This window comes from Sodalis sp. (in: enterobacteria) (genome assembly GCF_051710625.1).
Classification (GTDB): Bacteria; Pseudomonadota; Gammaproteobacteria; order Enterobacterales; family Enterobacteriaceae; genus JBPESN01.
Window position 1 is genome coordinate 1 of record NZ_JBPESN010000008.1, and the last position, 57,671, is coordinate 57,671.

Annotated in this window: 35 protein-coding genes, 3 tRNA genes, 19 pseudogenes and 1 other annotated feature; of the genes and pseudogenes, 34 read left to right on the top strand and 23 right to left on the bottom strand. The window is 56.2% G+C overall.

Translation table 11 applies throughout. From position 1 onward, the window contains the following. Positions 1 to 21: 21 nt before the first annotated feature. Positions 22 to 425, bottom strand: a pseudogene (locus ACTBDU_RS03990) (transposase); the annotation flags it as partial. A 72-nt stretch (positions 426 to 497) separates the two neighbouring features. On the opposite strand from ACTBDU_RS03990, the pseudogene argH reads away from it, so the two are divergent. Together argH and oxyR are read left to right on the top strand one after the other, a co-directional pair. Then, positions 498 to 1,645: pseudogene (gene argH / locus ACTBDU_RS03995) on the top strand (argininosuccinate lyase); the annotation flags it as partial. A gap of 381 nt (positions 1,646 to 2,026) precedes the next feature. Further along, positions 2,027 to 2,944, top strand: coding sequence for a DNA-binding transcriptional regulator OxyR (gene oxyR, locus ACTBDU_RS04000; protein ID WP_438805672.1), 918 nt, complete (start codon positions 2,027 to 2,029; stop codon positions 2,942 to 2,944). Here oxyR and sthA read toward each other — a convergent pair. Beyond that, positions 2,927 to 4,324, bottom strand: coding sequence for a Si-specific NAD(P)(+) transhydrogenase (gene sthA / locus ACTBDU_RS04005; protein WP_438805634.1), 1,398 nt, complete (start codon positions 4,322 to 4,324; stop codon positions 2,927 to 2,929). The genes oxyR and sthA overlap by 18 nt on opposite strands. Before the next feature lie 244 nt (positions 4,325 to 4,568). Between sthA and fabR the strand changes: the two genes are divergently transcribed. Continuing rightward, positions 4,569 to 5,213: an HTH-type transcriptional repressor FabR gene (gene fabR / locus ACTBDU_RS04010; RefSeq protein WP_438805635.1), complete on the top strand. Its 645-nt coding sequence runs from the start codon at positions 4,569 to 4,571 to the stop codon at positions 5,211 to 5,213. Between the two features lie 3 nt (positions 5,214 to 5,216). Beyond that, positions 5,217 to 5,594: a YijD family membrane protein gene (locus tag ACTBDU_RS04015; RefSeq protein WP_438805636.1), complete on the top strand. Its 378-nt coding sequence runs from the start codon at positions 5,217 to 5,219 to the stop codon at positions 5,592 to 5,594. A gap of 28 nt (positions 5,595 to 5,622) precedes the next feature. On the opposite strand, the gene trmA is transcribed toward ACTBDU_RS04015, so the two are convergent. Continuing rightward, complete coding sequence (gene trmA / locus ACTBDU_RS04020) at positions 5,623 to 6,738, bottom strand: tRNA (uridine(54)-C5)-methyltransferase TrmA (protein ID WP_438805673.1); 1,116 nt, start codon at positions 6,736 to 6,738, stop codon at positions 5,623 to 5,625. A gap of 249 nt (positions 6,739 to 6,987) precedes the next feature. On the opposite strand from trmA, the pseudogene ACTBDU_RS04025 reads away from it, so the two are divergent. Beyond that, a pseudogene (locus ACTBDU_RS04025) lies at positions 6,988 to 8,202 on the top strand (TonB-dependent receptor plug domain-containing protein); the annotation flags it as partial. A 10-nt stretch (positions 8,203 to 8,212) separates the two neighbouring features. On the opposite strand, the pseudogene ACTBDU_RS04030 reads toward ACTBDU_RS04025, so the two are convergent. Then, a pseudogene (locus tag ACTBDU_RS04030) lies at positions 8,213 to 9,383 on the bottom strand (IS3 family transposase). Positions 9,384 to 9,456: 73 nt separating this feature from the next. Between ACTBDU_RS04030 and btuB the strand changes: the two are divergent. Then, positions 9,457 to 9,813, top strand: a pseudogene (btuB, locus tag ACTBDU_RS04035) (TonB-dependent vitamin B12 receptor BtuB); the annotation flags it as partial. Then, on the top strand, positions 9,758 to 10,630 hold the full coding sequence (gene murI / locus ACTBDU_RS04040; RefSeq protein WP_438805637.1) for a glutamate racemase: 873 nt from the start codon (positions 9,758 to 9,760) through the stop codon (positions 10,628 to 10,630). The pseudogene btuB and the gene murI, both read left to right, overlap by 56 nt. Before the next feature lie 619 nt (positions 10,631 to 11,249). Continuing rightward, positions 11,250 to 12,090, top strand: a sequence feature (16S ribosomal RNA rRNA prediction is too short). 168 nt (positions 12,091 to 12,258) lie between these two features. On the opposite strand, the pseudogene ACTBDU_RS04045 reads toward murI, so the two are convergent. Then, a pseudogene (locus ACTBDU_RS04045) lies at positions 12,259 to 13,331 on the bottom strand (IS3 family transposase). A gap of 116 nt (positions 13,332 to 13,447) precedes the next feature. Between ACTBDU_RS04045 and murB the strand changes: the two are divergent. Together murB and birA are read left to right on the top strand one after the other, a co-directional pair. Then, entirely contained in the window at positions 13,448 to 14,506 is a 1,059-nt protein-coding gene (gene murB, locus ACTBDU_RS04050) for a UDP-N-acetylmuramate dehydrogenase (protein WP_438805638.1), read from the top strand. Continuing rightward, on the top strand, positions 14,481 to 15,440 hold the full coding sequence (gene birA, locus ACTBDU_RS04055) for a bifunctional biotin--[acetyl-CoA-carboxylase] ligase/biotin operon repressor BirA (protein ID WP_438805639.1): 960 nt from the start codon (positions 14,481 to 14,483) through the stop codon (positions 15,438 to 15,440). Before murB ends, birA begins: the two co-directional genes overlap by 26 nt. Positions 15,441 to 15,713: 273 nt before the next feature. Here the strand turns inward: birA and ACTBDU_RS04060 are convergent. Continuing rightward, positions 15,714 to 15,944 (bottom strand): annotated as a pseudogene (locus tag ACTBDU_RS04060) (Type 1 glutamine amidotransferase-like domain-containing protein); the annotation flags it as partial. On the opposite strand from ACTBDU_RS04060, the gene ACTBDU_RS04065 reads away from it, so the two are divergent. After that, positions 15,880 to 16,035 (top strand): hypothetical protein, encoded by a 156-nt coding sequence (locus ACTBDU_RS04065; RefSeq protein ID WP_438805640.1) that lies wholly within the window; start codon positions 15,880 to 15,882, stop codon positions 16,033 to 16,035. The pseudogene ACTBDU_RS04060 and the gene ACTBDU_RS04065 overlap by 65 nt on opposite strands. Before the next feature lie 29 nt (positions 16,036 to 16,064). Here ACTBDU_RS04065 and coaA read toward each other — a convergent pair whose 3' ends face one another. Further along, the gene (gene coaA, locus ACTBDU_RS04070; protein WP_438805641.1) at positions 16,065 to 17,015 is read right to left on the bottom strand and encodes a type I pantothenate kinase; all 951 of its coding nucleotides are present in this window, start codon (positions 17,013 to 17,015) and stop codon (positions 16,065 to 16,067) included. 412 nt (positions 17,016 to 17,427) lie between these two features. Here coaA and ACTBDU_RS04075 point away from each other — a divergent pair. From ACTBDU_RS04075 to ACTBDU_RS04085, 3 genes are all read left to right on the top strand, one after another. After that, positions 17,428 to 17,503 (top strand) — tRNA-Thr (locus ACTBDU_RS04075). A 171-nt stretch (positions 17,504 to 17,674) separates the two neighbouring features. Beyond that, positions 17,675 to 17,749, top strand: a tRNA-Gly gene (locus ACTBDU_RS04080). Between the two features lie 4 nt (positions 17,750 to 17,753). Continuing rightward, positions 17,754 to 17,829: transfer RNA gene (locus tag ACTBDU_RS04085), tRNA-Thr, on the top strand. 96 nt (positions 17,830 to 17,925) lie between these two features. On the opposite strand, the pseudogene ACTBDU_RS04090 reads toward ACTBDU_RS04085, so the two are convergent. Continuing rightward, positions 17,926 to 19,126 (bottom strand): annotated as a pseudogene (locus ACTBDU_RS04090) (IS3 family transposase). Positions 19,127 to 19,232: 106 nt separating this feature from the next. Here ACTBDU_RS04090 and tuf point away from each other — a divergent pair. The 9 genes and pseudogenes from tuf to rpoC all read left to right on the top strand — a co-directional run. Further along, a pseudogene (gene tuf, locus ACTBDU_RS04095) lies at positions 19,233 to 19,457 on the top strand (elongation factor Tu); the annotation flags it as partial. A gap of 264 nt (positions 19,458 to 19,721) precedes the next feature. Beyond that, positions 19,722 to 20,105, top strand: coding sequence for a preprotein translocase subunit SecE (gene secE, locus ACTBDU_RS04100; RefSeq protein WP_438805642.1), 384 nt, complete (start codon positions 19,722 to 19,724; stop codon positions 20,103 to 20,105). 1 nt (position 20,106) lies between these two features. Further along, positions 20,107 to 20,652 carry a transcription termination/antitermination protein NusG gene (gene nusG / locus ACTBDU_RS04105; RefSeq protein ID WP_438805643.1) on the top strand — a complete coding sequence of 182 codons (546 nt, stop codon included), beginning with the start codon at positions 20,107 to 20,109 and terminating at the stop codon, positions 20,650 to 20,652. Positions 20,653 to 20,794: 142 nt separating this feature from the next. Continuing rightward, the gene (gene rplK, locus ACTBDU_RS04110; protein WP_438805644.1) at positions 20,795 to 21,223 is read left to right on the top strand and encodes a 50S ribosomal protein L11; all 429 of its coding nucleotides are present in this window, start codon (positions 20,795 to 20,797) and stop codon (positions 21,221 to 21,223) included. Positions 21,224 to 21,226: 3 nt separating this feature from the next. After that, positions 21,227 to 21,931: a 50S ribosomal protein L1 gene (gene rplA / locus ACTBDU_RS04115; RefSeq protein WP_438805645.1), complete on the top strand. Its 705-nt coding sequence runs from the start codon at positions 21,227 to 21,229 to the stop codon at positions 21,929 to 21,931. Positions 21,932 to 22,239: 308 nt separating this feature from the next. Beyond that, complete coding sequence (gene rplJ, locus ACTBDU_RS04120) at positions 22,240 to 22,737, top strand: 50S ribosomal protein L10 (RefSeq protein ID WP_438805646.1); 498 nt, start codon at positions 22,240 to 22,242, stop codon at positions 22,735 to 22,737. Positions 22,738 to 22,803: 66 nt separating this feature from the next. After that, positions 22,804 to 23,178, top strand: a complete 375-nt coding sequence (gene rplL / locus ACTBDU_RS04125; protein ID WP_438805647.1) for a 50S ribosomal protein L7/L12 — start codon at positions 22,804 to 22,806, stop codon at positions 23,176 to 23,178. Positions 23,179 to 23,505: 327 nt separating this feature from the next. Beyond that, positions 23,506 to 27,534, top strand: a complete 4,029-nt coding sequence (gene rpoB, locus ACTBDU_RS04130) for a DNA-directed RNA polymerase subunit beta (protein WP_438805648.1) — start codon at positions 23,506 to 23,508, stop codon at positions 27,532 to 27,534. 92 nt (positions 27,535 to 27,626) lie between these two features. After that, entirely contained in the window at positions 27,627 to 31,847 is a 4,221-nt protein-coding gene (rpoC, locus tag ACTBDU_RS04135) for a DNA-directed RNA polymerase subunit beta' (protein ID WP_438805649.1), read from the top strand. Between the two features lie 164 nt (positions 31,848 to 32,011). Here rpoC and ACTBDU_RS04140 read toward each other — a convergent pair. Beyond that, positions 32,012 to 33,123, bottom strand: a pseudogene (locus tag ACTBDU_RS04140) (IS3 family transposase); the annotation flags it as partial. On the opposite strand from ACTBDU_RS04140, the gene ACTBDU_RS04145 reads away from it, so the two are divergent. Both ACTBDU_RS04145 and ACTBDU_RS04150 read left to right on the top strand, forming a co-directional pair. Further along, a complete protein-coding gene (locus ACTBDU_RS04145) occupies positions 33,095 to 33,250 on the top strand; it encodes a 4-alpha-glucanotransferase (protein ID WP_438805650.1) in 156 nt (51 codons plus the stop codon). The pseudogene ACTBDU_RS04140 and the gene ACTBDU_RS04145 sit on opposite strands and share 29 nt — an antisense overlap. A 167-nt stretch (positions 33,251 to 33,417) precedes the next feature. Then, positions 33,418 to 33,717 (top strand): 4-alpha-glucanotransferase, encoded by a 300-nt coding sequence (locus ACTBDU_RS04150; protein WP_438805651.1) that lies wholly within the window; start codon positions 33,418 to 33,420, stop codon positions 33,715 to 33,717. A gap of 132 nt (positions 33,718 to 33,849) precedes the next feature. Here ACTBDU_RS04150 and nfuA read toward each other — a convergent pair whose 3' ends face one another. After that, positions 33,850 to 34,425, bottom strand: a complete 576-nt coding sequence (nfuA, locus tag ACTBDU_RS04155; protein WP_438805652.1) for a Fe-S biogenesis protein NfuA — start codon at positions 34,423 to 34,425, stop codon at positions 33,850 to 33,852. Positions 34,426 to 34,505: 80 nt separating this feature from the next. After that, on the bottom strand, positions 34,506 to 34,859 hold the full coding sequence (locus ACTBDU_RS04160) for a hypothetical protein (protein WP_438805653.1): 354 nt from the start codon (positions 34,857 to 34,859) through the stop codon (positions 34,506 to 34,508). Between the two features lie 316 nt (positions 34,860 to 35,175). Between ACTBDU_RS04160 and bioH the strand changes: the two genes are divergently transcribed. Next, positions 35,176 to 35,949: a pimeloyl-ACP methyl ester esterase BioH gene (gene bioH, locus ACTBDU_RS04165; protein ID WP_438805654.1), complete on the top strand. Its 774-nt coding sequence runs from the start codon at positions 35,176 to 35,178 to the stop codon at positions 35,947 to 35,949. Positions 35,950 to 36,031: 82 nt separating this feature from the next. On the opposite strand, the pseudogene ACTBDU_RS04170 reads toward bioH, so the two are convergent. The 5 genes and pseudogenes from ACTBDU_RS04170 to ACTBDU_RS04190 all read right to left on the bottom strand — a co-directional run bounded on the left by ACTBDU_RS04170 (position 36,032) and on the right by ACTBDU_RS04190 (position 43,775). After that, positions 36,032 to 37,717 (bottom strand): annotated as a pseudogene (locus ACTBDU_RS04170) (sugar phosphorylase). A 201-nt stretch (positions 37,718 to 37,918) separates the two neighbouring features. Continuing rightward, the gene (locus tag ACTBDU_RS04175) at positions 37,919 to 38,182 is read right to left on the bottom strand and encodes a FeoC-like transcriptional regulator (protein WP_438805655.1); all 264 of its coding nucleotides are present in this window, start codon (positions 38,180 to 38,182) and stop codon (positions 37,919 to 37,921) included. A 9-nt stretch (positions 38,183 to 38,191) separates the two neighbouring features. Then, a pseudogene (gene feoB / locus ACTBDU_RS04180) lies at positions 38,192 to 40,483 on the bottom strand (Fe(2+) transporter permease subunit FeoB). Between the two features lie 76 nt (positions 40,484 to 40,559). Continuing rightward, positions 40,560 to 40,781: a ferrous iron transporter A gene (gene feoA / locus ACTBDU_RS04185; protein ID WP_438805674.1), complete on the bottom strand. Its 222-nt coding sequence runs from the start codon at positions 40,779 to 40,781 to the stop codon at positions 40,560 to 40,562. Positions 40,782 to 41,464: 683 nt separating this feature from the next. Beyond that, positions 41,465 to 43,775: pseudogene (locus tag ACTBDU_RS04190) on the bottom strand (Tex family protein). Between the two features lie 158 nt (positions 43,776 to 43,933). Here ACTBDU_RS04190 and greB point away from each other — a divergent pair. Next, positions 43,934 to 44,408 (top strand): annotated as a pseudogene (greB, locus tag ACTBDU_RS04195) (transcription elongation factor GreB). Between the two features lie 162 nt (positions 44,409 to 44,570). Here greB and ACTBDU_RS04200 read toward each other — a convergent pair. After that, positions 44,571 to 44,723, bottom strand: a complete 153-nt coding sequence (locus ACTBDU_RS04200) for a hypothetical protein (protein ID WP_438805656.1) — start codon at positions 44,721 to 44,723, stop codon at positions 44,571 to 44,573. Positions 44,724 to 44,752: 29 nt separating this feature from the next. Here ACTBDU_RS04200 and ACTBDU_RS04205 point away from each other — a divergent pair, with 29 nt between their 5' ends. From ACTBDU_RS04205 to envZ, 3 genes and pseudogenes are all read left to right on the top strand, one after another. Continuing rightward, entirely contained in the window at positions 44,753 to 45,193 is a 441-nt protein-coding gene (locus ACTBDU_RS04205) for a response regulator (protein WP_438805657.1), read from the top strand. Between the two features lie 52 nt (positions 45,194 to 45,245). Next, positions 45,246 to 45,359, top strand: a complete 114-nt coding sequence (locus ACTBDU_RS04210; protein WP_438805658.1) for a winged helix-turn-helix domain-containing protein — start codon at positions 45,246 to 45,248, stop codon at positions 45,357 to 45,359. Positions 45,360 to 45,370: 11 nt separating this feature from the next. Further along, positions 45,371 to 46,633, top strand: a pseudogene (gene envZ, locus ACTBDU_RS04215) (two-component system sensor histidine kinase EnvZ); the annotation flags it as partial. Here envZ and pckA read toward each other — a convergent pair. From pckA to ACTBDU_RS04240, 5 genes and pseudogenes are all read right to left on the bottom strand, one after another. Further along, positions 46,548 to 48,181: pseudogene (gene pckA, locus ACTBDU_RS04220) on the bottom strand (phosphoenolpyruvate carboxykinase (ATP)). The pseudogenes envZ and pckA overlap by 86 nt on opposite strands. Positions 48,182 to 48,376: 195 nt before the next feature. Next, positions 48,377 to 49,255, bottom strand: a complete 879-nt coding sequence (gene hslO, locus ACTBDU_RS04225) for an Hsp33 family molecular chaperone HslO (RefSeq protein WP_438805659.1) — start codon at positions 49,253 to 49,255, stop codon at positions 48,377 to 48,379. 33 nt (positions 49,256 to 49,288) lie between these two features. Then, on the bottom strand, positions 49,289 to 49,711 hold the full coding sequence (gene hslR / locus ACTBDU_RS04230) for a ribosome-associated heat shock protein Hsp15 (protein WP_438805660.1): 423 nt from the start codon (positions 49,709 to 49,711) through the stop codon (positions 49,289 to 49,291). Between the two features lie 15 nt (positions 49,712 to 49,726). Next, positions 49,727 to 50,434 (bottom strand): annotated as a pseudogene (gene yrfG, locus ACTBDU_RS04235) (GMP/IMP nucleotidase). Between the two features lie 117 nt (positions 50,435 to 50,551). Beyond that, a pseudogene (locus tag ACTBDU_RS04240) lies at positions 50,552 to 52,413 on the bottom strand (IgaA/UmoB family intracellular growth attenuator). Between the two features lie 348 nt (positions 52,414 to 52,761). Between ACTBDU_RS04240 and nudE the strand changes: the two are divergent. Further along, on the top strand, positions 52,762 to 53,325 hold the full coding sequence (gene nudE / locus ACTBDU_RS04245) for an ADP compounds hydrolase NudE (protein ID WP_438805661.1): 564 nt from the start codon (positions 52,762 to 52,764) through the stop codon (positions 53,323 to 53,325). 39 nt (positions 53,326 to 53,364) lie between these two features. On the opposite strand, the pseudogene ACTBDU_RS04250 reads toward nudE, so the two are convergent. Continuing rightward, positions 53,365 to 55,740: pseudogene (locus ACTBDU_RS04250) on the bottom strand (transglycosylase domain-containing protein). Between the two features lie 94 nt (positions 55,741 to 55,834). On the opposite strand from ACTBDU_RS04250, the gene ACTBDU_RS04255 reads away from it, so the two are divergent. Genes ACTBDU_RS04255 through ACTBDU_RS04270 form a run of 4 tightly spaced genes read left to right on the top strand, consistent with a single transcriptional unit; the run spans position 55,835 to position 57,580 of the window. Further along, complete coding sequence (locus tag ACTBDU_RS04255) at positions 55,835 to 56,305, top strand: hypothetical protein (protein WP_438805662.1); 471 nt, start codon at positions 55,835 to 55,837, stop codon at positions 56,303 to 56,305. Between the two features lie 4 nt (positions 56,306 to 56,309). After that, a complete protein-coding gene (locus tag ACTBDU_RS04260; protein ID WP_438805663.1) occupies positions 56,310 to 56,483 on the top strand; it encodes a hypothetical protein in 174 nt (57 codons plus the stop codon). An 8-nt stretch (positions 56,484 to 56,491) separates the two neighbouring features. After that, on the top strand, positions 56,492 to 56,962 hold the full coding sequence (locus ACTBDU_RS04265; protein WP_438805664.1) for a secretin N-terminal domain-containing protein: 471 nt from the start codon (positions 56,492 to 56,494) through the stop codon (positions 56,960 to 56,962). Positions 56,963 to 57,001: 39 nt separating this feature from the next. Beyond that, entirely contained in the window at positions 57,002 to 57,580 is a 579-nt protein-coding gene (locus ACTBDU_RS04270) for a hypothetical protein (RefSeq protein WP_438805665.1), read from the top strand. Positions 57,581 to 57,671: the final 91 nt, after the last annotated feature.

Consider the following 57,671-nt stretch of genomic DNA (forward strand, 5'->3'; position numbering starts at 1 on the left):
AATAGCGTTCGCCTACCGGCTTGGCCTGTCAGGACGACTTTTCCAGTATTTGTAACTGCTGCGATGAACACTGAACACGTGGCAGAGTGTGGCCACAGGATAACGCGCTCTGAGTTTCCCGATTAACGGGAACTGTTCAGGGAGTCTGACATCAAGAGCGCTGTAGCCTTTTTTAATATTTCATTTTCCATTTCAATGCGTTGTACCTTCTTCTTGAGCTCACGTATTTCGATTTGTGCCGGGGTTATGGGAGAGGCTTTTGGCGTTTCCCCCTGTCGCTTATCACGCAGTTGTTTTACCCATTTCATCATCGTAGAAAAACCGACGTCCATGGCTTTTGCTGCTGGCGCGGCGGTGTAATTTTGGTCGACAACCAGTTGAGCGGATTTGCGTTTGAATTCAGGACTAAAATTTCTTCTTTTCATTGGTGCACCCGTGTTGTTCTGAGGTGAGAATATCACCTCTGTTCAGGTGGCCAAATTTAGTGTGCCACTACACTCGCGAGCGATGCAGAAGATATCCATAGCTGGGTAGAGCAGCGCTTGATTGATAAAGTGGGCGATTTAGGCAAAAAGTTGCACACCGGACGCGGCCGAAACGATCAGGTGGCGACCGATCTCAAGCTGTGGTGTAAAGCGCAGGTCACCGAGCTGCTTGGCGCGATACATTTATTGCAGCAGGCGCTGGTCCATGACCGCCGTGCCCCATCAGGACGTGGTGATGCCCGGCTATACCCATTTGCAGCGCGCGCAACCCATCACCTTCGCCCACTGGTGTCTGGCCTACAGCGAAATGCTCGCCCGCGATGAAAGCCGCCTGCGCGACACGTTGACACGTCTGGACTTCAGCCCGCTCGGCGCCGTCGCGCAGGCCGGTACCGCCTATGCTATCGATCGCGACAAGCTGGCCGGCTGGCTGGGTTTTGCTTCTGCGACACGCAACAGTCTGGATAGCATTTCCGATCGCGATCATGTTTTGGAACTCCTGTCGGATGCGGCAATTGGTATGGTGCACCTTTCCCGCTTCGCCGAAGATCTGATTTTCTTTAATACCGGCGAGGCGGGCTTCATCGAATTATCGGATCGCGTCACTTCCGGCTCGTCGCTGATGCCGCAGAAGAAAAACCCCGATGCGCTGGAGCTTATCCGCGACAAATGCGGACGAGTGCAGAGCGCGTTGACCGGCATGATGATGACGTTGAAGGGCCTGCCGCTGGCCTATAACAAGGATATGCAGGAAGATAAAGAGGAGCTGTTCGACGCGCTGGATAGCTGGGTTGACTGTCTGCATATGGCGGCGCTGGTGCTCGATGGGATCCAACTAAAATCGTCGCGCTGCAGCGAAGCGGCGCAGCAGGGTTATGCCAACGCCACTGAACTGGCGGATTATCTGGCGGCGCGGGGGATCCCTTTTCGCGCAGCGCACCATATTGTCGGCGAGGTAGTTGGTGGAAGCTATCCGTCAGGAAGTGCCCCTGGAAGCGCTACCGCTGGCGCGACTGCAGGCTTTCATCCCGGTGATTGACAATGATGTCTATCCGGTCCTGGCGCTGACGTCTTGCCTGGCGCAGCGTAAGGCGAAAGGCGGCGTGGCGGCGGCGCAGATCGCGCAGGCTATCGCTGAGGCAAAACAGCGGCTGGCATAAAGGCCGCGGCGCGGCGCCTGTCCATTGTTGCTATTATCGGGCAGGTGGGTGGATTGACGCGGTGGGTCCAGCATTGGCCCGCGGAGGCCATTTCTGCGGGCGGCCCGCATCTTCTACCAAAATGCTGACCGTTTTCGCGCTGCACGGTGCATCCATTGCTGCCTTCAGCCAATGATCGTCCTGATAGGCGGGGAATATCGCTTGCGGGACCTTTTTCCCTTCCTGACCCTGAACTTTCTCTCATCATTTTAACGATTATGGATGAAGTACAACACTATTAACCTGTGGCGGTAATTATTATTGATTTTAGCTATTGATAGGGTTAATCGTTGATTGCTATTCTATTTATCGACGCGGACTATCGCGTCGATGGAGGAATTCATGAACATTCGCGATCTAGAATATTTGGTGGCTTTGGCCGAGCATCGTCATTTCCGACGCGCCGCCGACTCCTGCCACGTCAGTCAGCCCACTCTCAGCGGACAGGTGCGCAAGCTGGAAGATGAATTGGGCGTGATGCTGTTGGAACGAACCAGCCGTAAAGTGCTGTTCACCCAAGCCGGCCTGCTGCTGGTGGATCAGGCGCGTACGGTGCTGCGGGAAGTAAAAGTTCTGCGCGAGATGGCCAGCCAGCAGGGAGAATCCATGTCGGGGCCGCTGCATATCGGCCTAATCCCTACCGTGGGGCCGTATCTGCTGCCGCATATTGTTCCGACGCTGCACCAGACCTTTCCCAAGCTGGAAATGTATTTGCATGAGTCCCAAACCAGCCAACTGTTACAACAGCTCGACAGCGGCAGGCTGGACTGCGTCATTTTTGCGCTGGTAAAGGAGTCAGAAGCGTTTATTGAAGTGCCTTTGTTTGACGAACCGATGCAGTTGGCGATTTATGCCGATCATCCCTGGGCGGATCGCGATCGGGTGCCGATGTCCGATCTGGCCGGCGAGCGGCTGCTCATGCTGGAGGATGGCCACTGTTTGCGCGATCAGGCGATGGGCTTTTGCTTCCAGGCCGGTGCCGACGAGGACACCCATTTTCGCGCCACCAGCCTGGAAACCCTGCGCAATATGGTGGCGGCGGGCAGCGGCGTTACCTTGCTGCCCTCCCTGGCGGTACCGCGGGAGCGCAAGCGGGATGGCGTTTGCTATCTCCCCTGTTACAAACCGGAACCGAAACGTACCATTGCGCTGGTGTATCGCCCCGGTTCACCGCTGCGTGCCCGCTATGAGCAACTGGCGGACTGTATCCGCAGTCATATGCAAGCCTACATGGGCACCGGCTTAAAACAGGCGGTTTAAGCCGTTAAGCGCCGCCACCCGGTAGGCTTCCGCCATGGTGGGATAATTGAAGGTGGTATTGGCGAAATATTCAATGGTATTACCTTCTCCCCTCTGCTCCATGATGGCCTGGCCGATATGAATAATCTCGGCGGCGCGTTCGCCAAAACAGTGGATGCCGAGGATTTGCTTCGTCTCGCGGTGAAATAACAATTTCAGGCTCCCGACATTCATGCCGACGATTTGCGCCCGCGCCAAATGTTTGAACTGTGCGCGTCCGACTTCATACGGGACTTTCATCGCCGTAAGCTCTTGCTCGGTTTTGCCGACAGAGCTGATTTCGGGGATGGTATATATGCCGGTGGGAATATTTTCAATCAGCTGCACATTGGCCTGCCCTTTAATGATCACCTGCGCGGCGATACGGCCCTGATCATAAGCCGCGGAGGCCAGGCTGGGGTAGCCAATCACATCGCCGACCGCGTAAATATGGCGGGCGGCGGTCCGATACATGCTGTTAACTTTGATAAGCCCGCGGCTGTCCGCTTCCAGCCCGACCTTGTCCAGCTTAAGCGTATCGGTATTGCCGGTGCGGCCGTTGGCGTAGAGCAGACAATCAGCTTTCATGCGCTTGCCGGAGCGGAAACGCACCTCAACGCCGTCATCGAGCCCTTTGATTTTTTCGTATTCCTCGTTGTGACGGATAACTACCCCGTTTTCCCAGAAATGGTAGGACAAGGCGTCAGACATCTCCTGATCGAGGAACGCCAGCAGCCGATCCCGGGTATTGATTAAATCCACCTTGATGTTCATGCCGCGGAAAATAGAGGCGTACTCGCAGCCGATAACGCCGGCACCGTAAATAATCACATGGTGGGGATCGTGCTTCAGGTCGAGGATAGAGTCGCTGGCGTAAATACGCGGATGGTTGAAATCCACATCCTGGGGGTGATAGGGCCGGGAGCCGCAGGCGATGACGATATTTTCCGCGCTCAGGGTCTCGGTCGTGTTATCGCCGTAGTGGATCTGCACCCGGTGTTCATCGACGAAGCTGGCCTCGCCGGTAAAGATCTGGCAGTGGTTGCGCTCGTAAAAACCCTGGCGCATGTGGGTTTGCTGCTTTATGACCTGATCGGCATGGCGCAAAATATCGGCGAAGCCGGTGTGGGGCGGACGGGTATTACCGTGCAGCGGGCTTCGATTGACTTCAATAATCCGGCTGACCGCCTGGCGCAGCGCTTTGGAGGGAATGGTGCCCCAGTGGGTGCAGCCGCCGCCGACGTTGTCATAGCGCTCAATGACCGCGACGCGCGCGAAACGCTTGGTTAATCCCATGGCGGCGCCTTCGCCGCCGGGACCGGAACCGATAATAATGGCATCGTAATCGTACTTTGGTTGCATAGCTGTCCCAACCCGATGAATACAAATTAACAACCTAATTGTAACATCAACGCCCGCATATCCCAATTGACAACGTATCGGGCGGGCGGTAATCGCACGGATCATCCCTTCGCGCGTCCGGGCACGGTCCAGGATCGTGGCAGGAGGCTCGGGACGCTAAAATACACAGGTTGTATCAACGCTGTTGCAACAAATTTTGATATAATTGTTTTTTTACATTAATGGCGAGGCTGGATGGTTTTATATGGGCATCAGAGCGCAACAGAAAGAGCGGACCCGGCGTTCGCTCATTGAGGCGGCATTCAGCCAGTTGAGCGCTGAACGCAGTTTCGCCAGCTTGAGCCTGCGTGAAGTTGCCCGCCAAGCCGGTATTGCGCCCACCTCGTTTTACCGCCATTTCCGCGATGTGGATGAGCTTGGCCTCACCATGGTGGACGAAAGCGGACTGATGTTGCGCCAGCTGATGCGCCAGGCGCGTCAGCGTATCGCCAAGGGCGGCAGCGTGATCCGTACGTCGGTGGCCACGTTTATGGAATTTATCGGTAACAACCCCAACGCTTTCCGCCTGCTGCTGCGTGAACGTTCCGGCACCTCCAGCGCCTTCCGCGGCGCGGTGGCGCGGGAAATCCAGCATTTCATCGCCGAGCTGGCCGATTATTTGGAAATCGATAACCATATGCCGCGCAGCTTTACCGAAGCGCAGGCGGAGGCGATGGTCATCATCGTGTTCAATGCTGGCGCCGAGGCGCTGGATGTCGATCTTGAGCAGCGCCGCCAGCTGGAAGAGCGGCTGGTACTGCAGCTGCGCATGATATCCAAAGGGGCTTTTTATTGGTACCGTCGCGAGCAGGAAAAAGCGCTGACCCTTACTCAGAATAATGGCAGGTAACAGATGACCCAACACCCCCTTGCAGAGAAAGGCACACTGCTGTTGGCACTGATCGCGGGCTTGTCCCTTAACGGTAGTTTCACCGCGCTTTTCAGCGCCATCGTCCCCTTTTCCCTCTTCCCGCCGATTGCGCTGGCCCTGGCGCTGTATTGCCTGCATCAGCGTTATCACCAGAGTGCCATGCCGCCGGGTTATCCGCTGCTGGTGGCGGCGAATTTCCTGCTTGGGCTGTTATTGTACAGCGCGATTGTCCGCGCCGAATATCCCGCTATCGGCTCGAATTTCGTGCCGTCAATATTGGCGGTGGTGCTGGTCTTGTGGATTGGCCGGCGGCTGAAAATCCTGCGCCGCACGCAAGCGGACGGCGATGAAAATTACTGATGTTTGAATCAGGCATGGCGTCGATGGCTTAAACCGCCGTGGCCTTGCGCACCAGCAACACGCCACATTCCATATGGTGGGTGTAGGGGAACTGATCAAATAGCGCCAGCCGCTTAATAGCGTGGGTGGTAGAGAGCGTGGAAAGGTTGCGGCACAGAGAATCAGGGTTGCAGGAGATGTACAGGATCCGTGGATACGCCTGCACCATGCTGGCCGTCGCCTCGTCCAGCCCGCTACGTGGCGGATCAACAAAAATCGTTTCGCAACGGTAGCTCTGTAAATTAATCTCCTTAAGACGGGTAAACTCCCGCTCTTTGCGCATCGCCTGGGTAAACTCCTCAGCCGACATACGGACTATCTGCACATTATCGATATGATTTGCGGCGATGTTATAGTGCGCGGCGTCCACCGACGGTTTGGCGATTTCGGTGGCAAGCACCCGGTCGAAATGACGCGCCAGCGCCAGCGAAAAATTGCCGTTGCCGCAGTATAGTTCCAGCAAATTCCCCTGCGCGCCTTCGGTGGCCGCCAGCGCCCATTCTAGCATGTGTACATTGACTCCGGCATTGGGCTGGGTAAAGCTGTTCTCGATCTGCCGGTAAATGAGCGTGCTGCTGGCGACGGTCAAGCGCTCGTCGACATAATCGCGATCCAGGCAGATTTTCGTCTTGGTGGCGCGACCGATAAACTGGATGTGGTAACCGCGGGCGCGCAAGGCGTCACGCAGGCCTGCGGCGCATTCGTGCCAGGCGTCGTCCAGCGGCCGGTGATAAATGAGGGTCACCACCGCCTCACCGCTTTGCGTCGTGAGATAGTCTATTTGAAACAGCTTGGCGCGCAACAGAGGTTGTGGGCGGATGGCTGTCATCATTTCGGCCATAAGCGCATTGATGAGCGGACTGCCGGGCATGAAATGATCGATGCGGATCCGCGCTTTGGTCTGCGGATCGAACATGATGTGATACAGGTCATCCTCATCATGCCAGATGCGAAATTCGGCACGCATGCGATAATGCGCGGGCTGTGAGCGGAAAATCTGCGCGTCAGGCGCCTGGAACGCCAGCATCATCTGCCGCAGACGCGCCGCTTTCTCCGCCAACTGCTGTTCATACTGATCGATGGGTAACGTCTCGGGCGTAGTAATGGTCGTTTCCTGCTGGCCGGGCGGTCATTACCGCTTTTGCCCGGGATTGTAGGGAATGAACGGTTAATGTCCAGTTTTGTCGCCTGTCATTGTTAAGGTGCATTTGTTTCCTAGAGACGTTTATTACCGGGACGGTAGGATTATTGGCCGGCCAGAACGTGGGCGGTTTTCCGTCGCCTGCTCAAGGTCCGCCATCGGCGGCCGGTACCTGTCACCCGCGGCGTCCTGCCAATCGATTGGATGCCAAAAATGTTTAAAACAAAAACGACCGTGCTGGTGACGCTCTCCGTCACGGCCTTTTCAGGCTGGGGGCAAGCGACTGGCCCAACTCAGGCCGACGGCGGTAATGCGCTGATAGTTTCCGCGAACCGTTTCCCGCAACCCGTTTCCACGGTACTGGCGCCGGTTAGCGTGGTCACCCGCGACGACATCGATCGTGGACAGATCAAATCCGTGGCCGAGACGCTAAGGCGGTTGCCGGGGGTGGACATCGGTCAGAACGGCGGTCTCGGCCAGCAAAGCTCGCTGTTCATTCACGGCACGAATGCCAGCCATGCGCTGGTGTTAATCGATGGCGTGCGCATGAATCAGGCGGGCATATCCGGCTCATCCGATCTCAGCCAGATCCCCATCGCGCTGGTATAGCGCATTGAATATATCCGCGGACCGCGTTCGGCGGTCTACAGCTCGGATGCGATCGGCGGCGTGGTCAATATTTATCACTACCCGTGAGCAGAACGGCAGCACGCTCAGCGCCGGCATGGGCTCCCACGGTTATCAGACCTACGATGGCGCTACCCACCAGCAGTTGGGGGAGAATACGAGACCGCCACCCTGGCGGGTAATTATACCTATACCCGCGGATTTGATGTTCGGGCCAATTTGCCGGATACCTACGGCGACCCGGCACAGCCCGATCGCGATGCTTTTATGAGTAAAACCTTGTACGCCGGGCTGGAACATCGGTTCAACGATCGGTTCAGCGGGTTTGCCCGCACCTATGGTTTCAGCAACTGCAGCGCCTACGATGGTACCTATTCTTATAGCGACTTTAATCATCCGGACGTGCTGCCGGACACCCGCCAGCTCTACAGCCACACCTGGGACACCGGCCTGCGTTTCCAGCAAGGGATCTATGCGTCCCAATTGTCCTTCAGCTACAACCATACCAAAGACTATAACTACGATCTGCACTATGGCCCCTATGCGGATTCCGCCACGCTGGATGATTCTCAGCAGTATTATTTAGCGTGGGGAAACACGCTGCACATTACGCACGGCACCGCCAGCGACGGGGTGGATTGGCAGAAGCAGACTACCGAGCCCGGCACCAATTATCTCAGCGATGGCTATGAACAGCGTAACACCGGCCTGTATGCCACGGTGCGGCAGTTGTACGGTCCTGTCACCCTGGAAGGGGCGGCCAGAGAGGATGATAATTCGCAATTTGGCTGGCACGGTACATGTGTAGTGGTCAACTAAAACTGGCCACCGCGTTAGCCTTTTTCCAGTATCTATTTTCTGATTTGTTTGGTGGCAACCCACCGTTATATTCATGCGGCCTGAGTGCGCTGTAATATCCCACGATATAGTCGGTAATTTCATAAGCTGCTTCGCTGAAGCTTATATGGCCCGTTACCGGTATCCACTCGTTTTTCAGACTTCTGAAGAAGCGCTCCATCGGACTGTTATCCCAACAGTTACCACGCCGACTCATGCTTTGTTTGATCCGGTAACGCCACAGCAACTGTCGGAACTGCCTGCTCGTATAGTGGCTACCCTGATCGCTGTGGAACATCACTCCGGCTGGTTTACCACGCGTTTCCCATGCCATTTCCAGTGCTTTGATGGTCAATCTGCTGTCCGGGGAGAACGATATAGCCCAGCCCACCGTTTTCCTCGCGAACAGATCAAGAACAACCGCAAGGTATCCCCAGCGTTTCCCGGTCCAGATATACGTCACATCGCCGCGCCATACCTGGTTTGGCTCCGTTACAGCGAACTGGCGGTTGAGATGGTTTGGTATTTCAACCTGTTCATTGCCGCCGCGTTTGTATTTGTGAGCCGGTAGCTGGCAGCTGGCGATACCCAGCTCTTTCATCAGCTTACCGGCCAGCCAGCGCCCCCATCCGGAAGCCTCTCTGGGTTGCCATGGTGGCGATACTTCTCGCGCCAGCTGCACCATGGCTGATACTGTGCAGTTCATGAACCTGACTGCGCAATAGCGTTCGCCTACCGGCTTGGCCTGTCAGGACGACTTTTCCAGTATTTGTAACTGCTGCGATGAACACTGAACACGTGGCAGAGTGTGGCCACAGGATAACGCGCTCTGAGTTTCCCGATTAACGGGAACTGTTCAGGGAGTCTGACATCAAGAGCGCTGTAGCCTTTTTTAATATTTCATTTTCCATTTCAATGCGTTGTACCTTCTTCTTGAGCTCACGTATTTCGATTTGTTCCGGTGTTATGGGAGAGGCTTTTGGTGTTTTCCCCTGTCGCTCATCACGCAGTTGTTTTACCCATTTCGTTATCGTAGAAAGGCCGACGTCCATAGCTTTTGCTGCTTGTGCGGCGGTGTAATTTTGGTCGACAATGAGTTGAGCGGATTCGCGTTTGAATTCAGGACTAAAATTTCTTCTTTTCATTGGTGCACCCGTGTTGTTTTGAGGTGAGCATATCACCTCTGTTCAGGTGGCCAAATTCAGTGTGCCACTACAGCTGTCCCATCAGGTGACGCTGGAATATCTCGATCCGCGTGATGCCAAGACCAATGAGATTTTGGCCCGCCGCGCGAAACAACAGGTGAAATACCAGTTGGACTGGCGGGTGGCCGATATCAATTGGTCGCTGAATTACCGTTACCTTGGGCAGCGTTGGGATACTAATTACAACACCAATCAACGCGTACGGCTGGGAGGGATCAGTCTGTGGGATATTGCGACGCCATATCCGCTGACAAACCAATTGACGGTTCGTGGTAGACTGGCCAATGTGTTCGGTAAAAATTATGAGGCAGCTTATGGCTACCAGACTGCAGGACGGGAATTCTATCTCACCGGAACCTATGCTTTCTGACGGCAGTGCCGCCAAATGGCCCACTATTCTTGTCTTTGACTCTGGCGTGGGGGGCCTATCAATCTATGATGAAGTCAGGCAAACGTTGCCCAATGCCCATTATTTGTACGTTTTTGACAATGAGGCCTTCCCTTATGGGGAAAAACCGGAGCAGTTCATTGTCGATAGGGTCCTCGCCATTGTCGGTGCGATGTGGCGACAGCATAAGATCGATTTGGTCATCGTTGCCTGCAATACCGCCAGCACCACATCATTGCCGGCGTTGCGCGAGCGTTTTCCCTGTCCGATTATCGGCGTAGTACCGGCGATCAAACCGGCGGCCCAACTCACCCGCAATGGTATCGTCGGGTTGCTGGCGACGCGCGCTACGGTACAACGCAGTTACACCCATGATCTCATCAGTCAATACGCAGGCGATTGCCAAATTTTGCAGTTAGGGACGGCCGAACTGGTGGATATGGCGGAAGCCAAATTGCACGGCGAATTGGTGCCGCTGCCGGTGTTGCGTAAACTTCTGCGCCCCTGGCTAAGGGCAGCGGAGCCGCCTGACACGGTCGTGCTGGGCTGTACCCACTTCCCCTTGCTGAGCCAGGAACTCCAGGTGGTACTACCGGAAGGAACCCGTCTAGTCGATTCCGGGTCGGCCATTGCCCGCTGCGCGGCCTGGCTGGTGGAGCATGACATGGACGTCAACAGCCTGCAGGGCGAATCTGGACCGAATAAAGCTTACTGCCTCGCTACCACGCCACAGGCGGTAGCGCTGATGCCGGCACTGACGCGCTATGGTTTCGGCTCATTGGGAATGCTTACGCTTTAACACCACTCGATGCGGCCTCTCGGCGCGCGTTATTGCCTGTCCTTTCGCGAGTCGGATGTCAGCCGTCCCTGGGATCGCCCCCCGGTGGCGGAAAGATTATGGCCGGGAGGCAATTTGGGAATAAGGGTACAAGGGAACAGGGTAATAAGTGAACAAAGGCATAATGATTTTGTAGCGTAGTATCGGCATCGGACTTGACTGAAAACCATCGTCAGACCGTCCCCTAGACAAGGGAAAACAAGCGCTTTGTTTAATTTATCGCCAGTTGACGCAAAAGTTACAATTAGCGCTTGTCACCGGCCGTGGAGGCATTTATAATGCGCCTTCGCTGGCAGGGAATAGGCGCTTTCGCTGCGCCGCGACGGCTCGTTCAAAACCAAAAGGATGACCACGGGCAAATAAAAGCTCGATACCATAGCGGAAAAGCGTAACATACGCCACCCGCGCCGGTCAAGAAAAACAGCCTCCCGGCACTGCTCTTTAACAATTTATCAGACAATCTGTGTGGGCACTCACAAGACGACATCGACATACCGAAATATCAAGTCTTGAAGGGTGAACAACGAATATTCATAGGAATACCGGTTTTAATTCTTTGAGCATTAAGCTTTTAATTGAAGAGTTTGATTATGGCTCAGATTGAACGCTGGCGGCAGGCCTAACACATGTAAGTCGAGCGGGAGACGGGTAAGTAACGTCTAAGGATCTGCCCGATGAAAAAGGATAACTACTGGAAACGGTAACTAATACCGCATAACGTCGCAAGACCAAAGTGGGGGACCTTCGGGCCTCACACCATCGGATGAACCCAGGTGGAATTAGCTAGTAGGTAAAGTAATGGCTCACCTAGGCGGTGATCACTAGCTGGTCTGAGAGGATGACCAGCCACACTGGAACTGAGGCACGGTCCAGACTCCTACGGGAGGCAGCAGTAGGGAATATTGCACAATAGGGAAAATCTTGATGCAGCCATGCCGCGTGTGTGAAGAAAGCCTTCAAGTTGTAAAGCACTTTCAGCGGTGAGGAAGGCGGTAGCGTTAACAGCGCTATCTATTGACGTTACCCGTAGAAGAAGCACCGGTTAATTCCGTGCTAGCAGCCGCGGCAATACGGAGGGTGCAAGCGTTAATCAAAATTACTGGGCGTAAAGCGTACGCAGGTGGTTTGTTAAGTCAGATGTGAAATTTCCGGGCTTAACCTGGGAACTGCATTTGCAACTAGCAGGCTAGAGTCTCGTAAAGGGGGGGGTAAAATTCCAGGTGTAGCGGTGAAATGCGTAGAGATCTGGAAGAATACCGGTGGCGAAGGCGGTCCCCTGGACGAAGACTGACGCTCAGGTACGAAAGCGTGGGGAGCAAACAGGATTAGATACCCTGGTAGTCCACGCTGTAAAAAATGTCAATTTGAAGATTGTAGCCTTGAGGCGTAGCTTTCAAAGCTAACGCGTTAAATCAACCGCCTAGGGAGTACGGCCGCAAGGTTAAAACTCAAATAAATTAACGGGGGTCCGCACAAGCGGTGGAGCATGTGGTTTAATTCGATGCAACGCGAAGAACCTTACCTACTCTTGACATCCAGAAAACCTGGCAGAGATGCTTTGGTGCCTTCAGGACCTCTGAGTGTAGTGGTCAACTAAAACTGGCCACCGCGTTAGCGCTTTTCCAGTATCTATTTTCTGATTCGTTTGGTGGAACAGCCCACCGTTATATTCATGCGGCCTAGGTGCGCTGTAATATCCCACGATATAATCGGTAATTTCATGAGCTGCTTCGCTGAAGCTTATGTAGCCCGTTACCGGTATCCACTCGTTTTTCAGAGTTCTGAAGAAGCGCTTCATCGGACTGTTATCCCAACAGTTACCCCGCCGACTCACGCCTTGTTTAATCCGGTAACGCCACAGCAACTGTCGGAACTGCCTGCTCGTATAGTGGCTACCCTGATCGCTGTAAAACATCACTCCGGCTGGTTTACCAGGCGTTTCCCATGCCATTTCCAGTGCTTTGATAAGCAGGTTGCTGTTCGGGGAGAACGACATAGCCCAGCCCACCGGTTTCCTCGCGAACAGATCAGGAACAACCGCAAGGTATGCCCAGCGTTTCCCGGTCCAGATGTACGTCACATCGCCGCACCATACCTGGTTTGGCTCCGTTACAGCGAACTGGCGGTTGAGGTGGTTCGGTATTCCAACGTGTTCATTGCCGCCGCGTTTGTATTTGTGAGTCGGTAGCTGGCAGCTGGCGATACCCAGCTCTTTCATGAGCCTGACTGCGTAATACCGCTCGCCCGCCTGCCGTCTGGCCTGTCAGGACGGCTTTTCCAATATTTATAACTGCTGCGATGAACCCTGAACATGTGGCAAAGTGTGGCCATAGGATAATGCGCTCTGAGTTTCCCGATTAACAAGAACTTTTCAGGGAGTCTGACATCAAGAGCGCTGTAGTTTTTCTTAATGTTTCGTTTTCCATTTCAATGCGTTGTACCTTCTTCTTGAGCTCATGTATTTCGATTTGTTCCGGGGTTATGGGAAAGGTTTTTGGCGTTTTCCCCATGTCGCTCATCACGTAGTTGTTTTACCCATTTCGTCATCGTAAAAAGGCCGACGTCCATGGCTTTTGCTGCTTGCGCGGCGGTGTAATTTTTGGTCGACAACCAGTTGAGCGGATTCGCGTTTGAATTTAGGACTAAAATTTCTTCTTTTCATTGGTACACCCGTGTTGTTCTGAGGTGAACGTATCACCTCTGTTCAGGTGGCCAAATTCAGTGTGCCACTACAGATCAAGTAAACTAACGGCAATAAAAGTAAAGACAGGTTATGTAATGATGACGGACAGTGGGACGTTAAAGCACCTGAACAGCTTTGCCATTGATGTGCGGGCACGGCGTGTAATCGCGGCGTATACGGAGGCCGAGCTGTTCACGCTATGGCAGCAGGCTGCGGACAACGCTACGCCGGCGCTGGTGTTGGGTGGCGGTAGCAATGTGTTGTTTCTGGAAAACTATGCCGGCACCGTGTTGCTGAACCGGATTGCGGGCGTAACAATCGAAGAGCGTCCCGACGCTTGGCATTTGCATGTCGGCGCCGGAGAAGTGTGGCATGACCTGGTGCGCACCTGTCTCGAACAACACATGCCGGGTCTGGAGAATCTGGCACTGATACCCGGCTGCGTTGGTTCTGCGCCAATTCAGAACATTGGCGCTTATGGCGCCGAGCTGCGTCAGTTCTGTGACTATGTCGATGTGCTGCAGTTGGCAACCGGCACCTTACGTCGCCTGAGTGCGGCTGAATGTCAATTCGGTTACCGCGACAGTATCTTTAAGCACGCGCTGCGCGAACGCCACGCCATTGTTGCAGTGGGCCTTCGGCTCGCCAAAGCCTGGCAACCGGTATTGACCTATAACGATCTGGCCCGCCTGGATCCGCAGCAAGTCACTCCGCGGCTGGTTTATGATACGGTTTGCGCGATGCGTCGCACGAAATTGCCTGACCCGGCGTTGCCCTGCAGCGCCGGGAGTTTTTTCAAAAATCCGGTTATTGATGCTTCAAGAGCGGAACGACTGTTAAGCCGCTACCTTGATGCCCCCCATTATCCTCAGCTAGAGGGCGGGGTGAAGCTGGCGGCAGGTTGGCTTATCGATCGCTGCGGACTCAAAGGTTATCGCCTCGGCGGTGCGGCGGTGCATGATAAACAGGCGCTGGTTTTAGTCAATGCTGATAACGCGACGGGTGAGGATATTGCCGCGCTGGCGCGCTATGTGCGTCAACAGGTTGCGGAGCGGTTTGCGGTCTGGCTGGAGCCTGAAGTGCGGTTTATTGGCACCTTTGGTGAGGTGGATGCGGTGGGAGCAATACATGAAAGACGTGACCATCCCGCTTAAACTCATTAGTTTATTGGCCGATGGTGAGTTTCATTCTGGCGAACAATTTGGTGCGGCGTTGAGAATAAACCGTGCTGCCATCAACAAACACATTCAAATGGTGCGCAACTGGGGTGTGGATGTCTTTACGGTGCCCGGCAAAGGCTATCGTTTATATGCCCCGCTGCAGTTGCTGGATGAAAGCGTCATCCGCGCGCGCTTACCGGCGGGTCGGCTGGCGGTGTTGGCGGTAATTGACTCCACCAATCAGTATTTAATCGAACGTATCGGCACCGTACAGCCGGGCGATGCCTGCGTGGCGGAGTATCAGGCGCAAGGGCGCGGTCGGCGCGGTCGCCAGTGGATATCGCCGTTCGGCAATAATCTGTATTTGTCATTGTATTGGCGTCTTGAGCAAGGCCCGCCGGCGGCAGACGGCCTCAGTCTGATGGTCGGTATTGTCATGGCGGAGGTATTGCAACGCCTTGGCGCAGAAGGGGTTCGCGTGAAGTGGCCGAACGATCTCTATCTGAACGACCGCAAACTGGCCGGGATTCTGGTGGAAATTTCCGGTAAGGCTGGGGATGCCGCCCATGTCGTGATAGGTGTTGGAATCAACTTGGCGATGCGCGAAAACGCGGTGGGTAAAATCGACCAAGGATGGATTAACTTGCAGGAAGCGGGTATCGCCATCGACCGTAACGCACTGGCCGCAGAATTGACCGACACGCTGCGACAGGCGTTGCGGCAATTCGAGCGTGACGGGTTTGCACCGTTTGTCGCCCGCTGGCAGGCGCTGGACAACTTCTTTGACCGGCCGGTGAAGTTGCTTATTGGCGAACGGGAAATCAAGGGGGTTGCACGTGAAATCGACGCGCAAGGGGCCTTGCTGCTGGAGCAGGAAGGGAAACTGCATGCCTATTTGGGCGGAGAAATATCGCTGCGCGGCCAGTAGCCGTGACGCTTTTGCCGCTGAGGACGGGACGGCTTTGGGCTGCTGCCCATCGCCGCCGTCACGTCGCCCGGCCGGGGCGCTGGCGTTTAATCCAAGGGAAGCAGACTCCCCGGCGTCAGCACGCCCGGCGCCCGGATCGGGCAAATCGGCGCGAGGAAGCGCCGCATCGTAGGGGCCGGCAAGCGTCGCTGCGCCCCCGATCAGCGTTAACCAATCGCCCTCCTGCACCCGGCGGTGGATCGCACGCAGCAAGCCACGGTCGCGACAGTGTTTCAACAAATGAAAGGTATTGCCGCCACCGATGATAATGACCTCGGCATTCGCCACGGCCGCACTGGCGTCTGCCGTTTTATGGATACCCGTTACCTCGACGGTTAGCGGCTCTAGCGCTTGTCTGACTTTATCGGTATAGGCGTCCCAATCGACGCCGGCAAACGGTATGAACAGCGCCCGCCGCCTGCCCCGCAGCAGGGTCGCTAATCGGGCCGATGGCGTGCTCCAGATAGCGTTTACCGGGGCATGGATAGGGATCTGCGGCGGCGTGCAGATTCGCGCTGACGAGACGCCGCCGCTTCCGATGCCGGCAGAAAAGTAAGGTGGATCTGCCGCAGTACCAGCACGACCCTATTTGCGCAGCCGGACTCTCTCCACCGCATGATTGGTGCTTTTACCAAGGATAAGACTCGCGCGCTCGCGGGTAGGCAGAATGTTTTGCTGCAGGTTGCGGCCGTTGATTTCGCTCCACAGCTGGCTGGCGACGGCGACCGCCTTTTGCTCCGAAAGCTGGGAATAATGGTGAAAATAGGAGTCGGGATCGGAAAATGCGCCCTGGCGAAACTTTAGAAAACGATTGATATACCAGCTCTGCAGCAGCGTCTCAGGCGCATCGACATAGATGGAAAAGTCGACAAAGTCGGAGACGAACACGCGGTGTGGATCGTGGTTATAATCGCTGCCGCTTTGCAGCACGTTTAATCCCTCCAGTATCAGAATGTCTGGTTGGGAAATGACTTTCTGTTCGTCGGGCACAACGTCGTAAATCAAGTGTGAATAGACCGGGGCCGTCACGCGCGGCGTGCCTGATTTCACTTTCGAGACGAAATTGACCAGACTGCGGATATCATAGGACTCCGGAAAGCCCTTTTTCTTCATGAGATCCCGCTGCTTGAGTACGCTGTTGGGATGCAAAAACCCGTCGGTCGTCACTAGCTCTACCGTGCGGTGTTCGGGCCAGCGGCTCAACAGCGCCTGCAGCACGCGCGCCGTAGTGCTCTTGCCTACCGCCACGCTGCCGGCGATGCCGATGATATAGGGAATACGCTGGCCGTCGGTGCCAAGGAATTGCTCCAGCACGGCCTGGCGGCGCAGATTGGAACTAATATAAAAGTTGAGCAAACGCGACAGCGGCAGATAAATCTCCGCCACTTCTTCAAGGGAAAGATCTTCATTTATCCCCTTGAGCTTGACGATTTCTGCTTCGGTGAGCGTCAGCGGCACGGAATTACGCAACGCGGCCCACTGTTTGCGGCTGAATTGCAGGTATGGCGTGGGGGGAGATTGCACAGCTTTAATCATAACGTGAGAAAGCCTGTTGCACAGTCTATTCAGGGCACAGAACGCTAACCCGGAAAAAAAACAAGCTGCAATAATATAGACAGCTTCGTACCCAGCGTAGAGTATTTTTTCTGCCGCGGGTGAGGAATTGCGAGCCTGCCGTGCGATCCTCGACCGCCGTCGCCCCTGCCGTTACCGGTGTGTGGTCATGTGGTCATTCATGAGTAAACAGGGCAATGCCGGGGCTGTACCCGTTGCGCCGACAGTGCTACTGTGCCGCCCACAGCGTGATCTTCCACTGCTTCGAGCATGAATAATAACCAATTTTGCGCGTGCCGTTGTGAAATTGGGTAATTTCTGAGCGAAAATGCGAATTACGCGATTTTTTTGTTGCATAGGTCGTCCGCTCTACCTAGAATGCACAGCACGTGATGCCGGCATAGCTCAGTTGGTAGAGCAACTGACTTGTAATCAGTAGGTCGAGGGTTCGACTCCTTCTGCCGGCACCAAAAAAAATCTGGTGGGGTTCGCGAGCGGCAAAAAAAGCAGACTGTAAATCTGCCGTCACAGACTTCGAAAATTCGGGTCAAGCAAAGCGAGACAACGATGCGCAGCATCGGCCCGGAATCCTGGCATCAATCTACAATCTACAAAAATATCAGGTAGCCGAGTTCCAAGATGCGGGCATCGTATAATGGCTATTACCTCAACCTTCCAAGCTGATGATGTGGGTTCAATTCCCACTGCCCGCTCCAATGTGCTGATATAGCTCAGTTGGTAGAGCGCACCCTTGGTAAGGGTGAGGTCGGCAGTTCGAATCTGCCTATCAGCACCACTTCTAGTCTCCCTCCTGATCCCCTTTCTGTAAAAAAACAAATTCAGCAGGCATGTTGCCTGGTTGATGTGGTGATACCACTGATATATTCGTGTCTTAGAGGAACAATTGTAGTGGCTGTAGTGGCCAACTAAAACTGGCCACCGCGTTAGCGTTTTTCCAGTATTTATTTTCTGATCCGTTTGGTGGCACCCCACTGTTATATTCATGCGGCCCGAGTGCGCTGTAATATCCCACGATATAGTCGGTAATTTCATGAGCTGCTTCGCTGAAGCTTATGTAGCCCGTTACCGGTACCCGCTCGTTTTTCAGACTTCTGATAGAAGCGCTCCATCAAACTGTTATCCCAACAGTTACCCCGCCGACTCATGCTTTGTTTGATCCGGTAACGCCACAGCAACTGTCGGAACTGCCTGCTCGTATAGTAGCTACCCTGATCGCTGTGGAACATCACTCCGGCTGGTTTACCACGCGGTTCCCATGCCATTTCCAGTGCTTTGATGGTCAGTCTGCTGTCCGGGGAGAACGATATAGCCCAGCCCACAGGTTTCTTTGCGAACAGATCAAGAACAACCGCAAGGTATGCCCAGCGTTTCCCGGTCCAGATATACGTCACATCGCCGCACCATACCTGATTTGGCTCCGTTACAGCGAACTGGCGCTCAAGATAATTCGGGATCGCAACATGCTCCTAACCGCCACGCTTATACCTGTGCGTCTGCTGCTGACAACTGACCAGCCCCAGCTCTTTCATGAGTCTACCTGCGAGCCAGCACCCCACCCGGAAGCCTTTCTGGATTGCCATGGTGGCGATACTTCTCGCGCCAGCTGCACCATAACTGATATTGTGCAGTTCATAACCCTGACTGCGCAATACCTTTCGCCTGCCGTCTGGCCTGTCAGGACGACTTTTCCAGTATTTGTAACTGCTGCGATGAACCCTGAACACGTGGCAGAGTGTGGCCACGGGATAACGCGCTCTGAGTTTCCCAATTAACGAGAACTGTTCAGGGAGTCTGACATCAAGAGCGCTGTAGCCTTTTTTAATATTTTGTTTTCCATTTCAATGCGTTGTACCTTCTTCTTGAGCTCACGTATTTCGATTTGTTCCGGGGTTATGGGAGAGGCTTTTGGCGTTTTCCCCTGTCGCTCATTACGCAGTTGTTTTACCCATTTCGTGATCGTAGAAATGGCCGACGTCCATGACTTTTGCTGCTTGCGCGGCGGTGTAATTTTGGTCGACAACCAGTTGAGCGGATTTGCGTTTGAATTCAGGAGTAAAATTTCTTCTTTTCATTGGTGCACCCGTGTTGTTCTGAGGTGAGCATAGCACCCTCTGTTCAGGTGGCCAAATTCAGTGTGCCACTACAGTTCTGGGCCGAGCCGGGCTCGATCAAAGCCGCACACCGTTCTTCAAAGGCTACCGCCCGCAGTTCTACTTCCGTACGACTGACGTGACCGGTACCATCGAACTGCCGGAAGGCGTTGAAATGGTCATGCCTGGCGGCAACATCAAGATGGTTGTTAACCTGATTGCCCCGATCGCCATGGACGACGGCCTGCGTTTCGCTATCCGCGAAGGCGGCCGTACCGTTGGCGCCGGCGTTGTTGCCAAAGTTATCGCTTAAGCCGGCAAATGCCGACATTTGTCGAATAACCATTTGACGCGACATGCGGTTAAAGGGCATCATTTGACGCCATTTTTCTACGCTGTGACAGAGAACCTATCTCATCGGCGATTCTAAGTCATAATCATTGGTGAGATGAGCTCTTGTTCTGTGGCGTAAAACTTCGAGGTAATGTTGCTCATTCAGGGCATACTTCGATTGGTAGCCTCATGCTTTGCGGGGCTAATAAGTTGTTTGTCTGAATCCTATGGTGACAGGTTTTTTATGAGTGCAAATACCGAAGCTCAAGGAGGCGGGCGCGGCCTGGAAGTGGTTAAGTGGTTAGTCGTCGCGATTCTGTTGGTCGTGGCTATCGTCGGTAACTATTACTACCGCAATTACCACTTGCTGTTGCGAGCGCTGGCTGTCGTGCTTATTATTGCTATCGCGGGCAGTGTAGCCATGATGACTGCCAAAGGCAAGTCCACCGTTGCGTTTGCGCGTGAAGTGCGCACCGAAGTACGTAAAGTGATTTGGCCGACCCGCCAGGAAACGTTACATACCACGTTAATCGCCGCCGCGGTGACCGCCGTGATGTCACTGATTCTGTGGGGGCTGGATGGCATTTTGGTCCGTGTGGTATCGTTTATTACTGGCCTGAGGTTCTAAGATGTCCGAAGCTTCAAAAAAACGCTGGTACGTCGTTCAAGCGTTTTCCGGTTTTGAGGGACGCGTAGCGCAGTCCCTTCGCGAACATATCAAACTTCATGATATGGAAGAGCTGTTTGGCGAAGTCATGGTGCCGACGGAAGAAGTGGTTGAAATTCGCGCCGGCCAGCGTCGTAAAAGCGAACGCAAGTTTTTTCCGGGTTATGTCCTGGTGCAGATGGTGATGAACGACGCCAGCTGGCATTTGGTGCGCAGCGTACCGCGCGTCATGGGTTTCATCGGCGGCACCTTGGATCGGCCTGCGCCTATTGGCGACAAAGAAGTCGACGCCATTATGAACCGCTTGCAGCAGGTCGGCGACAAGCCGCGCCCGAAAACCCTTTTCGAGCCGGGCGAGCTGGTTCGCGTCAACGATGGCCCCTTCGCCGACTTCAACGGCGTGGTGGAAGAAGTAGATTACGAAAAGAGCCGCCTGAAGGTGTCGGTCTCGATCTTTGGTCGCGCCACGCCTGTGGAGCTGGATTTCGGTCAGGTCGAGAAAAACTGAATCACCAACAACATTTTTGCTTGCTCGGGGCGCGAGATTAATCTAAAACTCCGCGCCTTCCGTTTTCATGCGTCTTTGTGCGCGTAAACGCTTATTCACGGGGAGCCATAAACGGCGCTAGCACCCATTAGAGGAAATCAACATGGCCAAGAAAGTACAAGCCTATGTCAAGCTGCAGGTTGCTGCAGGCATGGCAAACCCGAGTCCGCCGGTAGGTCCGGCCCTGGGTCAGCAGGGCGTTAACATCATGGAATTCTGCAAAGCCTTCAATGCCAAAACTGAGAGCATTGAAAAAGGGCTGCCGATTCCGGTTGTTATCACCGTGTATTCCGACCGTTCTTTCACTTTCGTTACCAAGACACCGCCGACCGCGGTGCTGCTGAAGAAAGCCGCAGGCATCAAATCCGGTTCCGGTAAGCCGAATAAAGACAAAGTCGGTAAAGTGACCAGCGCGCAGGTCCGTGAAATCGCGGAAACCAAAGCGGCTGATATGACCGGTGCCGACGTGGAAGCGATGTCTCGCTCCATTGCGGGTACCGCGCGTTCCATGGGCCTGGTAGTGGAGGATTAAGAAATGGCTAAACTGACCAAGCGCATGCGCGTCATCCGCGACAAAGTTGATTCCACCAAGCAGTACGACATCAGCGAAGCCGTAGCGCTGCTGAAAGAACTGGCTACCGCCAAGTTCGTTGAAAGCGTCGACGTTGCCGTCAATCTGGGCATTGATGCCCGTAAATCCGATCAGAACGTCCGTGGCGGTACCGTGCTGCCGCACGGCACCGGCCGCAGCGTACGCGTCGCCGTGTTCACCCAGGGCGCCGATGCGGAAGCGGCAAAAGCCGCCGGTGCAGACCTGGTCGGTATGGATGATCTGGCTGACCAGATTAAGAAAGGCGAGTTTAACTTTGAGGTGGTTATCGCTTCTCCGGACGCGATACGTGTTGTCGCCCAGCTGGGCCAGATCCTCGGTCCGCGCGGCCTGATGCCGAACCCGAAAGTCGGCACCGTGACTCCGAACGTCGCTGAAGCGGTTAAAAACGCCAAAGCCGGTCAGGTGCGCTATCGCAACGACAAAAACGGCATCATCCACACCACCATTGGTAAAGTGGACTTTGAGTCTGACAAATTGAAAGAAAACCTGGAAGCTCTGCTGGTCGCGCTGAAAAAAGCTAAACCGACGCAGGCTAAAGGCGTTTACATCAAGAAAGTCAGCCTGTCTACCACCATGGGCCCAGGTGTCGCCGTGGATCAAAGCGGCCTGTCCACCACAACCGCTTAATTATTGCTTTACGAGGGCGTTGGATTTGTCTAGAATTTAACGCCCAAAGTTTCGCCGGCGCGGTTTCCTTTTGACCGCGGGCGTAACAAACAGGTTTTTTCGGTTGGAGCTTGGCCTATCCAAGCCTCCGTCCAAGACCGCAGGTCCGTGTCATAGCACTTAATTTTCCTGCGTAGACGGTGACAGAGCCTGAATAACATTTTCGTTTGCTTGGATTCTGCTCACCGTATGTCGACGCTTACCGTCGCTGTGACGGTATGTAAAGTGAGTTCTGGGGGTACCCCGGTTAAATCCAGGAGCACAAGCTAATGGCATTAAATCTTCAAGACAAACAAGCAATTGTTGCTGAAGTCAGCGAAGTAGCCAAAGGCGCGCTGTCTGCCGTTGTAGCGGATTCCCGTGGCGTTATAGTAGATAAAATGACTGAACTGCGTAAAGCAGGTCGTGAAGTCGGTGTTTACATGCGCGTTGTTCGCAACACGCTGATGCGCCGCGTCGTTGAAGGCACTCCCTTTGAGTGCCTGAAAGACGCGTTTGTCGGTCCGACCCTGATTGCATTTTCTAACGAACACCCGGGCGCTGCCGCTCGTTTGTTCAAGGCCTTTGCCAAAGACAATGCTAATTTCGAGGTTAAAGCCGCAGCCTTTGAAGGCGAAGTTATCCCGGCGTCGCAGGTCGATCGCCTGGCCACTCTGCCAACTTACGAAGAAGCAATCGCCCGCCTGATGTCGGCCATGAAAGAAGCCTCTGCAGGCAAACTGGTTCGCACGCTGGCCGCACTGCGCGATCAGAAAGAAGCGGCTTAAGCGCTGGTTTTATTCTGAAGCTATTGCAAACGTATAAACACTTTCTGAATTTTAGGAACACTTGGTATGGTTATCACTAAAGAACAAATTCTGGACGCAGTTGCCGAAATGTCCGTTATGGACGTGGTTGAACTGATATCCATGATGGAAGAAAAATTCGGCGTTTCTGCCGCTGCCGCTGCCGCTGTTGCCGTTGCCGCAGGTGGCCCGGCTGAAGCTGCAGAAGAAAAAACCGAGTTTGACGTTGTTCTGAGCGCAATCGGCGCGAACAAAGTTGCCGTCATTAAAGCCGTGCGTGGCGCTACCGGTCTGGGCCTGAAAGAAGCCAAAGACCTGGTTGAATCCGCACCTGCTACCCTGAAAGAAGGCGTGAGCAAAGATGACGCCGAAGCACTGAAGAAAGCCCTGGAAGAAGCGGGTGCTTCTGTTGAGGTTAAATAAGTTAACCTTCCAGGTTGGCAGTCTGAACTAGGCTGATGGCTGGTGGCCTTTTTGGTCACCAGCCTTTTTGCGCTGTAGGGGATCAGTAGCGTTTCAGGCCATTTAGCTACTGATTAACCTCAATATTTTTTCTATCGACGACTTAATATACTGCATCGCCTGCCGAGCCTCCCTGGTTTAGCAAAGTGCAGCGAAATGATTTAAGAGTGATAGAAACAAGTATTGCGGAGAGGATATCAATTCTCCGATCATGATAAATGGCGTTGCATGTACTGTCCTAGTAGGGCGGACAGAGTGGGTCGACTTGCCAGCTAGCTGAGGAACCCTATGGTTTACTCCTATACCGAAAAAAAACGCATTCGTAAGGACTTCGGAAAACGTCCGCAGGTTTTGGACGTTCCCTATCTCCTATCCATCCAGCTTGACTCGTTTCAAAAATTTATCGAGCAAGATCCGGAAGGTCAGTACGGGCTGGAAGCAGCTTTCCGTTCCGTATTCCCCATACAGAGCTACAGCGGCAACTCTGAACTGCAATATGTCAGTTACCGCCTGGGCGAACCTGTCTTTGATGTCAAAGAGTGCCAGATCCGCGGCGTAACGTTTTCCGCACCGCTGCGCGTCAAGCTGCGCCTTATCATTTACGAGCGCGAAGCGCCGGAAGGTACGGTAAAAGACATCAAGGAGCAGGAAGTCTACATGGGCGAAATTCCGCTCATGACCGATAACGGCACCTTTGTCATCAACGGTACCGAGCGTGTTATCGTTTCCCAGCTGCACCGCAGCCCCGGCGTATTTTTTGACAGCGACAAGGGTAAGACGCACTCCTCCGGTAAAGTGTTGTACAACGCGCGTATCATTCCTTACCGCGGCTCCTGGCTGGATTTCGAGTTCGACCCGAAAGACAACTTGTTCGTCCGTATCGACCGCCGGCGCAAATTGCCGGCGACCATTATTCTGCGCGCGCTGAACTACAGCACCGGCCAGCTCCTGGATACGTTCTTCGACAAAGTGGTTTATGAAATTCACGACAAAAAGCTGCAGATGGGGCTGCTTCCTGAGCGCTTGCGTGGTGAAACTGCCTCGTTTGATATCGAGGCCAACGGCACTGTCTATGTCGAAAAAGGCCGCCGCATCACCGCACGCCATATTCGCCAGCTGGAAAAAGACGGCGTCGCGCAGATCGAAGTCCCTGTCGAATACATTATCGGCAAGGTGGTGGTAAAAGATTACATCGATGAAAATACCGGTGAAATCATCGTCTCCGCCAACATGGAATTGACGCTGGACCTGCTGACCAAGCTGAGCCAGGCGGGCCACAAACGTATCGAAACGTTGTTCACCAACGATTTGGATCACGGCGCCTATATTTCCGAGACGCTGCGTGTCGATCCGACCAGCGATCGCCTGAGCGCGCTGGTGGAGATATACCGCATGATGCGTCCCGGCGAGCCGCCGACCCGCGAAGCGGCCGAAAATCTGTTTGAAAACCTGTTCTTCTCGGAAGAACGTTACGATCTGTCCGCGGTTGGCCGGATGAAGTTCAACCGTTCGCTGCTGCGTGAAAAGATTGAAGGTTCCGGTATCCTGAGCAAAGACGACATCATCGAAGTGATGAAGAAGCTCATCGATATTCGTAACGGTAAAGGCGAAGTCGACGATATCGATCACCTGGGCAACCGCCGTATCCGTTCGGTGGGTGAAATGGCAGAGAACCAGTTCCGCGTCGGTCTGGTGCGCGTGGAGCGCGCGGTGAAAGAGCGTCTGTCTTTAGGCGATCTGGATACCCTGATGCCGCAGGATATGATCAACGCCAAACCGATTTCGGCGGCGGTGAAAGAATTCTTCGGCTCCAGCCAGCTGTCGCAATTCATGGACCAGAACAACCCGCTGTCCGAGATTACCCACAAGCGTCGTATCTCCGCGTTGGGCCCGGGCGGTCTGACCCGCGAACGCGCGGGCTTTGAAGTGCGCGACGTGCATCCGACCCATTACGGGCGCGTGTGCCCCATCGAAACCCCGGAAGGACCGAACATCGGTCTTATCAACTCGCTGTCCGTGTATGCGCAGACCAACGAGTACGGTTTCCTGGAAACACCTTATCGTCGCGTGGAAGACGGTGTGGTTACCGACGAAATCCATTATCTGTCGGCGATTGAGGAAGGCAACTTCGTTATCGCACAGGCCAACACCAACCTCGGCGACGACGGCCGTTTCGTTGACGATTTGGTGACCTGCCGCAGCAAAGGCGAATCGAGCCTGTTCAGCCGCGATCAGGTTGACTATATGGACGTTTCCACCCAGCAGGTGGTCTCGGTCGGCGCCTCGCTGATTCCGTTCCTGGAGCACGACGACGCCAACCGCGCCTTGATGGGTGCGAACATGCAACGTCAGGCGGTGCCGACGCTGCGTACCGACAAGCCGCTGGTCGGCACCGGTATGGAACGTGCGGTCGCCGTTGACTCCGGCGTTACCGCCGTGGCAAAACGTGGCGGAACGGTGCAGTACGTGGACGCCTCCCGTATCGTGATTAACGTCAATCCGGATGAGATGTATCCGGGTGAAGCGGGCATCGATATTTACAACCTGACCAAATATATCCGTTCCAACCAGAACACCTGTATCAGCCAGACGCCTTGCGTTTCGCTGGGTGAGCCGGTTGAGCGCGGTGACGTGCTGGCTGACGGTCCGTCCACCGATCTGGGTGAGCTGGCGCTGGGTCAGAATATGCGTATCGCGTTCATGCCGTGGAACGGCTACAACTTTGAAGACTCGATGCTGGTCTCCGAACGCGTGGTGCAGGAAGATTGTTTCACCACCATCCATATTCAGGAACTGGCGTGCGTGTCCCGCGATACCAAGCTGGGGCCTGAGGAAATTACTGCCGACATCCCGAACGTGGGTGAAGCTGCGCTCTCCAAGCTGGATGAGTCCGGTATCGTCTATATCGGCGCGGAAGTGACCGGCGGCGATATTCTGGTGGGCAAGGTGACGCCGAAAGGGGAGACCCAGCTGACGCCGGAAGAGAAACTGCTGCGCGCCATCTTCGGTGAAAAAGCCGCCGACGTGAAAGATTCGTCGCTGCGCGTGCCGAACGGCGTTTCCGGTACCGTTATCGATGTTCAGGTATTTACCCGCGACGGCGTGGAAAAAGACAAGCGCGCGCTGGAAATCGAGGAAATGCAGCTTAAGCAGGCCAAAAAGGACCTGACCGAAGAACTGCAGATCTTTGAAGCCGGTCTGTTTGCCCGTATTCGCGACGTACTGATCTCCGGCGGCATCGAAGCGGAGAAGCTAGAGAAGCTGACCCGCGAGCGCTGGCTGGAACTGGGCCTGGCCGACGAAGAGAAGCAGAATCAGCTTGAACAGCTGGCCGAGCAGTATGACGAGCTTAAGCACGAGTTCGAGAAGAAGCTGGAAGCCAAGCGCCGTAAAATTACCCAGGGTGATGACCTGGCTCCGGGCGTGCTGAAAATCGTCAAGGTGTATCTGGCGGTGAAACGTCAGATTCAGCCGGGCGACAAGATGGCGGGCCGTCACGGTAACAAAGGTGTTATCTCCAAGATCAATCCGATCGAAGATATGCCTTACGACGAAAACGGCGTGCCGGTGGATATCGTTCTGAACCCGTTGGGCGTACCGTCGCGTATGAACATCGGCCAGATTCTGGAAACCCATTTGGGTATGGCGGCAAAAGGCATCGGCGACAAGATTAACGCCATGCTGAAGCAGCACGAAGAAGTGGCCAAACTGCGCGAGTTCATCCAGAAGGCGTACAACCTGGGTGACGATGTTCGCCAGAAAGTGGATCTCAACACTTTCTCCGATGAGGAAGTGCTGCGTTTGGCGGAGAACCTGAAGAAAGGGATGCCGATCGCCACGCCGGTATTTGACGGCGCCAAAGAGAAAGAAATCAAGGAGCTGCTGCAGCTCGGTGGCCTGCCGACCTCCGGTCAGATCACCTTATTTGACGGCCGCACCGGCGAGCAGTTCGAGCGCCAGGTTACGGTGGGCTATATGTACATGCTGAAACTTAACCATCTGGTTGATGACAAAATGCATGCGCGTTCCACCGGCTCTTACAGCCTGGTTACTCAGCAGCCGCTGGGCGGCAAGGCGCAGTTCGGCGGCCAGCGCTTCGGGGAGATGGAAGTATGGGCGCTGGAAGCCTACGGCGCGGCCTACACCCTGCAGGAAATGCTTACCGTCAAGTCGGATGATGTTAACGGTCGCACCAAGATGTACAAAAACATCGTGGATGGCAATCACATGATGAAACCCGGTATGCCGGAATCCTTCAACGTCTTGTTGAAGGAAATCCGCTCGCTGGGCATCAATATCGAGCTGGAAGAAGACTAATTTTTCCGCCCGGGTGCGATTCGCACTGGGGTAATAAGGGCGCCTGAGCATTTCAGGCGCCTAACAGATCCAACTCCGACAGGAGCCAATCCGTGAAAGATTTACTTAAGTTTTTGAAAGCGCAAACTAAGACCGAAGAGTTTGATGCGATCAAAATTGCGTTGGCCTCGCCAGACATGATCCGTTCCTGGTCGTTCGGTGAAGTGAAAAAGCCGGAAACCATTAACTACCGCACCTTTAAACCGGAGCGCGATGGTCTGTTCTGCGCCCGTATTTTTGGGCCGGTAAAAGATTACGAATGCCTGTGCGGTAAGTACAAACGTTTGAAACACCGCGGCGTTATCTGTGAAAAATGCGGCGTTGAAGTGACCCAGACCAAGGTGCGCCGTGAGCGCATGGGCCATATCGAGCTGGCTTCGCCCACCGCCCATATCTGGTTTTTGAAATCGCTGCCGTCCCGTATCGGTCTGCTGTTGGATATGCCGCTGCGCGATATTGAACGCGTGCTGTATTTTGAATCCTATGTCGTGGTTGAAGGCGGCATGACCAACCTTGAACGTCGTCAGATCCTGACTGAAGAGCAGTATCTGGACGCGCTGGAAGAGTTCGGTGACGAATTCGACGCCAAGATGGGCGCCGAAGCGATCCAGGCCCTGTTGAAAAACATGGACCTGGAGCAGGAATGCGAGCAGCTACGCGAAGAGCTGGAAGAAACCAACTCTGAAACCAAGCGCAAGAAGCTGACTAAGCGCATCAAGCTGCTGGAAGCCTTCGTGCTGTCCAGCAACAAGCCGGAATGGATGATCCTGACCGTGTTGCCGGTACTGCCGCCGGATCTGCGTCCGCTGGTACCGTTGGACGGCGGCCGCTTTGCGACGTCGGATCTCAACGATCTGTATCGCCGGGTGATCAACCGTAACAATCGCTTGAAGCGTCTGCTGGATCTGGCCGCGCCGGATATCATCGTGCGCAACGAAAAGCGTATGCTGCAAGAAGCGGTAGATGCGCTGCTGGATAACGGCCGTCGCGGCCGTGCCATTACCGGTTCCAACAAGCGTCCGCTGAAATCCCTGGCCGACATGATTAAAGGTAAGCAAGGTCGCTTCCGCCAGAACTTGCTCGGTAAACGTGTCGACTACTCCGGCCGTTCGGTTATCACTGTTGGTCCGTACCTGCGTCTGCATCAGTGCGGTCTGCCGAAGAAAATGGCGCTGGAGCTGTTCAAGCCTTTCATTTACGGCAAGCTGGAGCTGCGTGGTCTGGCGACCACCATCAAGGCGGCCAAGAAAATGGTCGAGCGCGAAGAGGCCGTGGTGTGGGATATTCTCGATGAGGTCATCCGCGAGCACCCGGTCATGCTGAACCGGGCGCCGACGCTGCACCGTCTGGGGATCCAGGCGTTTGAGCCGGTACTGATTGAAGGTAAAGCCATTCAGCTGCACCCGCTGGTGTGTGCGGCGTACAACGCCGACTTCGACGGCGACCAGATGGCGGTCCACGTGCCGCTGACGCTGGAAGCCCAGCTGGAAGCGCGCGCGCTGATGATGTCGACCAACAACATCCTGTCGCCCGCCAACGGCGAGCCGATTATCGTGCCGTCCCAGGACGTCGTGCTGGGTCTGTATTATATGACCCGCGACCGCGTCAACGGCAAGGGCGAAGGCATGGTGCTGACTGGGCCGAAAGAAGCGGAACGCATTTACCGCGCCGGTGTGGCCGAGCTGCATGCACGCGTTAAAGTGCGTATCACCGAGCACGAGAAACGTGACAACGGCGAATGGGTAGAAAACATTCATCTGGTAGACAGCACCGTCGGTCGCGCCATCCTGTGGATGATCGTACCGAAGGGGCTGCCGTTCTCGCTGGTGAACCAGGCGCTGGGTAAAAAAGCCATCTCCAAGATGCTCAATACTTGCTATCGCGTGCTAGGTCTGAAGCCGACCGTCATCTTCGCCGACCAGATCATGTACACCGGTTTCGCCTACGCAGCCCGTTCCGGCTCGTCCGTCGGCATCGACGATATGGTGATTCCGGCGAAGAAAGCCGAAATTATCGATGAAGCTGAAGCCGAAGTTGCCGAGATCCAGGAGCAGTTCCAGTCGGGTCTGGTCACCGCAGGCGAACGTTATAACAAGGTTATCGATATCTGGGCCGCGGCTAACGAGCGCATCGCCAAGGCGATGATGGACAACCTGTCCACCGAAGCCGTAATTAACCGCGACGGCGAGGAAGAGCGTCAGGTCTCGTTCAATAGCATCTTTATGATGGCCGACTCCGGCGCGCGTGGTTCGGCGGCGCAGATTCGTCAGCTGGCCGGTATGCGTGGTTTGATGGCCAAGCCCGATGGCTCGATCATCGAGACGCCGATTACCGCGAACTTCCGTGAAGGTTTGAACGTACTCCAGTACTTCATCTCCACCCACGGTGCACGTAAAGGTCTGGCGGACACCGCGCTGAAAACCGCGAACTCCGGTTACCTGACCCGCCGTCTGGTCGACGTGGCGCAGGATCTGGTGGTGACCGAGGACGACTGCGGCACCTTCGCCGGTATCGTGATGACGCCGGTTATCGAAGGCGGCGACGTCAAAGAGCCGCTGCGCGAGCGCGTTTTGGGGCGCGTCACGGCGGAAGATGTCCTGAAACCGGGCACCGCGGATATTCTGGTCGAGCGTAATACCCTGCTGAACGAGCAGTGGTGTGACGTGTTGGAAGAAAATTCCGTCGACAGCGTCAAGGTGCGTTCGGTCGTGACCTGCGGCACCGATTTCGGCGTGTGCGCTAACTGCTACGGCCGCGATCTGGCGCGTGGGCATCTGGTGAACAAGGGCGAAGCCATCGGCGTTATTGCCGCGCAGTCCATCGGTGAACCCGGCACGCAGCTGACCATGCGTACATTCCACATCGGCGGGGCCGCATCCCGTGCCGCGGCGGAATCCAGCATTCAGGTGAAAAACAAAGGGACTATCCGTCTCAGCAACGCCAAGTTCGTGGTGAACGGCAGCGGCAAGCTGGTGATCACCTCGCGTAACACCGAGCTGAAGCTGATTGACGAATTCGGCCGTACCAAAGAAAGCTATAAGGTGCCTTATGGCGCCGTGATGGCCAAAGGCGACGGCGCGGAGATCATGGGCGGCGAAACCGTTGCCAACTGGGATCCGCACACCATGCCGGTTATCACTGAAGTTGACGGTTTCGTCGGCTTCACCGATATGATCGACGGCCAGACCATTACCCGCCAGACCGACGAACTGACCGGCTTGTCCTCTATCGTGGTACTGGATACCGCCGAGCGTACCGGCGGCGGTAAAGATCTGCGTCCGGCGCTGCGTATTGTCGACGCTAACGGTAACGATGTGCTGCTGCCGGGTACCGACATGCCGGCGCAGTACTTCCTGCCGGGCAAGACGATCGTGCAGCTGGAAGACGGCGCCAAAATCACCGGCGGTGATACGCTGGCGCGTCTGCCGCAGGAAACCAGCGGGACCAAGGATATTACCGGTGGTCTGCCGCGCGTTGCCGATCTGTTTGAAGCCCGTCGTCCGAAAGAGCCGGCGATTCTGGCCGAGATTAGCGGTATCGTTACCTTCGGTAAAGAAACCAAAGGGAAACGTCGCTTGGTTATCTCGCCGGTGGACGGCAGCGCCGCATACGAAGAAATGATCCCGAAATGGCGTCAGCTCAACGTATTTGAAGGTGAACGCGTGGAGCGCGGTGATGTGATTTCCGACGGTCCGGAATCGCCGCACGACATTTTGCGTCTGCGTGGCGTCCATGCGGTCACCCGCTATATCGTCAACGAAGTCCAGGACGTTTACCGTCTGCAGGGCGTGAAGATCAACGATAAACACATTGAAGTTATCGTTCGTCAGATGTTGCGTAAAGCAACGATCGCCAGCAGCGGCAGCTCGAAGTTCCTGGAAGGCGAACAGGCGGAATACTCACGCATCAAGATTGCCAACCGTCAGTTGGAAAACGACGGTAAGGTAGAGATGACTTATGTGCGCGATCTGCTGGGTATCACCAAAGCCTCGCTGGCCACGGAGTCGTTTATCTCCGCGGCGTCGTTCCAGGAAACCACGCGCGTGCTGACCGAAGCCGCTGTGGCCGGGAAACGCGATGAACTGCGCGGCCTGAAGGAAAACGTCATCGTCGGACGGTTAATCCCGGCCGGTACCGGTTACGCTTATCATCAGGAACGCGCCTGCCATCGTCAGCAGGGCGAAGCGCCGGCCGCGCTGCAGATTACCGCCGATGAAGCTTCCGCCAACCTGGCTGAACTGCTGAATGCGGGTCTGGGAGGCAACGACGACTGATTGTCGATACCGTTCCTCGCCGCTGGCGAATCCAAAACCACTCCTTCGGGAGCAGTTTTTTGTCTCGCGCGCAGACGCCGTCTGCGGCGACGGCCGTGCGTCCCAGGTAGGGCTCCCAATCTTTCCACACCGGCTGCAACTCCGCTTCGATAAGAATGTAGTGGTCAACTAAAACTGGCCACCGCGTTAGCGTTTTTCCAGTATCTATTTTCTGATTCGTTTGGTGGCAACCCACCGTTATATTCATGCGGTCTGAGTGCGCTGTAATATCCCACGATATAGTCGGTAATTTCATGAGCTGCTTCGCTGAAGCTTATGTAGCCCGTTACCGGTATCCACTCGTTTTTCAGACTTCTGAAGAAGCGCTCCATCGGACTGTTATCCCGACAGTTACCCCGCCGACTCATGCTTTGTTTGATCCGGTAACGCCACAGCAACTGTCGGAACTGCCTGCTCGTATAGTGGCTACCCTGATCGCTGTGGAACATTATTCCGGCTGGTTTACCACGCGTTTCCCATGCCATTTCCAGTGCTTTAATGGTCAGTCTGCTGTCCGGGGAGAACGACATAGCCCAGCCCACCGGTTTCCTCGCGAACAAATGCAAATGCAAGAACAACCGCAAGGTATGGCCAGCGTTTCCCGGTCCAGATATACGTCACATCGCCGCACCATACCTGGATTGGCTCCGTTACAGCGAACTGACGCTCAAGATAATTCGGGATCGCAACATGCGCCTGACCGCCACGGCTTATACCTGTGCGTCGGCTGCTGACAACTGACCAGCCCCAGCTCTTTCATGAGCCTGCCTGCGAGCCAGCCGCCCCATCCGGAAGCCTCTCTGGGTTGCCATGGTGGTGATACTTCTCGCGCCAGCGGCACCATGGCTGATACTGTGCAGTTCATAAACCTGACTGCGCAATACTGTTCGCCTGCCGTCTGGCCTGTCAGGATGACTTTTCCAGTATTTGTAACTGCTGCGATGAGCCCTGAACACGTGGCAGAGTGTGGCCACAGGATAACGCGCTCTGAGTTTCCCGATTAAGGAGAACTGTTCAGGGAGTCCGACATCAAGAGCGCTGTAGGCTTTTTTAATATTTTATTTTCCATTTCAATGCGTTGTACCTTCTTCTTGAGCTTACGTATTTCGATTTGTTCCGGGGTTATGGGAGAGGCTTTTGGCGTTTTCCTCTGTCGCTCATCACGCAGTTGTTTTACCCATTTCGTCATCGTAGAAAGGCCGCCGTCCATGGCTTTTGCTGCGTGCGCGGCGGTGTATTCATACAAGGTGCTGTTCTTTGAAGGGGGACCAGACCGGCAATTTTGCGCGCCGGCGGACTATCCCGCGCAGGCGATGGCGACGTTGACCACCCATGATCTTGTGACGTTAAGCGGCTTTTGGTAAGGGGCGGATATCAACCTGGCCCATCGGCTCGGCCTGTATGACGACGAGCAAACCTGGCATCGGCTACTGGCAGAGCGTCATCAGGAACGGCAGGCACTACTCTGGATGCGCTGCGGCGCGCGGACTGCTTGTCAGCCGACACGCCTGCGCGGGCAGATGAGGTCGCTATGTCATCCTCGTTGAACTCCGCCATACACCGTTTTATGGCGCAAAGCCGCCGCGCGCTGCTGGGTTTACAGCCCGAAGACTGGCTGGAAATGGCGACGCCGGTCAATGTACCCAGTACTACTGATGCCTATCCTAACTGGCGGCGTAAACTGGCGCGGGATCTGGAAACGATGTTTAGCGACCCTGACATAATCCGGCTGCTTACGGCGGTTGGAGACGGGCGCCGCCTTGCTTTGGCGCCTGCGCTGGGCCGTTCGACTAAGAGAGCGCAGGACGATAACGACGATCGTCCGGGGTAATGGCGTTAAATAAGAACGTAGTCACCGGGTGCAGGGGGCCCGCAGTCAGCAGCGCAAGCCGTTTGCCTTGGCACACCGGTCCGGGAGCGCGGCGGCTGGAACGACCCCCACCTGCTTGAGGGTCGTCAGGCATTAATAGTAGGAGTGCTCGCCGCGCTGATGCTCGGTGAGATCGCGCACGCCCTTCAGTTCAGGGAATTTTTTTAGCAGCTCTTTCTCAATCCCTTCTTTAAGGGTGTAGTCCACCATTGAGCAGCCATTACAGCCGCCGCCAAACTGCAGGATGGCAAGCATATCGTCGGTAATTTCCATCAGTGTCACCTGGCCGCCGTGGCCGGCTAACTGCGGATTGATCTGCGACTGCAGCAGATATTCTACGCGCTCGATAAGCGGCGCGTCGTCGCTCACTTTGCGCATCTTGGCATTGGGCGCTTTGAGGGTTAGCTGAGAGCCAAGCTTATCCGTAACGAAGTCAATTTCCGCATCCTGCAAATAAGGGGCAGAAAGTTCATCCACATAGGCAGAGATTTTATCGAACTTCAGTTCGGTATCGGTGGCTTCCACCGCATCCGGCGGGCAGTACGAGACGCCGCATTCCGCATTGGGCGTGCCAGGGTTGATAACGAACACGCGGATCTGGGTGCCCGGTTCCTGATTGGACAGTAATTTGGCAAGATGTTCCTGGGTAGCATCAGTAATACGGATCATAAGATTCACTCAATAGTTGATTAAATTAGTCAGATATTATACGCCTTTTCCCCTACAGACTACAAGGTGCGGCAAATGCTTCACAGCCGCACCTCACGGGCATGATGACGCAATAGTAGACGGCTGATTTCGCCGGCTGTGCTGCCCGTGGTAACCACATCATCCACCATCGCCACCCGTTTGCCGGCTACATCGGCGAGGCACAGAAAGGCGCTGCAAAGGTTATGCCGGCGTTGGCGGGCGCGAAATAACCCTTGAGCCTGCCAGGGCATCTGCAGCCAGTGTGCCGGGGCGCGGGTGAGCAGCTCAGTTTGATTATAGCCTTTCCGCCAGTGACGGTAAGCATGCAAAGGCACATTAAGCAACAAATCCGGCTTCTCCTCACCCGCGGCGGCGCGCTCGCGCCAGCGCAGCCATAGCAGTCGGGCAAGCACGCGGGCAAGGCCAGTGTCGCCGTGATATTTAAGTTTTTTACCAGGCGGCTGAGCGGCGGGCGGTAATTTCCCACCGCAAGCAGGCTGTGCCAAAGCGGGGCCCGCAGCTGGTAGCGTCCGCACGGCTGCCGTTCGCTGCCCCCAGGCAACCCGCAGCGTGGGCAGGCGGTTGCCCGTTCCGTCAGCAGAACGCTGACGCCGCCACGGTAAATGGCGTGATGGCTAAACCAAAGTGGCTGTCGGCATAGCCAACAGAGGGCGCCGATTGTTAGCATGGTGTCATACCTCCTTGTTTCCGACTTTTGGACAATAACAAATGGCGTCACTGTTTTGGCAAACAACCGGTACCGGCGATCGTGATCTTGTGCTGCTGCACGGATGGGGATTGAATGCCGAGGTCTGGTCTTACATTGTTCCGCGGCTGGTGCCGTACTTTCGTTTGCATCTGGTGGATCTGCCGGGGTATGGCCGTAGCCGCGGTTATGGCGCGCTGATTCTTGAGGAGATAGCGGAGGAAGTGGCGTCGCGAGCTCCCCACGGCGCGTTGTGGCTGGGCTGGTCGCTTGGCGGACTGGTGGCGACGACGGTAGCGCGCCGGCGCCCACAGGCGGTAGCGGGTCTAGTCACTGTTGCCTCTTCCCCGCGTTTTTGCGCCGACGGTGACTGGCCGGGGATGCGACCTGAGGTGCTGGAAGGGTTTGCACGCGAGCTGCGCCAGGATTTCACCCGCACCGTCAGCCGTTATCTCGGCCTGCAAACGCTGGGAACGGCGTCCGCGCGTCAGGATACGCGCTGGTTGAAAAGCGTGGTACTGGCGCACCCGGCGCCTGCGACCGAGGTTCTGACCGGCGGGCTGGCACTACTGCGCAAAAGCGACGTGCGCAAGGCACTGGACCAACTTGACGTGCCACTGCTGCGCCTATACGGCTATCTGGATGGTCTGGTGCCGCGTAAAGTGGTCCCGCTGGTGGATGAATTGAGTCCCGCCAGTCAGAGCATTATCTTTGCCGGCGCGGCGCATGCGCCGTTCATTTCCCACCCAGCGCTGTTTTGCCAGGCGCTGTGCGATTTCAGCCAGCGCGAATCCTGAGGGCGTTGGCGGCCGGCAAGAGTTCAGCCATGAGACAGTATAGGGCGCAGAGCGAGCAGATTCACTCGGTCGCTAACGGTCGCTAAGCGTTTCCTGCCAATAGGAAAGCATAGGGTACGGTCAGCGGAGGCCTGCTAACCGTACACTCGGCGGTCAGCAGGCGATAATCGCCGTCAGATAAGGTGCAACTTACCGTTTTATTCGCCAAATTAAAGAGACACAGCAGCCGCGCTGGCCGGCGGCGCGGCGGTAAAAAGCGAGAGCAGGGCATTATCCCACTCCAGGACTTCCATGGCAGCATCAGGATGAAACGCTTGTTTGTCGGCGGCGCAGGTGGATAAGCGTGCTCAACGCCTGGAAAACCCGCGCGCGCCGGCTGGTTTCATCATCCAGCATCGCTTCAATGATTTTCAACGGGTACTTCTCTCGATTAACCGCGCGATTATGGCCGGCGGCCTTGACCCCTTCATAGTCATTACGCGACCTGAGGATACTTTGCACATAGACCGCGGGCACGCCGGGAAACGCCAGCAGAATGGCATGGGCGAGAATAAAGCGGCCAAGCCGCGTCTCATCGCTATCCTCGCGCCGATTGAGCGCATCCAAATAGGTGACATTGATTTCATAAGGGGTTGCTGGTACCGTCAGTGTTTTGTTTATACGAAACCAGGGCGCCTTCCGACTCCAGATCGCGCATCAGCCGGATGATCTCCGCCTCCGGCAGAATGCCGCGCAGCGGGTTCATCCCGATCCCATCATGGGAGGCGAGAAAATTGAAAAATGTAGTAGCACCGCTACCGATCTCAAGCCCTGCTGCCCAATGACGCAGGGCGCGGCTGCTGCCGTTGTGCAGGGCGTGCAGCACCAGCGGCGGAAGCGGGAACTGATAGACCATCTGCGCTTTATCGCGGCCATTGCCAAAATAGCTGATATTGTCCTTATGGGGCACGTTGGTTTCGGTAATAATCACCGTTCCCGGCGCCACCTCATCGCAAATGGCGCGAAACAGCTTTACCAGCAGATGGGTGCGGGGTAGATGGATACAACGGGTGCCCACCTCTTTCCACAAAAATAGCCCACCGTGTTCAGACGGATATAGTCCGCCCCCTGTATCAGGTAATGTAGCAATACGCCGATAACGGCGATTAAAACCTGGGAGTTGTTGAAATTGAGATCCACCTGATCGGCGCTGAAGGTGGTCCGTAAATAACGGGTGCTGCCGTCCTGCGCGGTAAATGGCGTCAGCAGCGGCGATGTGCACGGGCGCGTCACGCTGGCGAGATCGGTCGCGGGGGGAACGCAATAAAAAAATTGTCATAAGCCTGCTGGCCTGCCAGATAGCCTTTCACCCACCGGCTGTCGGCAGACATACGGTTGCAGACGAAATCGAACATCAGCCGGGTGGTAAGATTGAGTTCGCCTATCTGCTGCCAACTGCCGACGATAAAATTGACCTGCTGATAATCGATGACGGAAAAGCCATCGTCGGAAGAGTAGGGATAGAACGGCAGCAGATGCACCAGGGAAAATGTGTTGCGCAGGCGATGGTTGAAAAAGGTGCTAAAGGTGTCAAGCGTGGGTTTTTCAGCCTCCATGAACTGGTTAACATATAGATAATAAGCACGATATCATCCTCACCCCAATGCGCTTTGCGCGCCTGATGCGGCGTGGATTTAACGAAGCTGATTTGGCTCTTGATGGTATCCAGTTGCCCCTGGCTTAAGGCGGTGGGGTAAATCTCTCTCAGCAAGCGGGTTATGGCTTCCATTATGTCACCTTGTTAATGTGACGAAGGTTCTGACACAGCATAAACATGGCAATGACGCCTAGTGTTACTGTAGCTACTGGTGACGAAATCGCCAAGGGGATTGCGCTGGCGTGTGGTGAGAAAAAAAGGGGAATTAGGATAAAAATCTTTTCAATTTAATGAATTAACAGCGATATTAAGAATGCGCCGGAAACCACCATTTTAACGTGACACCCGACGTTGGCGCAACGCTGCCAACGGCACCGGCGACAGGGTAAGCCGGCAGCAACTGCTGCGCTCGCATGAACGGCAGGCGCCGGCGGCAGTATTGTCGCCGGCAACCCGCTCCACCTGCCCCATCATCTCCAGCCGTTCCAGCATCGCCGCAGCCATCGCCTGGGGCAGCCGCAGCGCAGGGCCAGGGTGCGGGCATCCCCCCTGGCCCATCAGTTCCAGCGCGTCGCGCAACTGCATCAGACCGGACACCGCGCCTCCTTAGTGGCAGCTTTCGCTGCCGGCGGGCTGGCAACAGGGTGTCGTTTTCGGCGCGCTTAGCCCCGCCTGGAAACGATCCCGACAGCGGTAAAGACAAGCAATCAGCAGGTCGTTGACTACGATAACGGTGGCTATCGCCATCGTGCTGTACAGCGCGATGGTGCATGAAGGTGGCCGTCTGATAAAACAGCGTTGCCAGCGAATAGGCCACATTGACGCCCCATAGTGCGGATAGAGCAGCATCCAGCCGCGACTGCTTTCGCGGGTGATGGTGCCCAGGACCGAAATACAGGGCACATACAACAGGACAAAGATCAGATAGCTATAGGAGGCAATAACGCTGCCGAACTTACTGCTCATCATGCCCATAGCGCCACCGCTCATCTGGCCGTCGCCTTTGCTGGCTTGCGAGGACGCTGAAACTGAAGACATCCTGCAGACCTTGCCAGGTTTCCGTCATCGCGCCGGATAATTCATCCAGCAAATCGAACGCCTCCGGCTCGAACGGGGTACGGGTGATCTGTTCGGCGGTATATAACGTATTTAGCGTCCCCACCACCACCTCTTTCGCCATCGCACCGCTGATAAGACCGACCGTGGCCTGCCAGTTATCCTCATGGACGCCCATCGGTTTAAGCAGGGGGCAGGGTCTTGCTCACCCTCGCCAGCGCCGAATGCTTAACGCTATCCGCCGCTTCGCCGTGCAGGGTGAAGCTGTTCAAGGCGCCAATCAGCATGCTAACGAGGACAATGACTTTAACGGCCCGCAATACGAAGCGTTTCAGCCGCTGCCAGGTTTGCAACAGCAGGCTTTTGATATGCGGCACGTGATACACCGGCAGTTCCATGATGAAGGGAATCGCTTCGCCCCGCATCAGCGTGTATTTGAGCATCAGGCCGGTCAGGACCGCGACCACGATGCCCAGAGCAAGAACACCAGCGTAGCGCTATGTCGTCCGAAAAAGGTCGCGGCGTAAACGGCGAAAATCACCAGCCGTGCGCCGCAGGACATGAAGGGCGCCACATCATGATGGTCATCAGCCGCTCGCGCGGCGCGTTAAGCGTACGAGCGCCCATAACCGATGGTACATTGCAGCCGAAACCGACAATCAGCGGAACAAACGACTTGCCCGGCAGACCAAGGGATTGCATCAAGCGGTCGATGACGAACGCGGCGTGCGCCATATAGCTGGAATCTTCCAGGAACGACAGACACAAATACATAATGCCGATTTGCGAAATTAGCGGCAGTACGGTGTTGATCCCGCCGCCCACCCCCCTGGGCCAGCAGCAGCGTCAGCCATTGGGGCGCATGCAGCTGATAGGCCCAGCCACTGGGTGCCGTCGATGGACAGCGCGGCGGACCTGCCCTCGAACATCGGCTGCAGGTCGCCGCCGAGGTTGATGGCGAGGATGAACATCAAATACATCACCATAAAAAACAGCGGCACGCCAAGCCAGCAGTTAAGAAGCAGGGCGTCAAGTCGCGCGGTCAGGCGATTGACCGGCGTCAAATGGCCGTTACTCACGGCCTGACAGAGGGCGATGGTGGTGGCATAGCGGGCGTCAGCGATCATCAACGCCGCATTCTGCTGCATGTCCGCGCGCAGACTTTCCAGCCGCTGGGGCGAGGTCAACAGATCCCGGCTGTGAATATCCCCTTCCAGCATGTGCAGCGCCAGCCAACGTCGCTGTCGCGGCGTGTAGTTGGCCGGGAGTAAACGGCTGCAGCCGTTCTACCGCCTGGCCGACGGCGGGCGGATAGTCAACCGTAAGGGACGGCGCTGCCGGTAGCGGACCGTCAAGCTCCGCCTTCAACGCTTCAATGCCTTCGGCGCGGGTGGACACCAGGGAAATTACCGGGCAACCCAGCCGCCGCTCCAGCGCCGGAATATCGATGGTAATGCCCTGGCTGCGGGCGATATCCAGCATATTCAGCGCCACGATGCAGGGAATACCCAGCTCCAACAATTGCAGCGTCAGGTAGAGATTTCGCTCCAGATTGGCGGCGTCGACCACGTTGATAAGCACATCGGCCTGCCGTTCGAGGATATAGCGATAGGCAATTTGTTCGTCAAGCGAGCTTTGCTGCGAAAGCGTCGTCAGGGAATAGGTGCTCGGCAGATCAACGAGCGTTATGCGCTGCGCGGGGGTGGTAAAAAAGCTTTCTTTGCGTTCCACCGTGACGCCGGCCCAGTTACCGACCCGCTGGCGAGCGACGGTCAACTGGTTAAAAAGGGTCGTTTTGCCCGCGTTGGGATTACCGATCAAGGCCACAGTGCGTGTAGTGATCATTAATGAAACCTGTAAGCAGTAACAAATACAAACGGATTGCCCCGAGCGGGCGGCGCGAGCGGGGCGGATCGGGTCAATGGCCGGTACGGCTCAACAAGAGCAGTGACAAATCTTTTTTTCGCAGCACCAGCTGCACTCGTCCCACCTTGATCTGCACGGGATCGCCCAGCGGCGCGACACGCACTACCTGAAACGAGCTACCGGGCAACATGCCGAGCGACAGCATTTTCTGCCGGAAGGCGAGGAAGATCTCTTTGGCATAGGCGGTAATTTTATAATGGTGCTGCAGTTGCATAATGACCTTCTTGATGGCGACCGTAAGCGCGGTGGAAACGGCAATAACCTTGATACCCTTCACTACTGCATGTCGGGTCGGGCTGGCGCGATGTAAAATGATACAAATGGTAAAAGTAATAGTTATCAATAACAATAGTTTTAACACTTTATCACCCAAGTCAAATAAAACAAACCCTCAACTAAATTCTTTTTTTCAATGACAGATAAAAAATATTGCTAACAAGATTCTGTAACTTCATGTTTTTAAAGTGGTAATTGTCGATTTTAGGCATGAGTATATCTTTCGTGCGGGTGGGATGCTGTTATTTTATTTTGCAGTAACGCACGGCGAAGAAATGAAAATAACCCTGTGCCCCTAGGCCATAAATATTAAATAAGCGACGGAAAATGAGTTAATAAAAATATAATATTAATTATTAAAATTGAATGTAATTAGCCGGTGTAGGAAATTATATTTGAAGCAAAATAATTGCAGAAATAATTTATTTGCTTTTCTGCCATTCCCGCGGTAGGTGCCGTAAAGCCGCCTTGGCGCCATTCACCGCTAACAGCCGGGGAGCCTTCCCCGACCGCTAGGGGTCAGGCATCACCAGGCGGCGCCGTTGGGGTGACGACTCGCTCTCGTCTATAGAGCGGGCCTGCTTGCCGTATCCCACAGGTCCGTCGCCGCTCGCCGACGTATTAACGCCGGTTGCCCAGCGCGTCGCCCATGGCGCTATTACCGTACCGCGCGCGGCAGCAGGGCCGGATTGACGGCCGTCGCTGCGCGCGGGTGGGCGGGGACGCCGTCGTGCTGGTATCCCGCCGGCGCCTCCCCCGGTCGCTCATCGAGCCGCATGGAGAGCGCGATGCGCTTGCGCGCGATATCGACGTCCATGACCTTCACTTTGACAATATCGCCGGCTTTCACCACCTTGTGCGGATCGTCGATAAACCGATCAGACAATGAGGAGATGTGCACCAACCCGTCCTGATGCACGCCGATATCCACAAAGGCGCCGAAATTGGTCACGTTGGTCACGGTGCCTTCCAGCACCATGCCCTGCGCCAGGTCCTGCAGCCTTTCCACGCCGTTGGCAAACGTGGCGGTTTTGAACTCCGGCCGCGGGTCGCGCCCCGGTTTCTCCAGCTCTTTGATAATATCGGTCACGGTGGGTAACCCGACGCGCTCATCGGTGAAGCGGGACGGGCTCAGGCCACGCAGCGTCGCAGGGTCGCCCATCAGATCGCTGAGTGATTTCTCCGTGGCCTGTAAAATTCGCTGTACCATTGGATAACTCTCCGGATGAACGGTAGAGGCGTCTAGCGGATTGTCGCCGTGATTGATGCGCAGGAAGCCGGCGCATTGTTTAAACGCTTTGGGGCCCAGGCGGGGAACTTTCAGCAACTGTTGACGATCGCGGAAACGGCTATGCTTATCCCGCCAGCTGACGATGTTTTGCGCCATCATGCGCGTCAGGCCGGAGACGCGAATCCGCAGCGGCACTGAAGCGGTATTCAGATCAACGCCAACGGCGTTGACGCAGTCCTCGACTACCGTGTCCAGCTTTTTCGCCAGCAGGCTTGGCTGACATCGTGCTGATATTGACCCACGCCGATGGATTTCGGATCGATTTTAACCAGCTCAGCCAAGCGGATCCTGCAATCTGCGGGCGATGGAAACCACCCCGCGCAGCAAGACGTCCAAATCAGGAAACTCCAGCGCCGCCAGCTCCGAGGCGGAATACGTCGACGCGCCAGCCTCGCTGACGATGACTTTTTGCCCTTTCACGTCGGGATAACGCTTCTGGACTTCGGCATAGAATCGTTCGGTTTCCCGCGATGCGGTCCCGTTGCCGATGGCGACCAGTTCCACGTTATGTTTCAGACACAAAGCCGCGACGGCCGTCGCGGCTTTGTCGGCCTGGCTGGTGTGGGGATAAAGCGTCTGTGTCGCGACCAGCTTGCCGGTGGCATCCACCACCGCGACCTTGACGCCGGTGCGCAGCCCCGGATCCAGGCCCATGGTAGCGCGCCGCCCCGCCGGCGCCGCCATCAGTAAATCATGCATGTTGCGGGCGAAGACCTGGATCGCTTCTTCCTCGGTCCTTTCACGCATGCTGCCCATCAGTTCGGTTTCCAGATGCATGAGGATTTTGATGCGCCAGGTCCAGCTGATGACCGTTTTACGCCAGCTATCGGCCGGCGCCTGTTCGAAGCGCACTTGCAAATGATTGGCGATCATCTGCTCGCAGTAGCTGGCACGCGGCGGCTCGTCGACGTGCGGATCAACGTTCAGCGCCAGCTGCAACACCCCCTCGTTGCGTCCGCGCAACATGGCCAGCGCACGGTGTGAGGGGACCTGGGACAGCGGTTCGTGATGATCGAAGTAGTCGCGGAATTTGGCGCCTTCTTCCTCTTTACCGGGCACCACCCGCGCCACCAGATGGGCGTTTTTCCACAGATAAGCGCGGATTTTCGCCAGCAGCGCGGCATCCTCGGCAAAGCGCTCCATCAGGATATAACGCACGCCGTCAAGGGCCGCTTTGGCGTCGGCCACGCCGGCATCAGGGTTAACAAAACTGGCCGCCGCGGTATCGGGGTCCGTTGACGAGTCCTGCCAAAGCCGATCGGTCAGCGGCGCCAGCCCCGCCTCGATGGCTATCTGGCCGCGGGTGCGGCGTTTGGGTTTATAGGGCAGGTAGAGATCTTCTAGCTCGGTCTTGCTCAAGGTCGCCTGGATAGCCGACGCCAGCGCCTCGGTAAGCTTGCCCTGTTCGTCGATGGATTTCAGAATACTCTGGCGCCGTTCATCCAGTTCGCGCAAATAATCCAGGCGCGTTTCCAGCGTACGCAGCTGTGTGTCGTCCAGCCCGCCGGTAACTTCTTTACGATAGCGGGCGATAAAAGCCACGGTGTTGCCTTCGTCCAGGAGCCGCATCGCAGCGTCCACTTGCCCGACCCGGGCTTTCAGTTCACCGGCGATAAGATGGTTCAATGACTCTCTATTCATGCGTTAATGTTTATTTTGTCATAAGGATTGTTTGGGCCTGCACAGTTATACGGTTTGCGGCGGTAAAATATGCCGGCCGCCCGCGTCCGTTTAGGCCCACCCACCCGCTGCTATGGTATATTGCCGTTATTGGCGACAGAGTGCAACGACAGGTGACGATGAAGACCAACCTTTATTACCCGCCAGGGCTATCAGGAATTGCAGGATGAGCTGGGCCATTTGTGGAAACGCTACCGGCCGGAGATTACCGAGAAGGTTGCCTGGGCCGCCAGTCTGGGCGATCGCAGTGAAAATGCGGATTATCATTACGATAAGAAAATTCTGCGCGAGATTGACCGTCGGGTGCGTTATTTGCGCCGCGTGCTGAAGGAGGCGCGGGTGGTAGATTACTCCCCGCGGCAGGAGGGGCGAATATTTTTCGGCGCCTGGGTGGAAGTGGAGAACGCCGAGGGGGAAACGAAACGCTTTCGTATCGCCGGTCCCGATGAAATTTATAAACATGAGGACTATATCTCCATCGATTCACCCATGGCGCGCGCCCTGATCAAAAAGGCGGTGGATGATGAGGCGGAGGTGGTTACCCCTGATGGACGTCGCACCTGGTATATCACCGCCATCTCATATCAAAGTTGACGAGCGCGGGGCGGTGGAGGAAACGTCGTGGTCGTTAATTATTATTCGCGGCGGCGCGACAGATGTTATTATCGTGGCGATCACGTGCGGAAAGTGTTGATAACTACGCATCTTTATATGCTTTGTAACAATTTCGCTTAGAATGGTCACCTGGATTCGCTGTCAGTGATGCACCGGTTTTTGAACAATATCCTTTACAGGCGTTTCGCCTTTGGGAGAGAGATAATGCAAGAGGATTACAAAATCCTGGTTGTGGATGACGATACGCGCCTGCGGGCGCTCCTTGAGCGTTATTTGACCGAGCAGGGCTTTCACAGGTACGCAGCGTCGCCAACGCCGAACAGATGGACCGTTTGCTGACGCGTGAATCCTTCCATCTGATGGTGCTGGATCTGATGCTGCCGGGGAAGGACGGGCTGTCTATTTGCCGCCGGCTGCGCAACCAAAGCAACTTGATGCCGATCATTATAGTCACCGCCAAGGGGGAGGAAGTGGACCGTATCGTTGGCCTGGAAATCGGCGCCGATGACCATATTCCCAAGCTTTTCAACTCCCGTGGACTGCTGGCGCGTATCCGCGCGGTACTGCGCCGGCAGGCTAACGAGCTGCCGGGGGCGCCGTCGCAGGAAGAGGCTATCATCGCCTTTGGCAAGTTCAAGCTTAATCTCGGTACCCGTGAGATGTTCCGCGGAAATGAGCCGATGCCGCTGACCAGCGGTGACTTTGGGGGGCTTATAAAGCGTTGGTCAGCCACCCGCGGGAGCCGTTGTCCCGTGATAAACTGATGAATCTGGCGCGCGGTCGCGAATATAGCGCCATGTGGAACGCTCAATCGATGTGCAGATCTCGCGTCGGCGGCGCATGGTGGAAGAAGACCCCGCCCATCTGCGCTATATTCAGACCGTATGGGGTTTGGGCTATGTCCTTGTGCCGGACGGCAGTAAAGCATGATGTGATGGCGCATCTCTCCGCGCAGTTCCTTCGCCCGCCGCCTGTTGTTAATCGTTACCTTGCTGTTCGTCAGCCTGGTAACGACCTATCTGGTGGTCTTGAATTTCGCCATCTTACCGAGTCTGCAATAGTTCAATAAAGTGCTGGCTTATGAAGTCAGAATGTTGATGACCGATCGGCTGCAATTGGAAGACGGTACGTTATTGGAAGTGCCGCCGGCATTCCGGCGCGAAATTTACCGTGAATTGGGTGTCTCGCTGTACACTAATCCGGCTGCGGAAGAGAGCGGTTTGCCCTGGGCGCAACACTATGAATTCCTGAGCCAGCAAATGGCTCAGCAGTTCGGCGGCCCAACCGATGTAGGCGTCGAAGTCACCAAAAATTCCCCCGTTATCTGGCTGAAAACATGGTTATCGCCGGATATCTGGGTACGCATTCCGTTGACCAAAATCCATCAGGGCGACTTCTCGCCGTTATTCCGGTACACCCTGGCGATTATATTGCTGGCTATCGGCGGCGCCTGGCTGTTTATCCGTATTTAAAACCGGCCGCTGCTGGATTTGGAACATGCCGCGCTGCAGGTGGGTAAGGGCATCATTCCACCGCCGCTGCGGGAGTATGGCGCCTCGGAGGTGCGCTCGGTGACGCAGGCGTTCAACCAGATGGCGGCCGGCGTCAGCCATGATTTGCGCACGCCGCTGACCCGTATCCGCCTGGGGACGGAAATGATGAGCGCGGAAGACGGCTATCTTGCCGAGTCGATCAATAGAGATATCGAAGAGTGCAACGCTATCATCGAGCAGTTCATTGATTATCTGCGCACCGGCCAGGAAATGCAGACCGAAATGGCGGATCTCAACAGCATCCTGACCGAGGTGGTGGCGGCGGAGAGCGGCTATGAGCGCGTGATCGAAACCGATATTTGCGGCGAGGAGCTTATTGTTAACGTCAATCCGCTGTCCATTAAACGCGCGGTGCTGAATATGGTGGTGAATGCCGCGCGCTACGGCAACGGCTGGATAAAGGTAAATAGCGGGCGCGAAACCAATCAAGTTTGCTTTGAGGTCGAGGATGATGGTCCGGGCATCTAGCCGAATCAATTACAGAATTTATTTCAACCGTTTGTGCGCGGCGATAGCGCGCGCAGTACCAGCGTTTCCGGCCTCGGTCTGGCCATTGTCCAGCGCATCATTGATGCGCGTGCCGGTAAGCCGAAAATCGGCCGCTGCGCGCGGCAGGGCTTGCGTATTCGCGTCTATTTGCCGCTTCCGGTCGGGTCCGGTGGGTCGCGGCGCGGGGGCAGAGCCGCGCCTGGCGCTGCGGACCCGCGCTCATCAGCCCCACCCCCGCCGGCGTGTCGGTGAACTTACTGAAATTATCGATGAAGCGCTGGGCCAGGTCGTCCGTCTTGGCCCGCCATTCGTGGACGCTGGCGTAAGTGGTACGCGGATCAAGTATCGCACCGTCCACGCCCGGCAGCGCGGTCGGGATCGATAGATTGAAAACCGGTAGGGTAGCGGTTGGCGCATCGTCGATATCACCGCGCGGTATGGCGTTGATAATCGCGCGGGTATCCTTGAGGGAAATCCGTTTGCCGCTGGCGTTCCAGCCGATATTGACCAAATCGGCCCGGGCGCCGGCGGTGTGCATGCGTTTGGCCAGGACATCCGCATAGGCGGTGGGGTGCAGCGACAAAAACGCCGCGCCAAAGCAGGCAGGGAAAATGGGCACCGGCGCCACCACACCCCGCTCGGTTCCCGCCAGTTTGGCGGTAAAGCCGGACAGAAAATGATACTGGGCCTGTTCCATCGACAGGCTGGCGCCCGGCGGCAGTACGCTGAAGGCATCCGCCGTCAGGAAGATGACGCGCGTAGCGTGTCCGGCGCGCGACACCGGTCTAACAATATTATCGATATGGTCGATGGGATAGGACACGTGGGCGTTTTCGGTTTTGCTGCCATCATCGTAATCCACGCTACCGTCCACCCGCACCACCACATTTTCCAACAGCGCGTTACGGCGAATCGCCTGATAGATCTCCGGCTTCGCCTCGGGCGAAAGGCGGATGGTTTTGGCGTAACAGCCCCTTCAAAATTGAAGACGCCGTCGTCGTCCCAGCCGTGTTCATCATCGCCTATCAGACGGCGGCGCGAGTCTGTCGATAGCGTGGTTTTGCCGGTGCCGGACAGAACGAAGAACAGCGCCACGTCGTCATTGATGCCGACGTTGGCTGAGCAATGCATGGAAGCGATTCCTTTAAGCGGCAGAAGGTAATTCATCACCGAGAACAACCCCTTTTTCATTTCGCCGCCGTACCAGGTCCCCCCGATAAGCTGAATCCCTTCCGTCAGGTTGAAAGCGACAAAGTTTTCCGAATGCAGACCCTGTTCACGCCAATCGGGATTGGTGCATTTGGGGCCGTTAAGCACCACGAAATCCGGTTCAAAGTCGCGCAGTTCTTCGTCGCTTGGCTGGATGAACATGTTTTTAACGAAATGCGCCTGCCAGGCGACTTCGGTCACAAAACGCACCCGCAGCCTGCTATCCTCATGGGCGCCTTTACCCTGATCGGACCACCACAGGGTGTCGCGGGTTTTATCGTCACGTACCACATACTTATCGAAGGGTGACCGGCCGGTGAAAGTTCCGGTGTCGACCGCCACAGCGCCCGATTGGGTTAGCGTACCGCGTTCAAACCCGCTGAGGGCGAGGTCGGTTTCTTCTGCAAACAGCTGATCGTAGCCCGGGTTGTACACCAGTTCGCGGTAGCCCATTATTCCATAACTGAGCCATTGCTGCGGGGTAATACTCTCACTTACCATGTCACTGCTCCTTAGTTCAATAAGTACCGTTAGCAATTGTAGGGATTAGCGGTGGGCACGCGGAGAGATAAATCAAGGATTAACCTGAGCGGGCAGGCTTTACATTATTTTGCGGACGGGCGCACGGAAAATAAGTTATTACCGTAACATACGCCGCCGGAGAGGCAATCCTCCGGCGGGGCAATAGGGTAAATCCTAAGCCTGCGGCAAATGTCCCTGCGCCGCCTGCTGTTGCAGGTCAGCAATGGCGTCGGCATCGAAACGATAATGGCTACCGCAAAAATCGCAATGCATATCTATTTCGACGTTCTGCTCAAACATGTCGTGCAACTCCTGCTCGTCCAAGGTCATCAGCGCATCGGCGCAGCGCTGGCGTGAGCAGGCACAAAGGAATTGCACCGACTGCGCCGGGTAAACGATTACGTTGTCTTGATGATAAAGGCGATACAAAACGTCGTTGGCCGGCAATGCAAACAGTTCGTCGCCCTTCACCGTTGCGGTGAGCTGCGCCAGATGATCGAAATCGTCGGCGCGGGTATCCTGGCCGGGCAATACTTGCAGCAGCAGACCGGCGGCGGCCACCTCTCCCTGATACTCGCCGGTGCGGATAAACAGCCGCGTCGGCAACTGCTCCGATTGCAGGAAGTAGTTTTCCAGGCAGTCCGCCAAACGGGGCCCTTCCAGACCGACTACCCCCTGATACCGCTCGCCTTCGGCAGGGGTCAGGGTAATCACCAAATACCCGTTGCCCAGCATTTGCGCCAGAGTGGTGGCGTTGGCGATGTCGCCGTTGATGCGCGCCAGCCCGCGCATGTTCTGCCGATCGTCACCGTTAATGACCGCCCGCCGCAGCGGGCCATCTCCTTGTAACTGGACGGTAATTTCGCCGGTGAATTTTAACGTGGCGGTTAGCAAACTGGTAGCGACCAGGAGTTCCCCCAGCAGCGTTTTCACCGCCGGCGGATAGTTGTGCTGGCCCAGCACTTGGCGGTAAGTTTCCTGTAAGGACACCAGTTCACCCCTGACGGCATAGTCTTCAAAGAGGTAACGCTGCAGTTGGTCTTGATGGGTCATCATGGTCTCTCATGCCTGCGGCGCCGGGAGGGATTATTCCGCCTCGCCCGATTCGCCATATTTAAATTTAATCAGATTGCGGCGTTCTTTTTTGTCCGGGCGCCGGTCCGGATGGGACATGGTCAGGGCGTTACTTTTTCGCGCCTCGGCCATTTTCTCCCGTTTAACGATACTGGCGTCGGTCTCCTGATACAGTAGCTGCGCATCGCTGGCAGGATGAGGTTGATCGCTTAAAGCACGCACGCGCACCTGACGCTCGTCGTTGCCTTGACGCAGCGTGATTTCCGCGCCGCGCTCCATGGTTTTACCGGGTTTGCTGCGCTGTCCATTGTAATGGACCTTGCCGCCCTCAATCATCGCGCGGGCCAGGGCGCGGGTTTTATAAAAACGCGTCGCCCACAGCCACTTGTCCAGCCGTACGGCCGGAGTATCGCCGTTAGCGTCTTTGGGTTTCATTTCGCCTTCTGAGTGTCAGCACATTATTCTAGCCAGCGCAGGCAGCAGCGTCCGATAATCATTGAGTGACGGATGTCGCCGAAAGGGTTGCGGCGCCACGCCGGAATTAGGATTACTGACGCCGAGACAATAGCGGATACCAAAGCGGCTGGCCGCATCGAGAATCGGCTCGCTGTCATCAATGAACAGCGTTCGCACCGGATCAAAACCGGTATGAGTCCGAACGCGCTGCCACAAATGCTGATCTTCCTTGGGATAACCAAATGTATGGGTAGAAAGTAATAAATCAAGGTGCTGACCCAGACCGGTGTGGCGCATTTTCACCGTCAGACCGTCAGACCGTCAGACCGTCAGGCCGTCGGGGTGGGCGTTGGTCAGCAGGATCGAGCGGCGGCCGTGCTGACGCAATGCGCTCAGTAGCGGCCGCGTATCGTCGCGCAACCGTACGGTATGACCAAGTTCAGCGGTCATGGCGGCGATATCCAGCGTCAGCCGCCGGCTCCAGTAATCGAAACAGTACCAGTTCAAGGTATGGCGCACGCTGTGGTATTCGTGGTCTATCAGGGCGCTGGCCTCAGCCCGGGTGATACCGCGCCGTTGGCTAAGGGCCGCCGGTACGCGCGCCAGCCAGAAGTCACGATCGAAGGCCAAATCCAGCAGTGTGCCGTCCATATCAAGAATGATGGTATCAATATGATGGCGCCAGTCGATGACTGCGGACATGCGGACTCCAGAGCGTAAGCAGGGCAAGGGGGAGGGTCTGCGGCATGGCGCCAAACGGCCCGGTCAACATTCAGAGTAGCATACTTGCCGCCCGTCCGGGGATGAGATTGATGGCTATCAGTCGCGCCAAACGCGGTTGCCGTTCGCGGCTATCGCCTCGTGGCTGAAGCAACAGTCATAATAGCGCTGGATGTCCCGCGCGTGCCGTCGGCCGTTGTGCAGGCGCCGCACCAGCAGGATAGCGTTGAACGCGGCGCGCGTCAGCAACAGTATCAGTAGCAAGGTTGCGCCCACGTTGCGCCACAGTGATACCCTTCCGGCTCCTTGAGCAGCGCAATCTGGCGGGTGCCGTTAGCGTCGACGGTAATATTGGTGATGATGCCCTCGGCGTTAAACGGTGTATGCAACAGTTGCGTAGACAGCCCCTGCAGCTCGTGCCATTGCGCCAGGCCAGTATAATCGTTGAAATTTACGGCGGGGGGGGTCTCGACTAGCTGTTTGTCTTCATCGCTGCGGATCAGAAATCCGTCCGGTGGCGGGCTGTTGAGCGCGTTGGTGGCGTTGCGTGTCTCGCTGGCAAAGTAGTACGAGGTGGCGGCGTTGACCAAGGCTTCCAGCGTATCGGCGCTTACCGGCCGCAGCAGCACATTTATTCCTTTCAGCGATCCGGCGCGATCGACGGTATCGGACTCCGGCATCGGCAGCGGTACCGCGTTGTTCCAGTAAATAGCGGAACAGTCAAACGGAAAAAACGGGGTTCTGCCGCCATCGCTTTGTACATAATACCCCGGTACCGCGGGCCGACAGCGTATCGCCAATGCGCAGCGTCGCCTGGTTCAAAGCGGCGACGCTGTCGACGTGCAGTGTTTGCGCGCCCTGCAGCCAGGCAACGCTCAATTTCAGCGGCAGCGAGAGCGGCCATAGGCCAGCAGCAACGACAAGGCCAGTAGCAAACTGCATAGCATCATCAGATTTCCGCCCCAGCGCTGCAGGGGGAAATAAGTGACTTCGTCATGAAGCGACAGAAAGCAGCCCTGGCGCACTACCTGGCTGATGACGTATATATCGATGTCGGTTTTCGGTTTTCTTGTTCAGATCGCGGGCGATATACGGCGGCCAATGTGCCGGGTATTTCAAATCGAGGCTGCCGAGGGAAATATTGCTGATACTGCCCTGACCAGATTCGCCGAACAGCCCCCAGCGCTGGGGGATCCCACGCAGGCAGTGAATATCCTGCCGATTGCGCTGCGTCGGCTGGCGGAATCGCAGCCAGGCGGCCAGTGCGGCCGGTAACGCGGCCAATGCCGCAAACCAGGGCTGCGCCATGATAGGCGCTAGCAGACTCAGAAGTATCAATAGCAGCGCCGCGCTGCACGGTACCGCTTCGCGTCGTCCGGATGGCCGGCTGATAGCGCGCTCCGGCGGCGTTCCCTTGCGCACCTCAACCTGTTCGTTGCCCTGCTTGCGCATCGATGAATTCGGTACCGCCGCATGTGCCGGCGCAGGGGTCACACTGCAGACGGCGCGTCATTCAGCAATGAGCGGCCATTGAGCGAAATCACCAGCGGCATGCTGTCGGTGCGGATCAACTCGACATGGTTTTCTTTCGCAATCTATTATTCCCATTGCGCCGGCAAATGAATTTCAATGCTGTCGAGATAATAACGCCATTTATGTGGCGCATCAATCGCCAGACCATAGCGGGTGATGGCGTGGGTGCCGGCATAGACGTTGTCGCTGCGGGGCGTCAAAGACACACTCGCCGCCGCGGGCACCGTGCGCGTAAGCGGTTGACTATGATGGAAGTAATGTTCAATGGCTGCGCGCTCTTCCGCGGTCAACTTTCGGGGAAAGGGTTTAATAAACGACAGACGTTTGACGGATACAGGGCGGGCACGCTGGCGATAGAAGCGCCAGCCGATAACGGAAACAATCGTACAGGCAAGCATGCCAGCCAATACATAGACGATTGCGCTCATGCTGACCCCACCCACAACTTCATCAATACACCAAAATTTACCGTCGCTGCAAAGATTCTCGTCGCCGCCGCTGTTTGACATGGGCCTGCGGCGTGCGCAGGCGGTCATCGGCGAAAAACAGGCATAATAACCGATATTGAGGCGAGAGTAACAAGCCCGCTGCCGAGGATATATCAGCATTTTCCTATTTTATTCGCTGCTGGCCGTATTTACCTATTGCCGACTTGACGTGGCTAGAAGTCATGCTGTGCAGACAGGTTGCGGCCTGATCCATTCTTAACGCACAATGTTGACCAGGCCGATGGGCGGGCATCTCCTGGCCATCCAGTGCGCAATCTTGGGAACGATATGGATAAGAATCTGCAAAAACCCAAAATACATCGTGTGGCGACCGTTGCCCAGTCCCGCCTGTTCACGGTTGAGTCCGTCGATCTGGAGTTCAGCAACGGCGCACGGCGGGTTTATGAGCGGATGAAGCCTTCTCATCGCGAGGCGGTGATGATCGTACCGGTGCTGGACGACCATCTGCTGCTGATCCGTGAATACGGCGCCGGCATCGAGGATTATGAATTGGGGTTTCCAAAAGGACTTATCGACCCCGGCGAAGGGGTGATGGAAGCGGCGAACCGCGAGCTGATGGAGGAGGCGGGCTTTGGCGGGCGCAACTTTACGTTTTTGCGCCGTTTGAGTATGGCGCCGTCCTATTTCTCCAGCACAATGCACATTGTGGTGGTGCAGGATCTCTATCCCCAGCGGTTGCAGGGCGATGAGCCGGAACCGTTGCCGCTGGTGCGCTGGCCGTTAAGCCGTATGCTGGCGCTGCTGGACGAGCCCGATTTTTGCGAGGCGCGTAACGTGAGCGCACTGTTTCTCGCTCATGCCTGGCTTAATGGCACACCGAGAGAGGCGTGAGTCCGGGCCGAGTCCAAAGACATCCGGCCCAGCGAACGGTCAGAACAGTTCCTGCTGCTGGCCATTGTCCATCAGCGTTGTGCCGACTTCATGTACTACCCGGTCTTTCGGCTGGGTACCGTCGATAAAATATTCCGGCCGGCTGTTGCCGCCGCCGTCGGATAACTTGCCGCTGCTCTTATCGATAATGAGGGTAACGACGCCCGGCGGCGGATCCAGTTTCTTTTCGGGGATACCTTCCAGCGCTATCTTCATATAATCATCCCAGATAGGCTGGGCGCTTTTAGCGCCGCCCTCGGCACCGGAAATCTGATCGCTGATGGCGCCGGAAGCCGTGCTTCTGCCCAAATTGCGGCGGTGATCGTTAAATTCTATCCATACCGTGGTGACCGTGCCGCGGCCTGTGCCGGTGAAACCAGTTCCAGTCGCGGCATGGGGTACCCGTGCCGTTAGCGTCAGCCTGGCGGGAGACGGCTACATTGTTCCATATGTCGTCCGACAGCACCGCCGATTTCGGTGTATCGCCATAGATGACCGGCAAATCGCAGCTGCTGCACACCACTTTGGGTTTGGCGGTAAACAGCACCTGATCGTTCTCATCGGTGATTTTAGTGATGAGGTAGGGGGTCGACCAGATAACCGCCATTGGCCAGCTCCGCATAGCCCCGCACCAGCTGCAGCGGGGTTGAAGGACGCGGATCCCAGCGCCAGGGATTCGGTGTGGACGGTGTTCTGCGCCGGGAAGCTGAAGCGTTGCAGATATTCCGCGGCATAATCCACGCCCATAGCGCGCATGGCGCGAACCATTACCACGTTTTTCGCCTGCCCCAAACCCTGGTGCAGGCAAATCGAGCCAGCATAGGTCGTCGGCGAGTTGCGCGGCCGCCAGTCGGAGCCGGCGCCGGCATCCCAGCGAAAAATAGGCGCATCATTGAGAATGGTCGCCAGCGTCAACCCTTTATCCAGCGCGGTGGTATACAGAAATGGCTTGATATTGGAACTCATCTGACGCAGCGCCTGGGTGATACGGTTGAATTTGCTCTGATTGAAGTCGAAACCGCCGACCAGGGCTTTCACCGCGCCATCCTGCGGATCCAGCGACACCAGCGCAGAATTGACGTCCGGGACCTGCGAGATCGACCAACCTTCGTCCGTTTGCCGCACCCAGACTTGTTGCCCCGCTTGCACCACATCGGTGACTTTTTTCGGCATCGGCCCCTGCTGTGTGTCGCTTCTGAGCGGCCGAGCCCAGCGCATGCCCGCCAGCGATAGTGCCACGTTACTGCCGTCGGCCATCATCGCCACCACGCCATCGACGCCAGTTTCGGTAATGACCGCCGTGTGCAATGGACCGTAAACCGGCAGGGTTTTCAATCTGTCGCGGATATGCTGTGCGTCCCAGGGCGACTCTTTTACTTTCCACAATACGCTGCTCGGATCGCGGTAACCGTGGCGCATATCGTAAGCCAGCACGTTGTTGCGCACTACGTTCTGCGCCGCCTGCTGCAGCGGTTTGGTGATAGTAGTATACACCTTGAAACCGTCGGTATAGGCATTTTCTCCGTAGCGCTTGAGCGTATCCCCCGTCGCACCATCTCCGACACATAGGGCGCGGAAAAGTCGATTTCTGGTGCGTGGAACGGGCCACCAGCGCCGCGTCGCGCGCCTGCTCATATTCGGCCTGGGTATGTAGTTTTTATCGCGCATACGCGCCAGCACGGTGTTGCGCCGCGCCAGCGTCCGTTCAGGAGAATAGAGCGGGTTGAAGGTGGAAGGGGCTTTCGGCAAACCGGCAATCATGGCCATTTCGCTCAGCGTGAGCTGACTGACGTCCTTGCCGAAATAGACCTGCGCCGCCGCGCCAACGCCATAGGCGCGGTAACCCAGGTAGATCTTGTTCAGATATAGTTCCAGGATTTTATCTTTAGTCAGCAATTGCTCAATCCGTACCGCCAGAAACGCCTCTTTGATTTTATGAATAAGCATCCGTTCCGGGCTGAGGAAAAAATTGCGGGCCAGCTGCTGGGTGATGGTGCTCGCGCCCTGCGAGGCGTGGCCGGAAAGCAGAACGATGGAGGGTGCGCGCAAAATCCCCACCGGGTCCACGCCGTGATGCTCGTAAAAGCGGCTGTCTTCGGTGGCGACAAACGCATGCACTAATTCAGGCGGCATCTGATCGAACCGGAGCGGGATGCGGCGTTTCTCACCGTACTGCGCGATAAGCTTGCCGTCCGCCGAGAAGATCTGCATCGGCGTCTGCAAGCGGATGTCTTTCAGCGTCGCCACATCGGGCAATTGGAGCGCAATATAGCGGTACATGCCATATATCGATGCGGCTCCCAACAAAATGCAACACACTGCAAAGATAAATAAATATTTTACGAATTTTACCTGAGAATTCTCATTTTTTGTCATTTGGGCAGTTTGTAAACAACCGCGCGCTAGTATAAAGGTTAGCCTTGCTATTGGATACGCAATTTAAGTCCCGGGCCTCAGGGAAGGAGGAACCATGGCGTTTGATCGTTGGCGGATCGGTATGGATATGGAGCCGGACGTCCTGCGCGCGCTGGCTTTGTCGCGTGATCGAGCAGAATGGCGCTGTCGCGGCTGGTGGCAATTTCCTTTATCCATGGCGCGGGATGCTCAGGGCGATCCTTGCCCTGTAGCGCCCATCGTCGACGCGCTGCGCCGCCTGGCGCCGCCGCTGGACTTTGTCTTTGGCGCCGAATCGGCGGCGGCCTGCCATTTTACCCGTACCGAACCCGGCCCGGTTCCCGAGGGCGGCGAGCTCTGGTCGCCGTTCGACATCTTGCGCGCAGCTTCAGAGCGTCCAGAGCGTCCATTCGCGCCGCGCGAGCGTCGCTGGCCACGCGGCGGGCGGACAGACGGCGAGACGGCGCCGCTTCCAGGCTGGCCGGCGGCCTGGGTGATTGCCGCCGGGCTGGCGCTGGCGCCGAAAGAGCGGCTGTGGCGCAGGTGAATCTATGGCCCTGGCGGCAAACACGCTGGCGACGTCGTGTCCGCTGCGCCTGTTGCTGCTGCCGCCGCTGTGGCTCACGCATATCAAGCAGCGCAACGGCCGGATCTATATCAGCGGCTGCAGCGAGGGGTATTCGCCAGTGGTTGTCCTGCGGCGCTGGCCTCCCTGCGTGGGCTGAATCTGGTGGTGACGCCTGGTGTTGAAGGCGAGATTACGCTGCGGCTGCACGAGATGCCCTGGCGCCAGGTGCTGGAACTGGTTCTGACGGCAGGCAATTTGCAGCAAACGCGTCAGGGACGCACGCTGGTGGTATCGTTGCAGGAAGCACCGGATGATACGCGCCCGGAAAGGGCTGCGACGCCGGTGAGGCGGGAGGAGGGCGTGCCGCTAGTTAACCGGTTGATTACCCTGCAATACGCCGCCGCGGCCGAGGTGGTGCGCAGCATTGACGCCCAGCGCGGTTCGCTGCTGTCACCCCGGGGAAGCGTTCGGCTGGATAAGAGCACCAATTCGCTGGTGCTGCGCGATACCGCCTCCGCGCTGGCCGCCGTGGGGGATTGGATCGCCGTCTGGGATGTTCCACTGGAGCAGGTGCTTATTACCGCCCACATTGTCACCATCAGCTGGGAAAATTTGCGCGAAGTCGGGGTCAACTGACGTTATCCGGCGGAGAGCGCGCAAGCGGATGCGTATGCGATGGTAAAAATGCCCGTCGACGGACATCTGGCCCGCATCGGACTCCCGTTGGCGCGCCTGAATGGTCGTATGCTGGAGCTGGAGCTGACCGCGCTTGAGCAGGAAAATAAGGTGGATATCCTGGCGAGCCCGCGGCTGTATACTGCCCATCAGCAAACCGCCAGCATCAAACAAGGGGCGCAAATTCCGTATCCGATGACCAGCGGCCACGGCAAACACCCTTCTATCCAGTTCAAGGAGGCGGTGCTGTGCATGGAGGTGACGCCGCGTATTCTGCGCAACGGGCGCATTACCCTGGGTTTGCGGCTGAGCCAGAACGTGCCAAGCAGTATCATCAAGCAAGGAGACAGCCAGGGTGTTACCATCGGTACAGAGAAAATCAAAACTCAGGTAACGATTGCCGACGACGACACCATCGTGCTCGGCGGCATATTTCAGCATCAAAAGCAACGCAGCCACGATCGGGTACCGCTATTGCCCGATATCCCCCTGCTCGGGGCATTATTTAAGCGCCAGCGAGCTAATTATAAACAACATGAATTAGTTATTTTTATTACGCCCACCCGCATATCAGGATAAGCTACCGCCCCTGCATCGAACAAAAGCGGGCACGCGGCAACAAAATTTATGCGTTTTTTTCGTTATCAATTTGACGCTGTCGGCGATTTCG

Excerpts from the sequence above, each read along its gene's own strand:
- oxyR (WP_438805672.1), top strand. The coding sequence starts at position 2,027 with ATGAACATTCGCGATCTAGAATATTTGGTGGCTTTGGCCGAGCATCGT.
- sthA (WP_438805634.1), bottom strand. The coding sequence starts at position 4,324 with ATGCAACCAAAGTACGATTACGATGCCATTATTATCGGTTCCGGTCCC.
- fabR (WP_438805635.1), top strand. The coding sequence starts at position 4,569 with ATGGGCATCAGAGCGCAACAGAAAGAGCGGACCCGGCGTTCGCTCATT.
- ACTBDU_RS04015 (WP_438805636.1), top strand. The coding sequence starts at position 5,217 with ATGACCCAACACCCCCTTGCAGAGAAAGGCACACTGCTGTTGGCACTG.
- murI (WP_438805637.1), top strand. The coding sequence starts at position 9,758 with ATGGCTACCAGACTGCAGGACGGGAATTCTATCTCACCGGAACCTATG.
- murB (WP_438805638.1), top strand. The coding sequence starts at position 13,448 with ATGATGACGGACAGTGGGACGTTAAAGCACCTGAACAGCTTTGCCATT.
- birA (WP_438805639.1), top strand. The coding sequence starts at position 14,481 with ATGAAAGACGTGACCATCCCGCTTAAACTCATTAGTTTATTGGCCGAT.
- ACTBDU_RS04065 (WP_438805640.1), top strand. The coding sequence starts at position 15,880 with ATGAACAGCGCCCGCCGCCTGCCCCGCAGCAGGGTCGCTAATCGGGCC.
- coaA (WP_438805641.1), bottom strand. The coding sequence starts at position 17,015 with ATGATTAAAGCTGTGCAATCTCCCCCCACGCCATACCTGCAATTCAGC.
- secE (WP_438805642.1), top strand. The coding sequence starts at position 19,722 with ATGAGTGCAAATACCGAAGCTCAAGGAGGCGGGCGCGGCCTGGAAGTG.
- nusG (WP_438805643.1), top strand. The coding sequence starts at position 20,107 with ATGTCCGAAGCTTCAAAAAAACGCTGGTACGTCGTTCAAGCGTTTTCC.
- rplK (WP_438805644.1), top strand. The coding sequence starts at position 20,795 with ATGGCCAAGAAAGTACAAGCCTATGTCAAGCTGCAGGTTGCTGCAGGC.
- rplA (WP_438805645.1), top strand. The coding sequence starts at position 21,227 with ATGGCTAAACTGACCAAGCGCATGCGCGTCATCCGCGACAAAGTTGAT.
- rplJ (WP_438805646.1), top strand. The coding sequence starts at position 22,240 with ATGGCATTAAATCTTCAAGACAAACAAGCAATTGTTGCTGAAGTCAGC.
- rplL (WP_438805647.1), top strand. The coding sequence starts at position 22,804 with ATGGTTATCACTAAAGAACAAATTCTGGACGCAGTTGCCGAAATGTCC.
- rpoB (WP_438805648.1), top strand. The coding sequence starts at position 23,506 with ATGGTTTACTCCTATACCGAAAAAAAACGCATTCGTAAGGACTTCGGA.
- ACTBDU_RS04145 (WP_438805650.1), top strand. The coding sequence starts at position 33,095 with ATGGCTTTTGCTGCGTGCGCGGCGGTGTATTCATACAAGGTGCTGTTC.
- ACTBDU_RS04150 (WP_438805651.1), top strand. The coding sequence starts at position 33,418 with ATGTCATCCTCGTTGAACTCCGCCATACACCGTTTTATGGCGCAAAGC.
- nfuA (WP_438805652.1), bottom strand. The coding sequence starts at position 34,425 with ATGATCCGTATTACTGATGCTACCCAGGAACATCTTGCCAAATTACTG.
- bioH (WP_438805654.1), top strand. The coding sequence starts at position 35,176 with ATGGCGTCACTGTTTTGGCAAACAACCGGTACCGGCGATCGTGATCTT.
- feoA (WP_438805674.1), bottom strand. The coding sequence starts at position 40,781 with ATGCAACTGCAGCACCATTATAAAATTACCGCCTATGCCAAAGAGATC.
- ACTBDU_RS04205 (WP_438805657.1), top strand. The coding sequence starts at position 44,753 with ATGGACCGTTTGCTGACGCGTGAATCCTTCCATCTGATGGTGCTGGAT.
- hslO (WP_438805659.1), bottom strand. The coding sequence starts at position 49,255 with ATGACCCATCAAGACCAACTGCAGCGTTACCTCTTTGAAGACTATGCC.
- hslR (WP_438805660.1), bottom strand. The coding sequence starts at position 49,711 with ATGAAACCCAAAGACGCTAACGGCGATACTCCGGCCGTACGGCTGGAC.
- nudE (WP_438805661.1), top strand. The coding sequence starts at position 52,762 with ATGGATAAGAATCTGCAAAAACCCAAAATACATCGTGTGGCGACCGTT.
- ACTBDU_RS04255 (WP_438805662.1), top strand. The coding sequence starts at position 55,835 with ATGGCGTTTGATCGTTGGCGGATCGGTATGGATATGGAGCCGGACGTC.
- ACTBDU_RS04260 (WP_438805663.1), top strand. The coding sequence starts at position 56,310 with ATGGCCCTGGCGGCAAACACGCTGGCGACGTCGTGTCCGCTGCGCCTG.
- ACTBDU_RS04270 (WP_438805665.1), top strand. The coding sequence starts at position 57,002 with ATGGTAAAAATGCCCGTCGACGGACATCTGGCCCGCATCGGACTCCCG.